The sequence below is a fragment of the Gordonia sp. NPDC062954 genome (assembly GCF_044543825.1).
Lineage (GTDB): Bacteria > Actinomycetota > Actinomycetes > Mycobacteriales > Mycobacteriaceae > Gordonia > Gordonia tangerina.
In genome coordinates, this window is record NZ_JBITWL010000009.1 from 73,606 (window position 1) to 130,304 (window position 56,699).

53 protein-coding genes and 1 pseudogene are annotated in these 56,699 nt (G+C 66.8%); 18 read left to right on the top strand and 36 right to left on the bottom strand.

What is annotated here, in order from left to right:
- Window positions 1–108 precede the first annotated feature (108 nt).
- Window positions 109–777: pseudogene (locus ACIGKQ_RS11140) on the top strand (aspartate/glutamate racemase family protein); the annotation flags it as partial.
- 13 nt (window positions 778–790) lie between these two features.
- On the opposite strand, the gene ACIGKQ_RS11145 reads toward ACIGKQ_RS11140, so the two are convergent.
- Together ACIGKQ_RS11145 and ACIGKQ_RS11150 are read right to left on the bottom strand one after the other, a co-directional pair.
- A complete protein-coding gene (locus tag ACIGKQ_RS11145; protein ID WP_235723586.1) occupies window positions 791–1,978 on the bottom strand; it encodes an MFS transporter in 1,188 nt (395 codons plus the stop codon).
- Window positions 1,979–2,093: 115 nt separating this feature from the next.
- Window positions 2,094–2,774 carry a FadR/GntR family transcriptional regulator gene (locus ACIGKQ_RS11150; RefSeq protein WP_287015689.1) on the bottom strand — a complete coding sequence of 227 codons (681 nt, stop codon included), beginning with the start codon at window positions 2,772–2,774 and terminating at the stop codon, window positions 2,094–2,096.
- A 129-nt stretch (window positions 2,775–2,903) separates the two neighbouring features.
- On the opposite strand from ACIGKQ_RS11150, the gene ACIGKQ_RS11155 reads away from it, so the two are divergent.
- Window positions 2,904–3,629 carry a thioredoxin domain-containing protein gene (locus ACIGKQ_RS11155; protein WP_235723585.1) on the top strand — a complete coding sequence of 242 codons (726 nt, stop codon included), beginning with the start codon at window positions 2,904–2,906 and terminating at the stop codon, window positions 3,627–3,629.
- Window positions 3,630–3,652: 23 nt separating this feature from the next.
- A complete protein-coding gene (locus ACIGKQ_RS11160; RefSeq protein ID WP_235723584.1) occupies window positions 3,653–4,300 on the top strand; it encodes a vitamin K epoxide reductase family protein in 648 nt (215 codons plus the stop codon).
- Between the two features lie 104 nt (window positions 4,301–4,404).
- On the opposite strand, the gene ACIGKQ_RS11165 is transcribed toward ACIGKQ_RS11160, so the two are convergent.
- The 4 genes from ACIGKQ_RS11165 to mftE are packed head-to-tail and all read right to left on the bottom strand — an operon-like array spanning window position 4,405 to window position 8,364.
- Entirely contained in the window at window positions 4,405–4,833 is a 429-nt protein-coding gene (locus tag ACIGKQ_RS11165; RefSeq protein ID WP_287015686.1) for a PPOX class F420-dependent oxidoreductase, read from the bottom strand.
- Window positions 4,834–4,859: 26 nt separating this feature from the next.
- Complete coding sequence (mftG, locus tag ACIGKQ_RS11170) at window positions 4,860–6,194, bottom strand: mycofactocin system GMC family oxidoreductase MftG (RefSeq protein WP_396573642.1); 1,335 nt, start codon at window positions 6,192–6,194, stop codon at window positions 4,860–4,862.
- A 2-nt stretch (window positions 6,195–6,196) separates the two neighbouring features.
- Window positions 6,197–7,633 carry a mycofactocin biosynthesis glycosyltransferase MftF gene (gene mftF, locus ACIGKQ_RS11175; RefSeq protein ID WP_235723581.1) on the bottom strand — a complete coding sequence of 479 codons (1,437 nt, stop codon included), beginning with the start codon at window positions 7,631–7,633 and terminating at the stop codon, window positions 6,197–6,199.
- Complete coding sequence (mftE, locus tag ACIGKQ_RS11180) at window positions 7,630–8,364, bottom strand: mycofactocin biosynthesis peptidyl-dipeptidase MftE (RefSeq protein ID WP_235723580.1); 735 nt, start codon at window positions 8,362–8,364, stop codon at window positions 7,630–7,632. Before mftE ends, mftF begins: the two co-directional genes overlap by 4 nt.
- A 181-nt stretch (window positions 8,365–8,545) precedes the next feature.
- Between mftE and ACIGKQ_RS11185 the strand changes: the two genes are divergently transcribed.
- Entirely contained in the window at window positions 8,546–9,658 is a 1,113-nt protein-coding gene (locus tag ACIGKQ_RS11185; protein WP_235723579.1) for a CaiB/BaiF CoA-transferase family protein, read from the top strand.
- A gap of 208 nt (window positions 9,659–9,866) precedes the next feature.
- Here the strand turns inward: ACIGKQ_RS11185 and ACIGKQ_RS11190 are convergent, their stop codons facing one another.
- From ACIGKQ_RS11190 to mftA, 5 genes are all read right to left on the bottom strand, one after another.
- Window positions 9,867–10,679, bottom strand: a complete 813-nt coding sequence (locus tag ACIGKQ_RS11190; RefSeq protein ID WP_235723578.1) for a mycofactocin-coupled SDR family oxidoreductase — start codon at window positions 10,677–10,679, stop codon at window positions 9,867–9,869.
- Between the two features lie 102 nt (window positions 10,680–10,781).
- Complete coding sequence (gene mftD, locus ACIGKQ_RS11195) at window positions 10,782–11,981, bottom strand: pre-mycofactocin synthase MftD (RefSeq protein WP_235723577.1); 1,200 nt, start codon at window positions 11,979–11,981, stop codon at window positions 10,782–10,784.
- 23 nt (window positions 11,982–12,004) lie between these two features.
- A complete protein-coding gene (mftC, locus tag ACIGKQ_RS11200; RefSeq protein ID WP_266061598.1) occupies window positions 12,005–13,288 on the bottom strand; it encodes a mycofactocin radical SAM maturase in 1,284 nt (427 codons plus the stop codon).
- Window positions 13,289–13,362: 74 nt separating this feature from the next.
- Entirely contained in the window at window positions 13,363–13,776 is a 414-nt protein-coding gene (mftB, locus tag ACIGKQ_RS11205) for a mycofactocin biosynthesis chaperone MftB (RefSeq protein WP_266061599.1), read from the bottom strand.
- Window positions 13,776–13,871, bottom strand: a complete 96-nt coding sequence (gene mftA, locus ACIGKQ_RS11210) for a mycofactocin precursor MftA (protein WP_160900601.1) — start codon at window positions 13,869–13,871, stop codon at window positions 13,776–13,778. Before mftA ends, mftB begins: the two co-directional genes overlap by 1 nt.
- A 110-nt stretch (window positions 13,872–13,981) precedes the next feature.
- Here mftA and mftR point away from each other — a divergent pair, with 110 nt between their 5' ends.
- The 3 genes from mftR to ACIGKQ_RS11225 all read left to right on the top strand — a co-directional run bounded on the left by mftR (window position 13,982) and on the right by ACIGKQ_RS11225 (window position 16,242).
- Window positions 13,982–14,605 carry a mycofactocin system transcriptional regulator gene (mftR, locus tag ACIGKQ_RS11215; protein WP_235723574.1) on the top strand — a complete coding sequence of 208 codons (624 nt, stop codon included), beginning with the start codon at window positions 13,982–13,984 and terminating at the stop codon, window positions 14,603–14,605.
- A gap of 178 nt (window positions 14,606–14,783) precedes the next feature.
- Window positions 14,784–15,839: a 2Fe-2S iron-sulfur cluster-binding protein gene (locus tag ACIGKQ_RS11220; protein WP_396573647.1), complete on the top strand. Its 1,056-nt coding sequence runs from the start codon at window positions 14,784–14,786 to the stop codon at window positions 15,837–15,839.
- 34 nt (window positions 15,840–15,873) lie between these two features.
- Window positions 15,874–16,242: a MauE/DoxX family redox-associated membrane protein gene (locus ACIGKQ_RS11225; RefSeq protein WP_235723572.1), complete on the top strand. Its 369-nt coding sequence runs from the start codon at window positions 15,874–15,876 to the stop codon at window positions 16,240–16,242.
- Between the two features lie 219 nt (window positions 16,243–16,461).
- Here ACIGKQ_RS11225 and ACIGKQ_RS11230 read toward each other — a convergent pair whose 3' ends face one another.
- From ACIGKQ_RS11230 to ACIGKQ_RS11255, 6 genes are all read right to left on the bottom strand, one after another.
- The gene (locus ACIGKQ_RS11230) at window positions 16,462–17,175 is read right to left on the bottom strand and encodes a DNA alkylation repair protein (RefSeq protein WP_266061673.1); all 714 of its coding nucleotides are present in this window, start codon (window positions 17,173–17,175) and stop codon (window positions 16,462–16,464) included.
- Window positions 17,176–17,203: 28 nt separating this feature from the next.
- Window positions 17,204–18,418: an NAD(P)/FAD-dependent oxidoreductase gene (locus ACIGKQ_RS11235; protein WP_235723571.1), complete on the bottom strand. Its 1,215-nt coding sequence runs from the start codon at window positions 18,416–18,418 to the stop codon at window positions 17,204–17,206.
- Between the two features lie 104 nt (window positions 18,419–18,522).
- The gene (locus ACIGKQ_RS11240; protein WP_396573650.1) at window positions 18,523–19,092 is read right to left on the bottom strand and encodes a hypothetical protein; all 570 of its coding nucleotides are present in this window, start codon (window positions 19,090–19,092) and stop codon (window positions 18,523–18,525) included.
- Window positions 19,089–19,748 carry a hypothetical protein gene (locus ACIGKQ_RS11245; RefSeq protein ID WP_235723569.1) on the bottom strand — a complete coding sequence of 220 codons (660 nt, stop codon included), beginning with the start codon at window positions 19,746–19,748 and terminating at the stop codon, window positions 19,089–19,091. Before ACIGKQ_RS11245 ends, ACIGKQ_RS11240 begins: the two co-directional genes overlap by 4 nt.
- Complete coding sequence (locus ACIGKQ_RS11250) at window positions 19,745–20,305, bottom strand: hypothetical protein (protein ID WP_235723568.1); 561 nt, start codon at window positions 20,303–20,305, stop codon at window positions 19,745–19,747. Before ACIGKQ_RS11250 ends, ACIGKQ_RS11245 begins: the two co-directional genes overlap by 4 nt.
- Window positions 20,302–20,949 (bottom strand): hypothetical protein, encoded by a 648-nt coding sequence (locus tag ACIGKQ_RS11255; RefSeq protein WP_308191697.1) that lies wholly within the window; start codon window positions 20,947–20,949, stop codon window positions 20,302–20,304. The genes ACIGKQ_RS11250 and ACIGKQ_RS11255 overlap by 4 nt, the downstream gene beginning before the upstream one ends.
- A 116-nt stretch (window positions 20,950–21,065) precedes the next feature.
- Here ACIGKQ_RS11255 and ACIGKQ_RS11260 point away from each other — a divergent pair, with 116 nt between their 5' ends.
- Window positions 21,066–22,520 (top strand): amino acid permease, encoded by a 1,455-nt coding sequence (locus ACIGKQ_RS11260; RefSeq protein WP_396573653.1) that lies wholly within the window; start codon window positions 21,066–21,068, stop codon window positions 22,518–22,520.
- Window positions 22,517–23,401, top strand: a complete 885-nt coding sequence (locus ACIGKQ_RS11265) for a universal stress protein (RefSeq protein WP_266061603.1) — start codon at window positions 22,517–22,519, stop codon at window positions 23,399–23,401. Before ACIGKQ_RS11260 ends, ACIGKQ_RS11265 begins: the two co-directional genes overlap by 4 nt.
- Before the next feature lie 25 nt (window positions 23,402–23,426).
- Here the strand turns inward: ACIGKQ_RS11265 and ACIGKQ_RS11270 are convergent, their stop codons facing one another.
- The 4 genes from ACIGKQ_RS11270 to ACIGKQ_RS11285 form a co-directional block, all read right to left on the bottom strand.
- Window positions 23,427–24,290, bottom strand: a complete 864-nt coding sequence (locus ACIGKQ_RS11270; protein WP_266061604.1) for an SDR family oxidoreductase — start codon at window positions 24,288–24,290, stop codon at window positions 23,427–23,429.
- 54 nt (window positions 24,291–24,344) lie between these two features.
- Entirely contained in the window at window positions 24,345–24,944 is a 600-nt protein-coding gene (locus tag ACIGKQ_RS11275) for a TetR family transcriptional regulator (protein WP_328712829.1), read from the bottom strand.
- 11 nt (window positions 24,945–24,955) lie between these two features.
- Window positions 24,956–26,317: a cytochrome P450 gene (locus ACIGKQ_RS11280; RefSeq protein ID WP_328712827.1), complete on the bottom strand. Its 1,362-nt coding sequence runs from the start codon at window positions 26,315–26,317 to the stop codon at window positions 24,956–24,958.
- 175 nt (window positions 26,318–26,492) lie between these two features.
- On the bottom strand, window positions 26,493–27,404 hold the full coding sequence (locus ACIGKQ_RS11285) for an o-succinylbenzoate synthase (RefSeq protein WP_372512398.1): 912 nt from the start codon (window positions 27,402–27,404) through the stop codon (window positions 26,493–26,495).
- A gap of 135 nt (window positions 27,405–27,539) precedes the next feature.
- Between ACIGKQ_RS11285 and ACIGKQ_RS11290 the strand changes: the two genes are divergently transcribed.
- Window positions 27,540–28,472, top strand: a complete 933-nt coding sequence (locus ACIGKQ_RS11290) for an oxygenase MpaB family protein (protein WP_287015674.1) — start codon at window positions 27,540–27,542, stop codon at window positions 28,470–28,472.
- Window positions 28,473–28,630: 158 nt separating this feature from the next.
- Here the strand turns inward: ACIGKQ_RS11290 and ACIGKQ_RS11295 are convergent, their stop codons facing one another.
- The 3 genes from ACIGKQ_RS11295 to ACIGKQ_RS11305 form a co-directional block, all read right to left on the bottom strand.
- The gene (locus ACIGKQ_RS11295) at window positions 28,631–29,590 is read right to left on the bottom strand and encodes a hypothetical protein (RefSeq protein WP_328712825.1); all 960 of its coding nucleotides are present in this window, start codon (window positions 29,588–29,590) and stop codon (window positions 28,631–28,633) included.
- Between the two features lie 49 nt (window positions 29,591–29,639).
- Window positions 29,640–30,395 carry an alpha/beta fold hydrolase gene (locus tag ACIGKQ_RS11300; RefSeq protein ID WP_287015672.1) on the bottom strand — a complete coding sequence of 252 codons (756 nt, stop codon included), beginning with the start codon at window positions 30,393–30,395 and terminating at the stop codon, window positions 29,640–29,642.
- 87 nt (window positions 30,396–30,482) lie between these two features.
- Complete coding sequence (locus ACIGKQ_RS11305) at window positions 30,483–30,773, bottom strand: hypothetical protein (RefSeq protein WP_266061611.1); 291 nt, start codon at window positions 30,771–30,773, stop codon at window positions 30,483–30,485.
- 191 nt (window positions 30,774–30,964) lie between these two features.
- On the opposite strand from ACIGKQ_RS11305, the gene ACIGKQ_RS11310 reads away from it, so the two are divergent.
- The gene (locus ACIGKQ_RS11310) at window positions 30,965–31,705 is read left to right on the top strand and encodes a M23 family metallopeptidase (protein WP_328712822.1); all 741 of its coding nucleotides are present in this window, start codon (window positions 30,965–30,967) and stop codon (window positions 31,703–31,705) included.
- Window positions 31,706–31,724: 19 nt separating this feature from the next.
- Here ACIGKQ_RS11310 and ACIGKQ_RS11315 read toward each other — a convergent pair whose 3' ends face one another.
- The 7 genes from ACIGKQ_RS11315 to ACIGKQ_RS11345 form a co-directional block, all read right to left on the bottom strand.
- The gene (locus ACIGKQ_RS11315) at window positions 31,725–32,624 is read right to left on the bottom strand and encodes an alpha/beta hydrolase family protein (RefSeq protein WP_328712820.1); all 900 of its coding nucleotides are present in this window, start codon (window positions 32,622–32,624) and stop codon (window positions 31,725–31,727) included.
- Between the two features lie 388 nt (window positions 32,625–33,012).
- Window positions 33,013–34,203, bottom strand: coding sequence for an elongation factor Tu (tuf, locus tag ACIGKQ_RS11320; RefSeq protein ID WP_235723556.1), 1,191 nt, complete (start codon window positions 34,201–34,203; stop codon window positions 33,013–33,015).
- Between the two features lie 115 nt (window positions 34,204–34,318).
- Window positions 34,319–36,424, bottom strand: coding sequence for an elongation factor G (gene fusA, locus ACIGKQ_RS11325; RefSeq protein WP_396573659.1), 2,106 nt, complete (start codon window positions 36,422–36,424; stop codon window positions 34,319–34,321).
- Between the two features lie 87 nt (window positions 36,425–36,511).
- Window positions 36,512–36,982 (bottom strand): 30S ribosomal protein S7, encoded by a 471-nt coding sequence (gene rpsG, locus ACIGKQ_RS11330; RefSeq protein WP_160900582.1) that lies wholly within the window; start codon window positions 36,980–36,982, stop codon window positions 36,512–36,514.
- A 6-nt stretch (window positions 36,983–36,988) separates the two neighbouring features.
- The gene (gene rpsL / locus ACIGKQ_RS11335; RefSeq protein ID WP_007619326.1) at window positions 36,989–37,360 is read right to left on the bottom strand and encodes a 30S ribosomal protein S12; all 372 of its coding nucleotides are present in this window, start codon (window positions 37,358–37,360) and stop codon (window positions 36,989–36,991) included.
- A gap of 472 nt (window positions 37,361–37,832) precedes the next feature.
- Window positions 37,833–38,738: an exodeoxyribonuclease III gene (locus ACIGKQ_RS11340; RefSeq protein WP_328712818.1), complete on the bottom strand. Its 906-nt coding sequence runs from the start codon at window positions 38,736–38,738 to the stop codon at window positions 37,833–37,835.
- 33 nt (window positions 38,739–38,771) lie between these two features.
- The gene (locus tag ACIGKQ_RS11345) at window positions 38,772–40,082 is read right to left on the bottom strand and encodes an ammonium transporter (protein WP_287015707.1); all 1,311 of its coding nucleotides are present in this window, start codon (window positions 40,080–40,082) and stop codon (window positions 38,772–38,774) included.
- A gap of 169 nt (window positions 40,083–40,251) precedes the next feature.
- Here ACIGKQ_RS11345 and ACIGKQ_RS11350 point away from each other — a divergent pair, with 169 nt between their 5' ends.
- From ACIGKQ_RS11350 to ACIGKQ_RS11360, 3 genes are all read left to right on the top strand, one after another.
- Complete coding sequence (locus ACIGKQ_RS11350) at window positions 40,252–41,895, top strand: sigma-54-dependent Fis family transcriptional regulator (RefSeq protein WP_235723553.1); 1,644 nt, start codon at window positions 40,252–40,254, stop codon at window positions 41,893–41,895.
- 172 nt (window positions 41,896–42,067) lie between these two features.
- A complete protein-coding gene (locus tag ACIGKQ_RS11355) occupies window positions 42,068–43,564 on the top strand; it encodes an aldehyde dehydrogenase family protein (protein WP_235723552.1) in 1,497 nt (498 codons plus the stop codon).
- Window positions 43,565–43,602: 38 nt separating this feature from the next.
- Window positions 43,603–44,715, top strand: a complete 1,113-nt coding sequence (locus ACIGKQ_RS11360; RefSeq protein WP_328712816.1) for an NDMA-dependent alcohol dehydrogenase — start codon at window positions 43,603–43,605, stop codon at window positions 44,713–44,715.
- An 81-nt stretch (window positions 44,716–44,796) separates the two neighbouring features.
- On the opposite strand, the gene ACIGKQ_RS11365 is transcribed toward ACIGKQ_RS11360, so the two are convergent.
- Window positions 44,797–45,348 carry a sigma-70 family RNA polymerase sigma factor gene (locus tag ACIGKQ_RS11365; protein ID WP_266061617.1) on the bottom strand — a complete coding sequence of 184 codons (552 nt, stop codon included), beginning with the start codon at window positions 45,346–45,348 and terminating at the stop codon, window positions 44,797–44,799.
- Between the two features lie 148 nt (window positions 45,349–45,496).
- Here ACIGKQ_RS11365 and ACIGKQ_RS11370 point away from each other — a divergent pair, with 148 nt between their 5' ends.
- Window positions 45,497–47,785 (top strand): cation-translocating P-type ATPase, encoded by a 2,289-nt coding sequence (locus ACIGKQ_RS11370; protein WP_266061619.1) that lies wholly within the window; start codon window positions 45,497–45,499, stop codon window positions 47,783–47,785.
- The gene (locus tag ACIGKQ_RS11375; RefSeq protein WP_266061620.1) at window positions 47,782–48,210 is read left to right on the top strand and encodes a hypothetical protein; all 429 of its coding nucleotides are present in this window, start codon (window positions 47,782–47,784) and stop codon (window positions 48,208–48,210) included. The genes ACIGKQ_RS11370 and ACIGKQ_RS11375 overlap by 4 nt, the downstream gene beginning before the upstream one ends.
- A 10-nt stretch (window positions 48,211–48,220) precedes the next feature.
- Here ACIGKQ_RS11375 and ACIGKQ_RS11380 read toward each other — a convergent pair whose 3' ends face one another.
- Window positions 48,221–50,206, bottom strand: coding sequence for a cytochrome c oxidase assembly protein (locus ACIGKQ_RS11380; RefSeq protein WP_287015664.1), 1,986 nt, complete (start codon window positions 50,204–50,206; stop codon window positions 48,221–48,223).
- Window positions 50,207–50,433: 227 nt separating this feature from the next.
- On the opposite strand from ACIGKQ_RS11380, the gene ACIGKQ_RS11385 reads away from it, so the two are divergent.
- Window positions 50,434–51,915 (top strand): PepSY domain-containing protein, encoded by a 1,482-nt coding sequence (locus ACIGKQ_RS11385; protein WP_266061622.1) that lies wholly within the window; start codon window positions 50,434–50,436, stop codon window positions 51,913–51,915.
- Window positions 51,912–52,580, top strand: coding sequence for a DUF5134 domain-containing protein (locus ACIGKQ_RS11390; RefSeq protein WP_266061623.1), 669 nt, complete (start codon window positions 51,912–51,914; stop codon window positions 52,578–52,580). The genes ACIGKQ_RS11385 and ACIGKQ_RS11390 overlap by 4 nt, the downstream gene beginning before the upstream one ends.
- A gap of 30 nt (window positions 52,581–52,610) precedes the next feature.
- On the opposite strand, the gene ACIGKQ_RS11395 is transcribed toward ACIGKQ_RS11390, so the two are convergent.
- The 3 genes from ACIGKQ_RS11395 to ACIGKQ_RS11405 form a co-directional block, all read right to left on the bottom strand.
- Complete coding sequence (locus ACIGKQ_RS11395; RefSeq protein ID WP_277615078.1) at window positions 52,611–53,315, bottom strand: zf-HC2 domain-containing protein; 705 nt, start codon at window positions 53,313–53,315, stop codon at window positions 52,611–52,613.
- A gap of 92 nt (window positions 53,316–53,407) precedes the next feature.
- A complete protein-coding gene (locus ACIGKQ_RS11400) occupies window positions 53,408–54,454 on the bottom strand; it encodes a YdcF family protein (protein ID WP_396573665.1) in 1,047 nt (348 codons plus the stop codon).
- Window positions 54,455–54,587: 133 nt separating this feature from the next.
- On the bottom strand, window positions 54,588–56,597 hold the full coding sequence (locus tag ACIGKQ_RS11405; protein ID WP_396573667.1) for an HNH endonuclease signature motif containing protein: 2,010 nt from the start codon (window positions 56,595–56,597) through the stop codon (window positions 54,588–54,590).
- Window positions 56,598–56,699 lie beyond the last annotated feature (102 nt).

Genomic DNA, 56,699 nt, shown 5'->3' on the forward strand with positions numbered 1-56,699 from the left:
GCACGCTGGCGCGGCCGGGCTGGAACTGACAGCCGCAGAACTGGCCGCGCCAGACGCGCCCCCCCCCCCCCCCGCCCGGCCCGCCCCCCCCCCCCCCCCCCCCCCCCCGCGGCGCGGTCGGTCGCGCGACCCGACTGCGAGATCGTCGCCGTCACCTCCACCATGGGGCCGGAGTCGATCGAAAGTCACTACGACGAAGCGCTTGCGGTGCCCGGCCTGCTGCGGGCCATCGCCGACAACCCCGGCGCCGACGGCTACCTCGTCGCCTGCTTCGGCGATCCCGGCCTCGACGCCGCCCGGGAAGTGGCCGACGCCCCGGTTCTCGGGATCGCAGAGGCAGCAATGCATCTCGCCGCCCCGCTGGGACGGACATTCTCTATCGTCACCACTCTCGACCGCACCATCGGCCGGGCCGTCGACCTGGTGGCGCATTACGGATTCGCCGGCCAGTGCGGCGGTGTACACGCCTGTGACATCCCGGTCCTGGAACTGGAGACCAACCCGGCCACCGCGGACATCCTGGAGAAGGCCTGCAGCGAGGCGCTGCGCACCGACGGGTCGGACGCCATCGTCCTCGGCTGCGCCGGGATGGCCGACCTCGCCCAGCGGATCGGCGCCGCCATCGATGCGCCCGTCATCGACGGCGTCGCCGCCGGCGTGGGGATGCTCGCCGCGCTGGCCGCGATGGGCGGACGTACCGGAACGGCTTCGGGCGAGTTCCGGGCACCGCCGCGCAAGCGCTACTCGGGCGCTTTGCAAGACTTCGAGATCAGCTGAGCCAATTGAGCACTCACACCCGCATCGTGACGTCGCGAGCCGCGGTGAGTGCCGACAACGCCTGTGGCACCAAAGCCATCGCCAACACCGCCATCGCGATGGTCCACGAGCCGGTTACATCGTGCAGCGCACCGATCAGGAACGGCCCCGCGGCGGCCACGACATACCCGATCGACTGGGCCATCCCAGACACCTGGCCGGTGACCGCGGTCGATGGACTACGCACCACCATGAACAGCAATGCCAGGCTGATCGACGCCCCCGGACCGGACATGACGAGCATGACCCACACAGTGGTGAGGTGATCGGTGCACAACAGGCCCACGAAACCGATCGCGCACACCGCCACCACGAGTAACGTCACCAGTCGTTGATCGGCGCGGCGACCGGCGACGATCGGGACCAGCAGCGACGCCAGTAATGCCACGACCTGCCCCAGCGCGAGAATCGTGCCTGCCTCGGCGGTGCTGCGTCCCTGGTCGATAAGGAACTGCGGCAGCCACGCGGTGAACGTGTAGAAGACCAACGATTGGGCGCCCATGAACACCGTGATCGCCCAGGCGATCCGGTTGCGCAGCAGCTGTCGCGATGTGCCGGCGACCACGACACGATGTACCTGCCCCAGCTGAGGCAACCAGACGATCAGCGCCAGGAGTACCAGCAACGTCCAACACGTCAGTGTCAGTTGCCAATTGCCATCCAAACGGGTGTCGATGGGCACGGTCAGGCCGGCGGCGACCGCAGCACCACCGGACAGTGTCATCGAGTACAGCCCGGTCATCAGACCCGATCGGTGCGCGAAATCCCGTTTGATCAAGGCCGGCAAGACGACGTTGCAGACGCCGATCGCCGCGCCGATCACCGCCGAACCCGCGAGCAGACACATCACGTTCGAAACGAACCGCAGCCCCATTCCGCCGATCAACAGCACCAGGGCGCCGAACACCGTCCGTTCGATGCCGAACCGGGCGGCCACCCGTGGGGCAAACGGCGCGCTGAGGCCGAAGAACAGCACCGGCAGCGTGGTCAGCAGACCCGCGGTGGCGCTGCTGAAACCGAGATCACGCATGATGTCGTCGATCAGCGGGGCCACCGAGACCACCGGCGGACGAAGATTCGCCGCGACGAGCATGATGCCGATCGCGGCGACCACCGCACTCAGCGACCGTCCGTTCACCGATGGGCGGACCGCAGGTTTCATCCGCGGCAACCGCATACTCGCTTCGGCCCTGCGTCCGCCGCGACTTGCGCGGTTGTGGGGTGGCTGCGCGGTTGCAGAAGAACTACTTCTCGGGGCGGTGGCCGCGCGGGGTCGATCATGCCGACAGCCCGCGACGCGCGTGGTCGAGGTAGGAATGCACGGCGGCACGCGCCGCGGCGGCGTCCCCGGCCGCAACCGCATCCACCAGCGCCCGATGCCCGGGAGGATGCACCCCGTCGGCGATCGTCGCGTCGACGACCTGCTGGTGCATGTGCGCCATCACCTCGATGATGCCGCCGTAGAGTTCGATGAGCAGACCATTGCCCGACGCGTTCACGACTGCGACGTGAAAGGCTATGTCAGCCTGGGTATATGCCGCCATGTCGCCACTGGCGAGGGTGCGTTCCGCACGCGCCAGACAGGCATACAGATCGGCAACACATCCTGCATCCGCGACAGCAGCCGCCTCGGCGGCCGCTTCCGCCTCGATCGCCTGCCGCGCGCCCAACAACTCCAGCTGTGCCCGCTCGGGCACGCACCGCGCGATGGCCGCGGTGAGCATGTTGGCACTGCGCACATAGGTGCCGTCGCCCCGTCGGGGCACCAACATCCCGGAATGCTCGAGCGCCCGCACGGCCTCGCGGATCGAGTTCCGGCCCACCGCGAATTGCTCCACGAGTTCCGGCTCGGCCGGGATCCGCTCCCCGACCGGCCACTGCCCACTCCGGATCAGCTCCTGCATCCGGACCACCACGAGTTCGCTGGTTCGGGGCGGTGGCGGGATGACATCGGACACGGCAAACAACCTAACATCCCATGTTTGTTCCACCTTGATTCGGCCCTCCGGTCGAACCAAGTAGCCTGTTCGGGGGAAGACCCCGACCACGCATCCGTCCAACCCACGAAGCAGAGGCATCAGTACCCCATGGCCCAGAACTCGAAGAAGGTCATCGTCGATCCCCGCCAGGCGGAGAAGCGCCGATCAACGCTCCTCAAGATCGGCGCAGCGGTTGTGTTGATCGCCATCGCCGTGGGCATCGGATTGTGGGCCGTGCTGTCCAACGAGTCGAGCACCGGCAGCTCATCGGAGGTCACCGTCGCCACCGACAACAACGCCTTCCGGATCACCACCGCCCCGGCGGGCAGCACGCCGCCCGCCGTGTTGACCATCGCCGAGGATTTCCAGTGCCCTGCGTGCCGCCAGCTCGAAGAGCAATTCGGGCCGGTCCTCGAGGAGTTGCGCAACAACCCACAGGTCGCCGTGGACTACATGCCGATCGCGATCCTCGACCGGATGTCGACCACCGACTACTCCACACGCGCGGCGAACGCATCGGCGTGTGTCGCAGAGTCGACCGCGACGAACGGCGATTTCACGACCTGGTTGCAGTTCCACAACACGCTGTATGCCCAGCAGCCCAGTGAGGGCGGCGCCGGCCTGTCCGACGACCAGCTGAACAATCTCGCCACCCAGGCCGGAGCGAACAACGTCCGGCAGTGCATCGACGACCAGCAGTTCGCCGACTGGGTCGCCGACACCACCCAGCAAGCCGCCGTCACCGCCACCCCGACCGTTCGGCTCAACGGTGAAGACGTGCAGCTGTCGACGCCGGAGGCGTTACGCGACGCAGTTCTCGCGGCCACGAACTGAATCATCCCGGAGAACACCGCATCATGACCGAGACCACCGACCAGTACGGCGGCACACCCACACCTCCCGACGACGCAGACGACGCCGCAGTCCGCGGGTGGACGACCCTGATGCCGACATCACGAGTGATCGGGGTGATCGTGCTCGTTGCAGGCGTGATCGGCCTGATCGCGTCCGCCACGTTGACGATCGAGCGCTTCGAACTGGCCATCGATCCGTCGTACACACCGAGCTGCAGCATCAACCCGGTGCTCTCATGCGGCTCGGTCATGGTGACCGATCAGGCAGCCATCTTCGGCTTCCCGAACCCACTGATCGGCATCGCGGCCTTCTCGGTCATCGTGGTGACCGGTGCCCTTGCGACCGCGGGAGTTCAACTGCCCCGGTGGTATTGGCTCGGTCAGACCCTGGGCACCCTCGCCGGGTTCGTGATGATCAACTGGCTCGTCTTCCAGAGTCTGTATCGCATCCACGCCTTGTGCCCGTACTGCATGGTGGTGTGGACCGTGACACCGTTGATCCTGGCGCTCAGCGCCGGTCGAGTGTTCGGATCGTCGCGCGTCGGACGCGAGATCCGTTCATGGCTGTGGGTGTTGCTGCCCGTCTGGTACGCGGTCGTGATCGTCGCCATCGGCGTGGAGTTCTGGGACTACTGGTCGACCTTGATCTGACCTCCCAGATCCACCGCAGCCCCTTCCCGTTGACTGGGCGCCGTTTACCGTTGACTGGGCGCCGCTTCCCGTTGACTGGGCGCCATTGGCGGAGCGAGTCGGAGTCAGGCCGATACATCAAGCGCGGCGACGATCTTCGTCGGCTCGACCCACACGACGAGTTCGCCCGGCACACCGTTGCGTGCGCCGAACTCCTCGGCGCGATCGGCTCCCATGTACCGACGGCCGCATTCGGTCGCGATCCGACGCACTTCCGGTAGGTCGTCGCCGGTGACCGCCAGGCCCTGGATCTGCACGAAGGCATACGGCGGACCAGGCAGGTCGACCGTCAACACCACACGCGGATCTCGGCTCATCGCACGCGCTTTCGCGGTCGTGGCACCGGTGTTGAACGCGATCCGGTCACCGTCGAGCACAAACCACACGGGCGCCGCCAGCGGCCTTCCGTCACCGGCCACCCATCCGAGGTGCCCCGTCCGGGTGCCGGCGGTGAGGAACTCACGGATCTCGGGGTCATTCAGTGACGCGGTCATGGCGCCAGCCTACGCATCGGGCGGTTTCAGCGCGCCGCCAACACGTCGCCGATTCGCACGGCGATCATCATGATCGTCGCGTGCGGTCCGCTGCGTCCGGCGGCCGGCAGGATGGAGCCGTCCACGACCCGAAGGCCGGTGAGTCCGTCGAGCCCTCCGAGGTCATCGGTCCGTACTCCCATCGGAAGGCTCCCCCAGGCGTGCTGGGAGGTCCGCACCACTGGGTCGACGACGATCGACCCCGGTTCGACGACGCCGCCGAATGTCGACGAGTTCAACATATCTCGCACCGACTCGGCGCCGAGCGCCATCCGGCGCGCACTGTCTGGATCGACCGTGCCGAGGTCGACGAGGAGTCCGGTGTCGCCGACCCGAACCGCGCCGCGGGACCCAGGTCGCATCCCCGCCACCCCCACGGCCGGGCCGACCGGTTCCACACCTTTCACGAATCTCGCCATATCGGTGCTGTAACAACGGATCTCCACGTCGTCGGTGGTGTGGACCACCGACTGCAGCAACGCCGTCGGCATCACCTGAGGGTCCACGTGGCGCCGGTAGTGCACCAGCACCTCCCGATGTTCGTGGAGCGGCAGCGTGCCGCCGGACCCGATGAGGCCCCCCAGTCCGGAGCGGAGCAGGATCCCGGCGGTACCGAGCGTGCCCGCGCTCAGCACGACCTCACCGACCGACATCCGGTCGGCACCCACGCGCACCCCGGTGACCCGACGGCCGGCCACCATCACTTCCGCCACCTCTGCATCGGTGATCACCGTCAGGTTGGGTCGGTCGATCGCGGGCCGGAGATACGCTTCGGCCGACGTGCGCCGCAGCGGCCCCTCCCGGTTGGACCGCACACGATTCACGCCGACGATGGGCCACGGATCCGCGGTGGCACGCACCGGCATGGCCTGGGCCCAGTAAGACTCGAAAAGACGCACCACATCGACGAGTTCGTCATCTGCGAAGGCAGTCACTCCCATGGTGCCGTCCGGTGCGTCGAGTTCGTCATAGGCGTGTGCGATCGCCTCTGGTGACCATTGCGCCGGCCAGTCATCGAAGTCATCGCGATGCCAGCGCAGGAAGTACCCCCCGTTGACAGCCGACGACCCACCGAGCGCGCTGCCCCGCACCACCGGGAGTCCCGTGGCCTCGGTGTGGCCCCGGGCGAAGCCGGCGCCGTGCTCGATCGGCAACACCTGTAGATCGCGAACGGCCGGGGGCGGCCAGTCACGCGGTCCGCGCTCGAGCACGACGACGGCGCGCCCGGGGTCACGCGAGAGCCGCTCTGCGATGACGCATCCGGCACTGCCCGCACCCACCACCACCACGTCGGCGGTCGTCGGAAGTCGTCGCGTCGTCACCTTTATGTGGTCAACACCGGCCGCAGCGCCCCGAGGTCGCGCTGCGCGATGGCACCCTGCCACAACCCGGCTCCGTAGGCCAGATCGTCGAGTCGCCGAAACACGGTGTACCAGAGCGGCCCCAGGGCTGGACCCGACGCCGGGTCCGCGACGACCTCACGCGCCCATGACACGACCCCCTCGACCAGCGCGACCTCCACAGCGAGCCGCCGGAAGCGTGCGGAGAACAACGCCAGCAGGACCGCGACGGGCCAGTAGTGCCGGCAGATCGCACCCGCCGCCTGCAGCAGGCCGAACCCCACGGCTCGGCCCGTCATCTGCGTGGCAACCAACGGCGCGTCCGGCAGCTCGCCGAGGCGTCGCCGCAGCCGCGCACCCGTGTATACGACGATGATCATCGCGATGGCCAGCCCGATTCGAGTGCGGGTGAGCAATGCGCCGACGGCCACCGCCATGGGGATCGACATCACCACCGGTGCGGCGAACCCACCGTGACGGTCGGCCAGGTGCGCCGCGCCGGTCCCGTAGTAACGACGACGCCCGAGCACCGACCGGACATCCGAGCGGTGATCGTGGGCCACCCGCGCGACCGGGTCGTACCGAACTCGCCAGCCGGCCTTGTGGGTGCGCCAGCACAGGTCCACGTCCTCGGCCACCCGCAGCGACTCGTCGAACTGACAGAAAGCTTTGCGGCGCACCACCATCGCCGCGCTCGGCACATACGGGACCCGGCTGCCGGGCACCACCGAGCACTCTTCGGGGCCCATGTCGAGCGAAGAATGTCCGTTCTCATATCGCTCGACCTTCGATGCCTCGCGCGCGGCGCGGGAGAGGCCGACGATGCGCGGGGCGACGATGGCGACCGACGGGTCCGAGAAGTGCCCGAGCAGCATGGTCAGCCAATCGGCGGTCGGGACGACGTCGGAGTCGAGGAAGGCGACGAAGTCTGTGGTGGCGGCCGCTGCACCGGCATTGCGCGCCGACGACGGGCCACGATTGCCGTCGAACCGGATGAGCTCGACGTCAGGCCCGTCGACCCGGATCGGCGTGCGCGACCCGTCGTCGACGACGATCACCTTGACGCCGTCGACCGAGCGCAGCAGTCGGTCCACGCCCGCTTGATTGTCACGAACCGGCACCACGATCGTGACGTCGTCGGGCGAAGGCCCGAACATGGGCCGGGGGTTGGCGATTCCGCTGTCGAGCAAGCGCCGCGCGAGGCGTCGCGTGGCCGGGTCACATACCTCGATACGGCCGTCGGCAGAGGTCATGCCGAGTGCGGTGTCGGTCAGCCGCAGCATGCGGGTCGGGGAACCCCCGACAAGGAACCGCAGGTCACGCCGACGCGCGCAGCGCATGTCGATCTGCACCTGGAACCCGTCGGGCAGCGCGTGGTCGACGGTGGCCACGGCCTCGGGCGGCCGGTCGAGTGCGGTCATCCGAGCCGCCCGCTCTCGTCAACGTGCCAGTCGGCCAACGCCGAATCGAGCCGTGCCACGAGTTCGTCGAGCAACCGGGCCCCGTGCTCGCCGTTGGCTCCGGTCGGGTCGCCGAGTACGCCGTTGGCGCTGACCGCGGCCACCCCACCGGTGCGCATGGCCGGCAGCAGTGTCGCCACCGGGGCCGTGTTGCCCGCCTGCGCCGCGGTCGCGCAGACCTCTGACGGCGAAAAGTGCAGCAACACCGATGTTTCGGTGTGTCCGGCGTGGGCGTCGGCTTCGGGAAAAGCGCAGGGGAACCAGGCAGCGTCACGCCCCTCGTAGCGCAGTCGACGCACGGCCGTCGCGAGAGTGTTCGCGTTGCCGCCGTGTCCGTTGACGAACAGCAGGCGATCGGCCCAGCGACAGGCGCTTCGTCCGTACTCCACCAACAGCAACTCCAACGCGGCATGACCGAGCGAGATGGTGCCGGGAAAACCCTCGTGCTCTCCGCTGGCGCCGTAGTTCAGTGCCGGAGCCGTCAGCACCGACGCCGCATCGCCCGAGGGTCCGGCATCCCGATGCCCGCCCTCCGCCACCCGCTCGGCGACCGCCTGGGCGATCCGGGTGTCGGTGTCCAGGGGCAGGTGCGGCCCGTGTTGTTCGGTCGCACCCAGCGGGACCAGGAGGGTGACCGTGCAGTCTGACAATTCGGGCCACGACAGCTGTCCCAATGCGGCCCGACGCTCCATTCGTTCAACTCTAGCGATGCGGTGCGCCACTGTTAACCGGGTCGGCGCATTTGTTCGATAGAAATCCCACATCCATCCGATCGGATGGACCGCCTGTCCGAGCGCTCGATCGGTTGTGGGATGCTGGACCGGAAAAGCGTGAGACCCGACACATGGGGCGGGTACTGATCGGGAGGACACCATGACGTCGACGACACCGCGCAGCAGCGGAAAGAGCGGACCCCTCAGCGCAATCCGGGTGATCGAATTCGCCGGGATCGGGCCGGGACCACACGCGGCGATGCTGTTGGCCGACCTGGGTGCCGACGTGGTGCGGGTGCAGCGGCCCGGTTCGCTGCCGGCGCCGGACCGCAAAGCCGACGCACTGCTGCGTGGACGCCGGGTCGTGGAGGCGAACCTGAAGGACCCCGCCGACCGCGACACCATCCTCGGATTGGTAGCCAAGGCTGACGTGATCCTCGAGGGTTTCCGCCCGGGCGTCATGGAACGACTCGGGTTCGGGCCCGACGATCTGGCGGAGATCAATCCCGGCCTCGTCTACGGCCGAATGACCGGTTGGGGGCAGGAAGGGCCTCGTGCCGACCGCGCCGGCCACGACATCAACTACATCTCGCTGACCGGCATGTTGCATGCCATCGGCCGCAAGGAAGATCGGCCGGTGCCGCCACTGAACCTGGCGGGCGACTTCGGCGGTGGTTCGATGTTCCTGGTCGTCGGCGTACTCGCCGCCCTGCTGGAGCGCGGGATCTCCGGTCAGGGGCAGGTCGTCGACGCGGCGATGGTCGACGGCGCCTCGGTACTCGGACAGATGATGTGGGCCTTCCGCGGCACCGGCCTGTGGAGCGACGAGCGCGGGGTGAACATGCTCGACACAGGCGCCCCCTACTACGAGGTGTACGAGACGTCGGACGGCAAGTACATGGCCGTCGGCGCGATCGAGCCGCAGTTCTATGCCGAACTCATCTCCGGCCTGGGCCTCGCCGACGCAGATCTGCCCGCGCAGAACGACATCGCGAAGTGGCCGGAGCTGGAACGGATCTTCACCGAAACGTTCAAATCCCGCACCCGCGACGAATGGACCAAGGTGTTCGAGGGCACCGACGCCTGCACCTCACCGGTCCTCGACTTCGCCGAGGCGCCGTCGGATCCGCATATGGCCGCTCGCGCCAACCTGGTGGAGATCGACGGCGTGACCCAAGCACAGGTGGCGCCCCGGTTCTCCCGTACGTCGACGCAGACGCCGACCGCCCCGGACCGCGAGGCCACCGATCCCGCCACCCTCTGGCAAGACTAGGAACCGCACCCCCACCCGCACCCGGCTCCCCGAACGCGCCCAGCACGGCAGCCGACAGAACCCCAGAATTCGTCGAGAGCATCCGCCCCGGCGTCTGACCGAGAGCATCCGCACACTCCGCGGATGCTCTCGGCGAATTCTGGGGTTCTGTCGGCGCGAAACCGGGTTCCGTCGGCGCGAAACCAGGTTCTGTCGGCGCGGGAAGCCGTCAGACCTTTGTGGCTCCCATGTCGATCGAGAACTCGGACCCGGTGATCGCCTTGGCGCCGTCGGAGGCCAGGTAGAGCACCGCGTCGGAGATCTCGTCGAGCGAGGCCACCGGGTGATGGTTCATCATCGAGCTCAGATGTGGTGCGACCCATCCGATACCGAAAATCCGGTGGGCCTCGGTGTCGGCCACGCCCATGGGGGTGTCGACGGCATAGGGATGCACGCTGTTGACCCGGATGCGATAGTGGCCGAGTTCCTTGGCAGCAGTCTGGGTGAGGCCACGGAGACCGAACTTCGACGCCGAGTAGGAGGCCTGCAGCGGCATCGCTTTGAGGCCGGCCGACGAGCTGATCACCACGATCGACCCGCCGTTGCCGGCGTCGAGCATGGCGGGGATCGAGGCGCGCAGGGTTTTCCAGGTCCCGACCAGGTTGATGTCGACGACGTCGGTGAACTGCTCTTCGCTCAGCTCCCAGACCTTGCCCCAGGTGAGTAGGCCGGCGTTGGCCACCACGATGTCGAGACGCCCGAATTGTTCGACGCCATCGGCGACCAGTTGTTCCTGGAACGCCAAGTCGCGGGTATCACCTTGGCGGGCAAGGATTTTTCCGCCGGCCTCCTCGACAAGGCGGACGGTGTCACCGAAGTCCTCGGCCGTCGCGGCCGGATAAGTGGTGTGGTCGGCGACCGGACCGGCGATGTCCATACCGATGATCGCGGCCCCCTCGCGCGCGAAGCGCAGCGCGTGGTTGCGCCCCTGCCCGCGCGCCATTCCGGTGATGTAGACGACCTTGCCGTCGAACTGCCCCATCCGATGAGCCCTCGTTCTCTCGTCGCGTCACCCACCACAGGTGAACGGTGTCGAAAAACTGTAACACGTTCTACTTTGTGGTGGGTGAACGGCGACGGCGCCTCACACGTGGCCGAAGGAGCGTTCGAAGTCTTCAGGTATGACGAGGTCGTCGCGGGAGAGTTCGTGAATGCTTTTGCGTCCCAGTCCCATCAGGCTGGAGTCCAGGCCCATGCGGAGCAGGTCGAGTACATTCTCCACGCCGGCTTGGCCGTTGGCGGCCAGGCCCCACAGGTAGGCGCGACCGATCATCACCGCACGAGCGCCGAGGGCCAGTGCCTTGGTGACGTCACTACCGCGTCGGATGCCACCGTCGAGGAGCACCTCGATGTCATGGCCGACGGCGTCGGCGATCGGGCCCAGCACCCGGATGGTGGCCGGGGTGCCATCGAGGTTGTTGCCACCGTGGTTGGACACCGAGATGGCCGAGGCGCCGATGTCGACGGCCCGCTTGGCGTCGTCGAGGCGGGTGATGCCCTTGACCATGAACGGCCCATCCCACTGCTCACGCAGCCACTTGAGATCTTCCCAGGTCGGCGGCGGGGTGTTCATCCACTGACCGTAGGCGCCGAAGAACGTGGGACCCGGTTCACCGGGCGGGGTGAGGTTGGGCGCGGTCAGATCGGGAATGTTGATCGTGCCGCCCTTGACCCAGTCCAGGGCGTAGCGCGGTTTGACCGCGATCTCCGGCGCGAGTTTGAGCAGTGCCGCGAAGTCGACCTTCTCCGGGATCTCCGGGCTGCCCCAGTCACGGCCGACGTTGAACACCCAGTCGGTGGTGACGATGAGCCCCTTGGCGCCGGCCGCCTTCGCACGCTCGGCCCGGGCCAGGATCTCCTCGCGCGACCCCAGCCAGTAGATCTGGAAGAAGAACTTGTCGTTGGCCGCGGCCACCTCTTCCACTGGATGGGATGCAAAGCTCGACAACCCCATCGCGGTGCCACGAGCTGCGGCAGCCCGGGCCACGGCCACTTCGCCGTCGGGATCCACCGCCTGCACACCGGTCGGGCTGATCATCACCGGGAACGAGATCTCCTGGCCCATCACGGTGGTCGACAGTTCCCGATCGGGCTGGGTGCCCACCACGTGCGGCGCAAACCCGAGTTCGTTGAACGCGGCCGTGTTGTCGTTGACGGTGATACCCGCCTGGGTACCGGCGACCAGCGAGGAGTACACCGACTTGGGCAGACGCTTCTTGGCGCGCCGTTGCGCCTCGTGCACGGTTTCGAACCAGGGATTTCGGGCCCACGGATTCTTCGGCATGTCCTTACCTATCTCTTCTTCAGCTACAGACTGTCGGGGGTGAACCCCGCCAGCGGATTCTCATCGCAACTCTTCGACGGTGGGGCACCCACCGGTAGCAGGTCCCCGTCGGGACGCCGCGTCATCAGCGTCAACGGGGTGCCGCGCGAATGATCTTTGTTGGCAGTCGGTTTGGTACGGTCACCGGCCAGCAACTGCTCGCCGTAACCCTGCACACATTCCGGGTCGGGCCCAGCCAGCGGCAGGCCGGTGAAGAACTTGGCGGCCATGCAGCCCCCACGACACGCGTCGAAGTGAGCGCACTTGGTGCACGCACCTGCATTCTGCGGCTCACGCAGTTCGAGGAACAGATCCGAATTCTGCCAGATCTGCTGGAAGCCACCGTCGGTGGTGATGTTGCCGGCCAGGAAGTTCTCGTGGATCGCGAACGGACACGCATACACATCACCAACCGGATCGATCAGACACACCACCCGACCGGCACCACACAGGTTCAACCCCGGCAACGCGCCACCACCGTCACCGCCGCCGAAGGCCGACAGGTGGAAGAACGAGTCACCGGTCAACACGTTGTCGCCATGTGCGACAAGCCAGTTGTACAGCTCGAGCTGCTGCTCGGGCAACGGATGCAGATCGTCCCATACGTCGGCACCACGCCCCGACGGACGCAAACGGGTGATGCGCAAAGTGGCGCCGTAGCGATCGGCGAGCGCCTTGAACTCGTCGAGCTGCGCGACGTTCTCCCGCGTCATCACCACGCTGATCTTGGCGTCGGCGAAGCCCGCCTCGTGCAGGTTCTCCAACGCACGCACCGCCATGTCGAACGACCCCGGACCACGAACCGCGTCGTTGACCTCGGCGGTCGCGCCGTCCAGCGAGATCTGCACATCCACATAGTCCGACGCTGCCAACCGCGCCGCGACCTGCTTGTCGATCCGTAAACCATTGGTGGAGAACTTCACCCCCACCTGATGGCTGGTCGCGTAATCGACCAGCTCCCAGAAATCCGGTCGTACGGTCGGCTCACCACCACCGATGTTGACGTAGAAGACCTGCATCCGCTGCAGCTCATCGATGATCGCCTTGCACTGTTCAGTCGACAACTCCCGCGGATCACGTTTACCCGACGACGACAGGCAGTGCACACAGGCGAGATTGCAGGCATAGGTCAATTCCCACGTCAAACAGATCGGGGCATCAAGCCCCTTCTCGAACTGATCGACGAGCCGACCCACCTTCGACGGGCTACTCGCCGCTGACACGGCGGCCGAGGCGGTTGTGGTGGGCGGCATTTCGAGTGTTGTCATCGTTGGACTCCTGGGGGCGTGGCGAGTCTGGCGGGTGCGGGGTCGGGCGTCTGCAGGTCGAGCATCATCGGGCGTCAGGCCACGGGACGACGCGCGATCATCCCCGAATCGGCGAGCGCGCGCAGCGCATGCAAGTACAGCGGCCGATCGGCGGTGTCGATACCGGCATAGTCGAGCGCGGCGCCGGCGGTCGGATGATCGGCGAGCGAACCCACGATTCCGACGACCGTGAGGTTCTTGAGGAATGACAGCTTGCGGGTGCCGAAGTGATAGAGCAGCGCGCCGAACGGCTCAGGACGCAACGCCACCTTCGGGTTGAGCTGCCACGCGGCGTCGACGTCGAAGCGGGTGGCGCGCTCGGACGTGCCGGGCGCTTCGGACTGGGTGGCTGCCTCGGACTGGGTGGGTACATCGGACTGGGGTGCGCCGGGCCCGGCGGTCGCATCAACGCGACCGCCGGCCACCGGACTCGATGTCGTGATCGACATCAGTAGACCCCGCACATCCCGTCGATCGACACTTCCTCGACCAACGACTCACCCACGAGTTCGTCGTGATCCGACGTAACGGACTGATCGGCCATGATCCAACCTCCTCTTTCTTCTGGTCGTGATGTGGATCACCGGATACTATAATGGCACTCGGTGCAGAAAAACACCCCTGCGGCAAAACTGATCAGATGGACAGGTGAAGATGAGCCCACCGGACGTAGCGCCACCGTCCCTCACCTCGGCGAACCAGCCCGGCCGGCGCCCGGTCACCTCGCGCGCCCAGATCAGCGCGATCGCGATCGACCTGTTCAGCACCCGCGGCTTCGAGGAGACCAGCGTCGACGATGTCGCGGAAGCGGTCGGCATCGCTCGCCGCACCCTGTTCCGCTATTACCCGTCCAAGAACGCGATCGCCTGGGGCGACTTCGATTCCCACCTATCCGCGATGCGCACGTTGCTCGCCCAGATCCCGCCCACCGAGCCGATCGCCGACGCCCTGCAGCAAGCGCTCATCTCGTTCAACCGGGTGCCATCAACCGAGTTGGCGGGCCACCGACGGCGGATGGCACTGCTCCTCGGCGTGCCCGCCCTGCAGGCGCATTCGATGCTGATGTATGCCGAATGGCGTCAGGTCATCGCGGAGTTCTGCGCGCACCGACTGGGCCTGCGCGACGCCGATCATCTGCCGCAGACCATCGCCTGGATGTGTCTGGGAATCGCGCTGGCCGCCTACGAGCAGTGGCTCGCCGAGCCCGGAGCGGATCTGGAGACCCTGATCATCGCCGGCAGCCGTACGCTTGCAGAGGGCGTCGGTGCACTGTCATGATCGGCGAGCCTTACGCTAGACTAAACTAGAACGTGTTCTTATTTTCGCCTGAACTGCGGTGACGATGCCAGGAGCATGGCGCACGAGACCACGGCACATTGGACGTTGGACCACGGCGCGGTGCGTGACGCCGCCCGGTGAACGAGGCGCCGGCACAGAGCCGGTGGAGAGGTGGGAGATGACCGAGCTGACACCGCATGGCTCGCGCAGCGTGATCCTCACGGTCGCGGACGTCATCGACGAGACCGCCGAGGCCCGCTCGATCGTGTTCGATCTGCCCGATACCCATCGCGACCCTTTCACCGACTACAAGCCGGGCCAGTTCCTGACGCTGCGTATCCCGAGCGACCGCACCGGGTCGGTGGCCCGCTGTTACTCACTCGCGTCGTCACCGGTCACCGATCGCCGGCCCAAGGTGACGGTCAAGCGCACGGTGGATGGCTACGGCTCGAACTGGGTGTGCGACAACCTCGCGGTCGGCACGCACATCGAGGTGCTGCCACCGTCCGGGGTGTTCACGCCCAAGGACCTCGACACGCCGCTGCTGTTGATCGCCGCCGGAAGCGGTGTCACGCCGGTGATGTCGATTCTGAAGGCGGCCTTGCACACCGGCACCGCACCGATCACGTTTTTCTACGCCAACCGCAGCGTCGACGATGTCATCTTCGCCGACGAACTACGCGACCTGCAGCGTGCCCATGCCGACCGGCTGACGCTCATCCACTGGCTCGAATCCCTGCAGGGACTTCCCGACGACCGGTCGCTGACCACGGTTTTCCGCGCCTACGCCGACCACACCGCATACTTGTGCGGGCCCGGCCCGTTCATGGATGCTGTCCACAAAGCGCTTGCAGGCGCGGGCTTCGGCCATCACAACGTGCACACCGAGGTGTACAACTCGCTGTCCGGAGATCCGTTCGCCGACGTCGAGCTCGAGGAGGTCAGCGAGGCCGAGGACGCCGAGGCGGCCACCGTCGAGGTCGAGTTGGACGGCGAGACACACAATCTCCGCTGGCCGCGCAAGCGCTCACTGGTCGACATCATGCTGGCCGCCGGACTCGACGCCCCCTACTCCTGCCAGGAGGGCGAGTGTGGTTCATGTGCCTGCACGCTCACCGAGGGTACGGTCGAGATGGACAACACCGGCGCACTCGATCCGGAGGACATCGCCGACGGCTACATCCTTGGCTGTCAGGCGCACCCGACGTCGGATGCGCTCAAGATCGAGTTCTGACGGGCGGCCACACACGCGACGAAGGGTGAACACGATGAGTCCCGACCGATTGGCCCGGCTGCTCGCCGGAATGCTCTTGTCCATCGGCGCACTGCATTTCGTGGCGCCGAAACCATTCGACGACATCATTCCCGAGGAGATCCCGGCGGACCCGAGGACGCTGACCTACGCGTCCGGGGTTGCGGAGGTCGCGATCGGCGCCGGTCTGCTGGCGCCGCGCACCCGGCGGGTCAGCGCTGCGCTCGCGGCCGCACTGTTCGTGGCGGTCTACCCGGCCAATCTCAACATGGTGCGTCTGTGGAAGGACAAGCCGCTGCCCATGCGTGCGGTCGCCATCGCGCGTCTGCCTTTCCAGTTCCCGATGATCTGGGCCGCGGTCAAGGTGTTTCGCGGTTCGCGGTAGAGGTGGTCGGGCAGGTCTCGATACGCTCCTCACTCCGTTCGTCGCTACTCGACCAGCAGGAGAACTCCGTTCGTCGCTACTCGACCAGCAGGAGAACTCCGTTGGTCGCTACTCGACCAGCAGGAGAGCTACGCGCAGCCGGGCAGTAACGCCAGATCCGCTGGTCGAGTAGCCGAGGAGCCTGCGACGAGGCGTATCGAGACCAGGCCCCCGACACCCCTAACGCAACGAGCGGTAGTGGGCACGCTCCTCGGGCATGAGGTGTTCGGTCGCGTAACTCAATGCGGTACGCCCCATCTCGGCGGCGTGCTGGTGGAGGTAGTCGGTCAACAGGTCACGGTCGACGCGCTTTCCCATCTCCCGCAACATCCAGCCGGTGGCCTTCTGGATCAGGTCCCGGCGATCGTCGATGACCACCGGTACCACCGCGAGCGTGGCATCCGCGACACCACATTTCAGGAAGGCGAAGGTGCCGACGATACCGGCCCGCCGTGTCCACAGGTCATCGTGTTCGGCCAACTCCACGAGCAGACCGAATTCGTCGGTCCGCACCAGCCACGCACCGAGCACCGGATCGGCGGAGGTATCGACCAGATCCCAGTTGTTCACACGCCCGGCCGACAACGCTTGCAGGTAGAGATCCACCCAGCGCCGGCGCGCCGTGTCGTCATCGGCACGTTCGTACTCGCCGCGCAGCAGGAACAGGGCGGTCAGGCGATGTTCGTGGACTTCCGAGGCCAGCAGACGCCATACGACGTCGGCCCCGGCCCCACGAAACCTCTTGGCCACCATGCGTAGCTGCGGCACGGTCACGCCGACGAACCGGTCACCTTCGCCGTACTCGCCCGGCCCGGTTTTGAAGAAGCGCGCCGAGGACACCGCCCGCTGGGGGTCGGCGAGGTCGCCGATCGCGCGTTCGACGGCTTCGACCATATCGGGGTGCGGTCGGGGCACCGGTAACTCAGCCGAGCACGTCGGCGATCGGCGTCGGTGTGAGCAGTTTCGGCCGCGTCTTCATCACCGCACCCACCTTGCCCGCGCCGACGACGCCGGTGAGGATGCCGTCACGGCTGTAATAGGCCAGGAACTTCGTGCCGTCGTCGTCGACCAGATGGAGTTCGTCGCCGGCCTCGGGCCGACCCAGCACCTGGATCTTCAGGTTGTACTGGTCGCTCCAGAAGTACGGCGGCGCAGCCGGAATCATGGCGTCGGTCTGCGCGATCCGGTGGGCGACGACGGTGGCCTGCTCCACCGTGTGCGTCCAGTGCTCCGCGCGGCGCGTGCCGCCGGTCTCTGTGCGCCAGTTCGCCACGTCGCCGAGCGCGTAAACGTCCGGCGCGGAGGCGCGGCCGTGCTCGTCGCAGGCGATCCCGCCGCCGGATTCGCGTGGCGCGAGTTCGATCCCGGAACCATCGAGGTAATCGGTCACCGGGATCGACCCGATACCCACCACCACGATGTCGGCGGCCACCTCGTCGCCGTCGGCGAGCCGCACGCCGGTGACCTTACCGTCGGCCGAGCGCACCTCGTCGACGCCGACCCCGGCGCGGACATCGACCCCGTTGGCCTGATGCATCCGGGTGATCAACTCCCCCACCCCGGTTCCCAGCGCAGCGGCCAACGGCGTCGGCGCGGGCTCGACCAGCGTCACCGCCAGGCCGCGCTGGTTGAGGCTGGCCGCGACCTCGCAACCGATGAAACCGGCGCCGACGATCACTGCGCGCGAGGCATTCTCGATCTCGCTGCGCAGCGCGAGGGCGTCGTCGATGGTGCGCAGCACGTGGACACCGGCCACCCCCTCGGTACCCGGCAGCGACCGCGGGCGCAGTCCGGTTGCCAAGACGAGTGAGTCGTAGGCGACCTCCGCACGCTCGGTGGGCGCGTCGAGCCGTTCGACGGTCACGGTGCGGGTCTCCGGCGAGATAGCACACACGCGTTCACCGACACGCAGCTGCACCGATGCCTCACCGAAGTAGTCGGCCGGCTTCAGATCGACCCGGTCGTCCTTACCGAGCAGCACGGACTTCGACAACGGCGGACGGTCATACGGCGGGTGGGCTTCCTCGCCGATCAGCGTGATGGGTCCGGTGTACTCGTTGCTGCGCAGGCTCTCCGCCACGCGGATACCTCCGAGCCCCGCACCCACCACAACCACACCTGCCGATGATGCGCTCATCCCGAATTCCTCCTGACACGTCCTTGTCCGCGATGTCGCGACATGCGGCAGCGCGGGTGCCGGCCTTTCCGAAGCCGACCGGGAAGTGCGCGAAATGCACTTCCTCACCGGGTGACGTCGCCGACCATTGCGAGGTCGGCAAGACGCCAATTCCCCTCGACATTACGCATAGTGGCCCATCGAGCGGTAGGGGTACGGTCGTCGTCTCGATCACCGGTATCGGTCGCTGCGGGGATACTCACCGTCTGGTCGACGAACACCAGCACCCACGCGCGTTCGGCGGTGAACTCCTCGACCCCGGCACCCACCACCTGCGCCGACAACGTCATCCCGGCCTCGATCGCGCCAGGTAACACCACGTCGACGCCCTGCGCACGGTATGCCTCGTCGATCGGCGCGGTGAGCTGTGCGAGGACCTCGTGCCGGTCGCGCTCGGTCTCGTCCGGGGTGTAGGACAACAGTGCGGTCACCGCCGCATCGGTCGCCGTGAGCACAGCGGTACGTTGCGTGTCGTCGGGCACCGGACGCGACCGCGCGGCACCGATCAGACCCACCACCGTCACCACGACGGCCACGAACGCGATCGCCGTGGCAACGATGACGCGGCGACGTCCACGTCTGCCCAGGTGCGCGCCAGGCCGCCGCGCCGGACCGGGAGCTGCGCCGGCGGTCATGTCAGCACCGCCCGGCTGATCAGCCAGTCCTGGCCGGCTCGGATCATCGTCACCTCGATGGTGACGCGGGTGTCATCACCCTGGGCGCCGATCAATTGCGGATCGGAGGCCTCGGCCACGACAAGTGCCGCCGCCTCGGCACCCTCGGCATCCGAGTCGGGGTCGGTGATCAGCCCCGCCGACAGCACCCGCCCGGAACTGGGCTCGGCCTGCGCGGTCACCTCGGCCACCAATGAGTCGCGGGCCGCCTCGATCCGATCGCGCTGGTCGCCGGTCGTCACGGCGACGGCGCGATTCACGTAGCCGCCGGCATCGGCGGGATCGGCGGTCAGTAACGACGCGACCGAGGAACTGGCTGCCGCCAGCGCCGCGTCTGCCGCCGCCGACCGCTCGGCCGATGCATGGTTGTGCATGACCACCGCGACGAGCACCCCGCTCGCGACGATGATCACGGCACCCGCGATCGCGATGACGCCCCGGAACCACGCCGATCGACGTCGGGCCCGGGCACGCAACGCATCCGAGGCGTCGATGCGGGCACGCCGGGCCGCGCGGGTCGCCTGTTCGACGCGCCGGCGGGCATCGTCGAGGGCATGCTCTGACGCGTCGAGGGCATGATCCGGGGCGCCGGCGCCGCGAGAGTCCGACGACGTCATGACAACACCTCCATCCCGGTCAGCTGCCAGATGTCCCCGACCCGGTCGAACCGGGCCTGCACTGAACGTTTCTCGGTGATCGGTGGGGCGTCGGGGGTCGCGACGGTTTCCACGGACGCCCGGATCAGGGTGGTACCGCTGTCCGGTTCGGCATCGACCACGCCGACGACATCCGGGCGCCAGGTGACCCGCACGGCGCCGTCGGCCGGTGGCCGGGTCAACTCGGTGGCATAGCGCCGCGCGAACTCACCGCCGACGAGACCGCGCGCACGATGCCGGTCGGCCTGCCACGATGCCGTGGTCACCGAGAACACGTGAGCGACGATCTCGCCGGCGGACCGACGCAACTCGGTGCGGGCCCGGTCGGTGGCGGAGTCGATCACCGACTCCCGCCACTGCACACCCACGGCGACCACGAGTGCGGTCGCGACGACAGCGATCACCCCGCCGAACGCGACGGCGCGCCGCACGGGGATCACCCCGCGGGCAGCGCGCAGACCGCGGCCGGCACTGGCAGACACCGTTGCGTGAGCACTCTTCTCGGGTGGGGTCGTCATGGGAGGTACTGCACCGCCGCGAGTTTGAGTTCGCCATCGGCCGGTTCGACGAGGACCCGCAACCGGAACCGGCGCACCGTCTCGTCGACAGGATCGGGGTCGCCGACGGCATCGGGGTCGTCGCCCCCGGCGAAGACCACCGTCGACGCGACGAGGACAACAGCCCGATCGCCCGAACGCCGAGCCACACCTGAGCCGTCGACGATTCCACGCGCCACCGTGCCCTGCGAGGCGACGAACCGGGAGTAGGCGTCCGCGGATTGCGCGAACTGGTCCCGGAACTCGCCGGTCGCGCCGTCGATGATCCGGCGCACCTGCTCGGGGCGTCGATGATCGGGGCTCAGCAGCATTGTCACGCGGTCGACGGCGGCGCGCTGGTAGTCGGCGTCGGTGTAAGCGTCGGCGCCCCGTACCCACAGCACCGTCGAAACCACTGCAGCGACAACCGCAACAGCGGCTGCCAGCGCCACCCATCGGGGAGCGCGGGACCGGCGTCGCATCCCCGCGGCCACCTGGGCCTCGCCGAGCGCCTCGACGGCCCGTCGCAACTCACCGCGGGCAGCCCGCTCGGCCTCGATCGCCGCGTCCCGGGCCATCCAACACCCCTTTCCGCCGACCCGTTCACCGGTGTCGGCGGACTCCACCCTAGACACGCCACCGGCGACGGCATCGGCAGCGCTCGGGCGACCCGGTCTGGCCATCGGGCTGCGAGTCCGGCGAATCCGGCGCAGAATCGTCTATTACCTGCGAGGAGGCGCCGATGACGCGACCACAATCGATCACCGCCACGATATTCCGCCGCAAACCTGTGCGGGGTGCCGGGGCGCCCGGGGAGGCGACCGACGATCCGCACCTCAAACGTAGTATCGGCACGTTCCAACTGACCCTCTTCGGTGTCGGTGCGACGGTCGGCACCGGCATCTTCATCGTCGTCCCCGAGGCCATCAGCAAAGCCGGCCCGGCGGTGCTGATCGCGTTCGTGGTTGCCGGGGTCGCGGCCGGCCTCGCGGCGATCTGCTACGCCGAGATGGCTTCGGCGGTACCGGTGTCCGGGTCGAGCTATTCCTATGCGTACGCGACCCTGGGCGAGGTGGTGGCGGTCGGCATCGGCGCATGCCTGATGCTCGAGTACGGGGTGTCGGCGGCAGCCACCTCGATCGGCTGGGGTCAATATCTCAACGATCTGCTCGACAACCTGTTCGGCTGGCATATCCCCGATGCCCTCAACGCCGCGCCCTGGGGCGTCGATGATCCCGGAATCGTGAACCTGCCGTCGGTGATCCTCGTCGTCCTGTGCGGTCTGCTACTCATTCGCGGCGCCAGCGAGTCCGCGATCGTCAACACGGTGATGGTGTTGATCAAACTCGGTGTGCTGCTGCTGTTCGCGGCAGTTTGCCTCACCGCGTTCACCTCCAGCCACTTCACGCCGTTCATGCCCGAGGGGATGGCCGGGGTGACGTCGGCAGCCGCGGTCATCTTCTTCACCTTCATCGGCCTCGACGCGGTATCCACGGCCGGCGACGAGGTGCGCAACCCGCAGCAGGCCATGCCACGGGCCATCATCGGCGCCCTCCTGGTGGTCACCGGCATCTATCTGCTCACCGCCGTGGCGTCGATCGGCGCACAGGCCTGGACCGATTTCGATCCCGACGACAGCGCCAGCCTGTCGGTGCTGGCCAACTCGGTAACCGGTTCCACCTGGGTCGGCACCATCATCGCGGCGGGTGCGGTCATCTCCATCTTCTCGGTGACGTTGGTGGTGATCTACGGCCAGACGCGCATTCTGTTCGCGATGGGACGAGATGGCCTGCTGCCATCCGCCTTCGCCAAGGTCAGTTCGACAACGATGGTGCCGGTGAACAACACGGTGGTGGTATGCGCGGTGATCGCCGTGCTCGGCGGCTTCGTCCCGATCGACAAGCTGTGGGATCTGGTCTCGGTCGGCACGCTGGCGGCATTCATCGTGGTGTCGATCGGCGTGATCATCCTGCGCCGCACCATGACCGACCTGCCACGACCGTTCCGTGTGCCCGGCTACCCGGTGACGCCGGTGCTGTCGGTGGCGGCCTGTGTGTGGATTCTGAGTGGTCTGGCGCCGGTCACCTTCGCCTTCGGCGCGTGGGTCGCCGCGGCCCTGCTGTTCTACGCCCTGTGGGGACGCCGCCACAGCAAGCTGAACGCGACGACACCGAACTCGGACGGGGCTCACACATGACGATCCTGGTGGGCTACGTCCAGGGCGAGGGCGGCCTGGGCGGGCTGCAACTCGGCGCGATGGCCGCCGAATCGTTGCACACCGACCTCGTGGTGGCCACGGTCGTCCCCAAGCCCTGGACCACGCCGTCGATGGCGAAGGTCGATGCCGAGTTCGCCTCGTGGACCGACGAAGTCGCGGCCACGGCGGAGGCGGAGGTCGCCGAGTACATGACCATCTATCCGCCCGAGCTGAGCTGGCGCTTCACCCGACTCGATCATCGAACGGTGGCATCGGCACTCATCGAGCACGCCCGCGCCCTCGACGCCGATGCGATCGCGATCAGCTCGACCGGTGACGGTCAGCTGGGTCAGATCGTGCTCGGCTCGACCGCCGACACGCTGATGCATCGCTCGCCGGTACCGGTGGGCATCAGTCCGCGCGGTTACCGGTCGCCCAAGGACGGCCTGCTCACCCGGGTCACCGCGGCGATCAGCGGATCGGGACCCGAATCGCGGTCGGTCATCGCCCGCGCCCGGGGCCTCTGCGATCGGATGGATGCGCCACTGCGGGTGGTGTCGTTTGCGGTGCGCGGCGGGGCGATGTACCCGCCGCTGGTCGGCCTGAGCACGGAGGACGACGTGCTCTCCCAATGGCAGGCACAATCCGCCGAGTCACACCGGATGCTGCTCGATGACGGCGTGATCGCCCCCGGCACCGACTGTGTGGTGGCCGCCGGCCGCGGCTACCGGGAGGCGTTCGACTCGATCGAGTGGATCGGTGGCGAGGTGCTGTTCCTCGGCAGCGCCCGCGACGGCGTACTCGCGCAGGTGTTCCTCGGATCACGGGCCAGCAAACTGATCCGTCACTCGCCGGTACCGGTGCTGATCCTGCCACGCTGATACCCGTCGGATCGAGCGCGCCGCGCTATCGCGAACCGATCCGTTTCGAGTAGGCGGCGCGCTGCTCGTGGTCATAGTCGAGGAACATGCTGTCCAGCTTGGTCATCCGCCGCGATGCCCGCTTCATCCGTTGCGGGAACAGGGCATTGGCATGCGTCCACGCCATCGATCGCGGAGCCGTCAAGCGAACCCGCGGACGAGCGATGATGGCGAGCACCTGGGCCGCCACGTCTTCGGGTTCGATCGCGCGGACCATCGAATTGGTGTGCAGCCCGGAGATCAGACCTGTGCGCGTGAATGTCGGCAACACGGTGCTGACCCGCACGCCGGTCTTCTCGAGTTCGGCGTCAACGGCCTCGGAGAACTCGATGACGGCCGCCTTGGCGCCGTTGTAGATGGTCAGTCCGGGCGTGGGCAGCCGTCCGGCGACCGAGGCGATGTTGACGATCTGGCCGCGACCCCGGGCCACCATGCGACGAGCGGCCAGTTGGGTACCGGTGATCACGCCGATCACGTCGATGTCGTAGGTGCGGCGGATCAACGCCTCGTCGTAGGACAGGAAGTCACCGACCGGCATGATGCCCGCGTTGTTGATCAGCACGTCGATCGGCCCGACCGCGGACTCCACCGCGTCGAGGAACTCCTCGAACGAGGACCGGTCGGTCACGTCGACACCGAATCCCTCCACGCCGAGATCGGCGGCGGCCTTGCCCACCGCGTCGTCGTCGATGTCACCGAGCGCGACCACCGCACCCGCCTCGAACAACTGTGTCGCGGTCTCGAAGCCGATACCGCGCGCACCACCGGTGATCGCGATCACCTTGCCGCGCAGCGCATCACGAACTTCTCCGTGATCCGGCCCGCGGCGCAGCAGATCTCGAACGGCCATCAGAATCCCTCCATCAGCAGACCCCGACCACGGGTTCGTGGTCGCGGATGGGTATCACCAGATCATCGGCGCGAGGTACTTGGCAGCGAGTTCGCGCACCGCGTCGGGCTGTTGTTTGCGCTCGTCGGTCGCAGGCACCTCCAGATAGGAGATGACCAGGCGGACATGCAATTCCACCGCTTGACGCAGATCGTCGTCGGGCATCGTGGCGCCGGACTCCCGCAATGTGCCCGCGACCCGATCGGTGACCATGTCGATGAACAACGACGTCACCGCCGAGGTGATGCCACGCATCTCCGAATCGGTCAGCACCAGCCGTCGCATCAACGGATCCTCGGAGATCATCACCGCACCTTCGGCGAAGGCCTCCACCACCGCTTCGGCCGGACCGAGGCCCACAACCGCCGCCATCAGACGTTGCATACCGCGCTCGTACAGGTCGTTGGCGACCGCGAGCAGCAGCGCTTCCTTGTTGGGAAACCGGCGGTAGAGGGTGCTACGGCTGACGCCGGCCTGCGCGGCCACCTCGTCCATGTTCGCGCGGCGCACTCCGACGTCGGTGAACTCGACCTCCGCGGCCGCCAGGATCGCTTGTTCCTGGTCTTCGGGGCTCGCCGTGTTGCGGGCCTTGCGCGGCGCTTTGGTCTGCGACATCCGCCCGGGGCTCATCGGCGTCGGAGGTCGACGGGCAGTTTGTCCTTCGGGACCGGCAACGCGCTGTAGTCCATCGGGATCTGGTAGCCCTCGGGCACCGACCATTCGTAGTTGCGCAGCAGGTGATGCAGGATCGTCTTGATCTCCATCTGGCCAAAATACAGCCCGATGCACTTGTGCACGCCGCCACCGAACGGGGTCCAGGCCATGCGATGGCCCTTGTCCTCTTTGCGCTCTGCGCTGAAGCGCTCGGGATCGAACATGTCGGGGTTGGTGAAGAACTCCGGATCACGGTGATTGGTCATCTGCGGCACGGTGACCATCGAGCCCTTCGGCACGAAGAATCCCTGCACCGAGGTGTCCTTGACCGCCATCCGTGGCTGCGCCGGCACCGGCGGACACATCCGCAGCGACTCCTTGAGCACCAGATCGAGAACCGAGAGCTTTCCGAGATCGTCGTAGCCGAGCTCCGGGTTGAGCTCCAGCGACTGTTCACGTGCCCGGCGTTGCCATTCAGGCGACTTCGCCATCCGATACGCCATCTGGGTCATCGTGATCGTCGACGTGTCGTGGGCGGCCATCAGCACGAAGATCATGTGGTTGACGACATCGGCGTCGGTGAACCGCTCCCCCTCATCGCCTTCGACGTGACACAGCACGGAGAACAGGTCGGGGGTCTCACGAGCCCGCTTGGCCGCGATGTTGTCGTAGAAGAACTCCTCGAGCACCCGGCGTCCGCGCAATCCCTTCCACCACCGGCCACCGGGCACCGGCTTGCGGACGTAGGCGACACCGGCGCGCACGGTGTCGATGAACGCCTTGTTGATCTTGTCCGCCTGGTCCTTCGGCAGTTCCAACCCGAGGAACACCTCGAGCGCGACGTCGAGGGTCAGCGATTTGAACTGCTCGAACATCTTCACGTTGCCGGTGGGGAGGTCGGCGACCCGCTCGGCGATCATCGGCTGCATCTCCTGCATGTAGCCCTTGAGTGCCGACGGGGTGAAGGCCTGCTGCAGGATGTGGCGGTGATGACGGTGCTCGTCGAAATCGAGGAGCATGATGCCGCGGTTGAAGAACGGGCCGATGAAGTAGCTCCACGCAGGGCCATTGGCGAAAGCCTTGTCGCGGTTCATCAGGATTTCGTCGGCGGCGCGGGGTCCGGCAGCGATCACCATCTTGACGCCGAGCGCATTGAGTCCGGAGACCTGACCGAGACGGGCGAGGCGTTCGTCGCCAAAGGCGAACGGGTCGCGACGCATCGCCATCATCTCCAGGACACCGTTGCGTTGCGCGCAGGGCACCTCGAGCAGATCACTGCCCGCAGGCGCCGCGGCGAACACCGTGGACTTGACTGCCGTACCCGTCGAGACCATTGCCATTCTCCTCATTCCCCGAAACATCACCATCGATGCTCTGCACCGCGGCGCACAGCTGTGAGCCGCATCGCATAGAACTCTATTGGAACAGAAAACACAAAATGTTTCTAGGGGTTCCGGCGCGCGACGCCGATGGTGCCGGTGAGGACATACGCGCATGTCCTGACGACGTTCAACAGCCAGATCGGGACGCCAGTATCGCGTGGCATCGCCCGAGGCGTTCCCGCCACCAACGATCGCGGTCGGCCGGGGCGCGCACCGCGGCCGGCAAGACCAGGTCCTCACGCAACCACCGTGGCAGCACGGCCCCTTCGGACGGCACGAACGGCTCCGCAACATCGCTGGTGAAGAGCGTTCCGGTGGCCAGCCCACACGCGTGGTCCAGGGTCGGCAGCGCCGCCGCGGCGGCGACCCCGGCCGCCATCCCGACCGCCGAGTCCAACGCCGAGGACACCACCACGGGTAGGCCGATCGATTCGGCCAGAGACAGCGTCGCGCGCATGCCGCCGAGCGGAGCGACCTTGACGACCGCGATATCGGCTGCGTCGGCGGCCACCACGCGATACGGGTCGTCGGCCTTGCGAATCGACTCGTCGGCGGCGATCGGGACGTCGACCGCGCGACGTACCGCGGCCAGTTCCGGCACCGTCGCGCATGGCTGCTCGACGTACTCCACCTCGCCGATGGTCCGGATCGCGGCAATGGCCTCGTCCACCGACCACCCACCGTTGGCGTCGACGCGCACCGAGCCGACGATCTCGCGCGCGGCCGCAACCCGGGCCACGTCGTCGTCCAGACTCTGTCCGTGTTCGGCCACCTTCACCTTCGCCGTCGCGGCACCCGGGTACCGCGACAGGACCTCGGCGACCTGGTCGGCGGGGACCGCGGGCACCGTCGCATTGATCGGCACCCGATCGCGGCGCGGTGCGGGTGGACCGAGATGGGCAGCCTCGATACCGGCTGCCAACCAGTTCGCGGCCTCGTGGTCGCCGTACTCGGTGAACGGCCCGAATTCGCCCCACCCGGCGGGCCCACGGAACACCATCAGCTCGCGCTCGGTGATCCCGCGGAAACGGGTCCGCATAGGCAGGCGGATGACGTGGGCGTCGGCCAGCAGGACGCCGAGCTCGGGCGGGTCAGCCACGAATTCCATCTCCCTACGGGGTTCGCGTTGAAACAAATCTTCCATTCCGTTCCAACCTGGGTTAGTGTTCGTGTCATGTCAGTCAACCAGGACTACGAGCGCGCAATCCGCGAAGCCGAGCCGGTCATCGCCGCCGACGACCCGGACTCTGCCCTGCCATCGCCACGACTGGGCGCGGATTCGCTGATCTGGAAGTTCTACGGAGACAGCCGTGGCGTTCTCGGGTTCCAGCGGTTGGCCGGTACCGAGAACTGCATCGAGCAGCTCGGCCAGGCCGTGCTCGACCATTCGGTCATCTTCGACGACTTCCTCGGCCGGGCCAAGCGCACCGGCCCCCCGGTGATGAAGACCGTGTACAGCACCGAGCCGCAGAAGTGGGGGCGCACAGTCCGCGACTTCCATCGCAACATCAAGGGTGAGATCAGCGACGGCTCGCGCTATCACGCCCTGAACCCGGAACTGTTCTACTGGGCACATGCGACGTTCGTCGACCAGGTCCTCTACATCACCGACACCTTCATTCGCCGGCTGAGCTACGCCGAGAAGGTACAGATCTTCGAGGAAAGCAAGGTCTGGTACGAGCTCTACGGGGTCAGCGCGCGCAGTCAACCGCAGACCTACGAGGAATTCCTCGCGTACTGGGACGACATGCTCAACCGGTTCATCCCGCACAAGACGGTCGTCTACGCGACGGGCTACATCCGGCAGGGGCTCCCCCGGCCGAAGAAGGTTCCGGCACCGGTGTGGAATGTCGTCTCCGCACCACTGAACGCCTTCCTGCGCACCGTCATCGTCGGCACCCTTCCGCAACAGATGCGTGACGTCTGCGGCCTCGAGTGGAACGACAAGCGCGAGCGCAACTTCCAACGCTTCGCGCGGATCATGCGGACCCTGAACCCGGTGTTCAACCGTCTGCCGCTGCGGTGGCTCTACGTGCCGTGGGCCTACCGCGCGTGGCAGGAGGTCGGCGTGGACCCGCGACCACTGCACAACACGCCGGCCGCCTGAAAGACACCGACGTCTCCTCGCCCGGGGACCACCACCAGTCGACCGGGCGCCGCTCCGGCGTTTGACTGGGCTCCCATTCCCGGTTGACTGGCCGCCATTCCCGTTGAGTGGGCGCCGTTTTCGGTCGACTGGGCACGAGAACCTGGTCTTGTGGGCCATCATCCCGCGCGGTAGCGACTGTCGTAGCGATACGAGTCCTCGTCGACGTATGTCTCCCGCGGGGGCCGGACGCGTGGCGAGGCGCCCAGATCCCCGTCGAGCGCTTTGCTGATGATGGGTCCGATCCTGGCGAAATCTGCAGCGGCCGTGGACATCGGATAGGCATCGGCGATCAACGCCATCCAGTGGTGGATCTGACGCAGGTCGTCGGCGGCCAGCGGACCGTTGACCCAGTTGTCGGACTGCCAGGTCTCCCGCTGCCAGGCCTGCCACGGGTAGTCGGCGTCAGCGGGTGGTGACACCGAGTAGAGCCCGCGGACGATCACGTCGTTGCGGTCGGCGCCACACTCGACTCGCCAGCGGGACACCAGTTCGGTGTAGGCGGCGTAGTCCTGCGCATTCCAATTGGTGGCCGAGAACCTTTTCCATCCGGCACGTCGGACGGTGCGCGCGATCTTTCCGTCGAGTACCTGACTGGGATGGCGGGGAGCGCCGGCGCCGGCAAAGTAGAGGAACCAGGTGAATCCGGTTGGGCCGAGGCGATCGATCTCCTGGCTTCCGCGATCCGGTTTGAGCAGATCAAAGGCCACCGCTGGGTCCTCCCGACCCGCCTGCGCGGCCTCCTGCAGGAGGCCGCCGATCCGCTGACGATCTGTCGCCACGGCGACCATGCGTCGTTTGTTCTCGTTCCATCGTCGACCATGGCAGAAGGCAATGGTGTTCCACAGCAGGTTGATGGCACCCTCGGGTGATGCCAACGCTGAGTCGGCGAGCCCGAACAGCTGTGTGCGCGAGATGGTGTCACCGATCAGCGCTCCGGGTAACCCATGCTCGGCAAGTTGATCCGACCACCAGGGGCGGTCAATCACGACGGAGTCGGCGAGGAGCTCCGCGCCGCGGTCGCCGGCGGCAAGCCATTCGGTGAGGACGGTTGGCGGGTGGACGGCTTTGGATGTCATGTTCATTGGACGCAGCCGAGGGCCGACCGGTTCCGTCGAATTGCCCCGATCAGTGTTGCCGTAGGAATCCCCCAGCAGCAGAAGCAAATTCGGCCGGTTTGTCGCGGTGTATGCTGTGGCCCGCATCGATCGCGACGAACCGCGCATCCGGCAGCGCCTCGCTGAGGGTGCGCAGATGACGTGACGGCAAGAAGCTCCGCGCGCCACCGGAGATGATCAGGGTGGAAGCGGCGACGACGTCCAACCGTGCCCACCACTGAGGGTCGGCGGTCTCGAACTGTGGCGCCACCTCCTCGCCCACCCGCCGATCGAACCGGATCAGTGGCCATGGGTTACGCACCGCGGCACCGATGCCACGTACCCGTTCACCGAGCGTCGCCGCGACGACAATGCCCTCGTCCACATGCGCCTGATCGCGCGGCATCGGCGGTATCTCCTCGAGGACGAGGCGGCGGACGCGTCCGGGTGCCTCCATCGCCAAGCGGAGCGCGGTGTGCGCGCCCAGCGAATGTGCGACGATGTCGGCCACCCCGATGTCGAGCTCGTCGAGCACAAAATGAAGGTCGTCGCGGAAGTCGTTGAGCAGATATGTCTGCGCGTGACCGCTGCGACCGTGTCCGCGCAGGTCGACCGAGATCACCCGCCGACCCTCGCGACGGAGCGCAGCCGCGAACCCACGCCACGTCGTGTGATCGCCGGCCATGCCATGCACCAGCAGCACTGGCGGGCGGCGCTCGTCGTCACCGGACACCCGAACCGCCAGGGCCAGGTCGCCGGTCGAGCTCGATCGATGCAGCACACGCACCCTTGTCTCCTACGCCAGTCGACGGACGGACCGCAAGTTCGGGTGTGCCTCTGTCAGCATCACGACGCGCAACAGAACACTGCGACGTCAGTCTTCGCCTCCCGGTCGCGCGACGTCGGCCTCCCACCTGCGCCGGCGTTCGTCCTCGGTCTGCTCCCACCACGGCGTACCACGCTCCCCCAACGCAACCTTCGCCGCCTGCACACCCCGCCGAGACTCGGGCGCGCCCCTCGTACGTCTCACCTCGCGACGCCATGCCATCAGGATCGACTGCAACTCAGACCGCCGCTCCTCGGGGATCAGCGGATCGGTCGCGCGCCACTTCCGACCGTCGACGATGACATGCCGGCCGTCTGGCGTTCGTTCTGGATCGGCCACGAGTTCCACTGTGCCACGGAGATGTTCGGCGGGCGTGACCTACCTCTCCCACACCGTCTGACCAGTGCTTTCTGGCACGCGATGGCTCACCTCTCAGGCTCTGCTTATGTCCATATGGGTAACCTCGCCGTGTCCTTGCCGATACCGAAACGTTATTCAAACCGATACTGACAACCGAGACGGACGACGCTGTGCCTCACCACCGCCTGAACCCCCACACCTCGACGCGGCCCACCACCCGCGCACTCCTCGACGCACCATCGCGAACCCGGCCACCCGGTCGGCATCGGGCCACCCCGCAGTCCCGCACCCGGACGACCCTCCGAACCGGCGCGCTCGCGGCATTCGTCGGTGCCGTCGGGCTGACGGCCGGCACCGCAGCACAGGCACATGCGCAGCCCGCTCCCCAGCCGCATATCCCGACGAAGATCGCGCTGCCCGACGACGTCAAGCTACCGGCCGGACTGGTACTGCCGCCTGAGATCGACGACCTCGCCCACGATGTCCTGCCCCCGTCGGTGTTCGCCCCCGGCACGCCAGGCATCAAGAGCGCAGTGAAGCCGGTCAGCGGCACCGTGACCTCCGGTTACGGCCCCCGATGGGGCACCCACCACAACGGAGTCGACATCGCCAACAAGGTCGGCACACCCATCTACGCCGTCACCGACGGCGTGGTCCTCGAGTCCGGCCCGGCCTCCGGGTTCGGGCAGTGGGTTCGCGTGAAGCAGGACGACGGCACCATCGGCGTCTTCGGTCACGTCGATCAGAGCTTCGTTCATCCCGGCCAGAAGGTACGCGCCGGTCAGAAGATCGCGACCGTCGGCAACAGCGGCCAATCCACCGGCCCCCACCTGCACTATGAGGTCTGGGATGCCAACGGCACCAAGATCAACCCGCAGGTCTGGCTCAACAAGCGCGGTGTCCATCCGTGACGGTCGACTGTCAACCTGATCAGTCGCGGAACCACCCACTGCGCTTGGCCGTGAACACCATGTCCTGCCAATAGCCCCACTGGTGGGTACCGACCGCCGGGAAGTCGGTGCTGATGCGGATGCCCTGGACAGCGGCCGCCACCTCGAACGTACGGGTCTGCGCAAGCGAGATGACCTCGAGCGGTGTGCCCTTGACCGACCCGATGACGTCGGTGTTGTACTTGCCCCATAGCCCCGATGCCGCGCCGACCCGTATGCGCATACCCCGCATACGTTGCAGTTGTGCCACGGAGTCATTGGCGATCCAGCGCGCATCCCAGGGCGGACCCCACATGGCGTCGGCGCTGAACGGCCCCACGCCGGCCGCCAATCCCGCATCGATCAGGGCCAACCGAACGGCTGTGCGCATGGTCGGCGCCGACGGGTTGAGGAACCCGGACATCGAGAAGACATGCGAGATCCGCTTGCGGTGGTAGGCGCCGAAGATCATGGCGGCGTTGCCGCCCATGGAGATTCCCATCATCGCGTACTTGGCGCGGGGACCCACGGCCAACCCGCGGGCATCGAGCTCGCGGATGATGGTGTTCAGCCGACACGTCCAGCGATAGCGGTATTTCACCTTGCTTCGCGGGCTCGCGGCGTTCCAGTCGGTGTAGAAGCTCGCGAGACCACCGACCGGCTCCACGACGTTGACGCCCGTGTTGGCTATTCGTTGGATGTTCGTCTCATGCCGCCAACCGCTGATGTCGCCGGTCGCGCGCAGCCCGTCGAGGGCGATGACGGTCTTGTAGTTACCCCACCGCGTCCACATGTCGACCGGGGTGGCCGGCATGCCGCACCCCGAGACATAGAACCGCCCGAAGGACGCCGCATTCGCGCTCCCGGCCTCCAAGGAGCCGAACCCGACGATGGTGGCCATGACGAGCAGACAGACGAGTGATCGACGCCTCTTCGCCAGACGGCGTGGGCGCATGGAGAGTACCGGCACCGCAGAACCGTAATCCGTTGCGCGACTGGGTCGCCACAGCTGTGACCAGAGCAGCGACAGACCGAAACCGGCCTGTTACCAAAGTGGCGCATGTTGCTGGAGTGACTGCAGGACGCGGGTTCTCTCGGATGCCGCAGGTCACCTCGGAGAACGCGGCTAGTCGACGACCCGCGTGACCCGAAGCGAACCGCGCGATCGAAGAGAACCCGCGCGAACCCGGCCGGCCCGCGCCGGCGGGCGGACATGCGAAAGGCGCCCGGCCACTTTCGTGACCGGGCGCCTTCTCGACTCAGTGAGTCAGATCGTCAGGAGGAGAACCTCACTTGTTGATCTTCGTGACTCGACCCGCACCGACGGTGCGGCCACCCTCGCGGATGGCGAAACGCAGGCCCTCGTCCATGGCGACCGGCTGGATGAGCTTGACGCTCATCTCGGTGTTGTCGCCCGGCATGACCATCTCGGTGCCCTCGGGGAGGGTCACGACGCCGGTCACGTCGGTGGTACGGAAGTAGAACTGCGGACGGTAGTTGTTGAAGAACGGGGTGTGGCGTCCACCCTCGTCCTTGCTCAGGATGTAGGCCTGGCCCTCGAACTCCGTGTGCGGAGTCGTGGTGCCCGGCTTCACGATGACCTGACCGCGCTCGACGTCCTCACGCTTGAGGCCGCGCAACAGCAGACCGGCGTTGTCGCCCGCCTGTGCCGAGTCGAGCAGCTTGTGGAACATCTCGATACCGGTGACGGTGGTCTTGGTGGACTTGTCACGGATGCCGACGATCTCGACTTCCTCGTTCACGTTGACCTCGCCGCGCTCCACACGACCGGTGACCACGGTGCCGCGGCCGGTGATGGTGAAGACGTCCTCGACGGGCATCAGGAACGGCTTGTCGGTCTCGCGGACCGGGTCCGGGATGGACTCGTCGACGGCCGACATGAGCTCCTCGACCGACTTGACCCACTCGGCGTCGCCCTCGAGCGCCTTGAGCGCCGAGACCTTCACGACCGGTGCTTCCTCGTCGAACTCCTGGGCGGCCAGCAGTTCGCGGACCTCCATCTCGACGAGTTCGATGATCTCGTCGTCGTCGACCATGTCGGCCTTGTTCAGGGCGACGAGGATGTAGGGCACACCGACCTGGCGGGCCAGCAGCACGTGCTCACGGGTCTGCGGCATCGGGCCGTCAGTGGCGGCGACCACGAGGATCGCGCCGTCCATCTGAGCGGCACCGGTGATCATGTTCTTGATGTAGTCAGCGTGACCGGGGGCGTCAACGTGTGCGTAGTGACGCTTGTCGGTCTCGTACTCCACGTGCGAGATGTTGATCGTGATACCACGAGCCTTCTCTTCCGGAGCCTTGTCGATCTGATCGAACGCAAAGCTCTGGTTGAGCTCCGGGAACTTGTCGTGCAGCACCTTGGTGATGGCCGCGGTCAGCGTGGTCTTGCCGTGGTCGACGTGACCGATGGTGCCGATGTTCACGTGCGGCTTGGTCCGCTCGAACTTCGCCTTCGCCACTTTGTTTGTCCTCCTGGACTGTTGTTGTCCTGCTGGGCGGATCCCAGCAGGAGTTCTTCACTTACGTTGTGCGCCCGCTTGTGGGCCAGCGCGTTTCGCGATGGGTCGCGACGAATTACTCGCCGGTCGCCTTCGCGATGATTTCCTTCGACACGTTCGACGGAACCTCCGCGTACGAGTCGAACACCATGGAGTAGTTTGCCCGGCCCTGGGTCTTCGACCGAAGGTCTCCGATGTAGCCGAACATCTCCGACAGCGGCACCTGTGCCTTTACGACACGCGCACCGCTGCGCTCCTCCATGGCCTGGATCTGGCCACGGCGGGAGTTCAAATCGCCGATCACGTCACCCATGTAGTCCTCGGGCGTGGTGACCTCGACAGCCATGATCGGCTCGAGGATCACCGGACCGGCCAGCTTGGCAGCTTCCTTCAGAACCTGCTGACCAGCGATCTTGAAGGCCATTTCCGACGAGTCGACGTCGTGATACTGGCCGTCGAGCAGGGTGGCCTTGATGTTGACCAGCGGGTATCCCGCCAGCACGCCGTACTGCATGGCGTCCTGGATGCCGGCGTCCACCGACGGGATGTACTCGCGGGGCACGCGGCCACCGGTGACGGCGTTGTCGAACTCGTAGGTCGCGCCGTCCTCGGCGTCGACCAGCGGCTCGAGCTTGACGATCACCTTCGCGAACTGGCCGGAACCACCGGTCTGCTTCTTGTGGGTGTACTCGTGCTTGTCGACCGGCTTGCGAATGGTCTCGCGGTAGGCGACCTGCGGCTTGCCGACGTTGGCCTCGACCTTGAACTCACGCCGCATACGGTCGACCAGGATGTCGAGGTGGAGTTCGCCCATACCGCCGATGACGGTCTGGCCGGTCTCGTCGTCGAGCTGGACGGTGAACGTCGGGTCCTCTTCGGCGAGCTTCTGGATCGCGGTACCGAGCTTCTCCTGGTCGGACTTGGTCTTCGGCTCGATGGAGACGTTGATGACCGGGTCCGGGAAGCTCATCGACTCAAGCACGATCGGAGCGTTCGGATCGCACAGGGTGTCACCGGTGGTGGTGTCCTTGAGACCGATCATCGCGTAGATGTGGCCCGCGGTGGCATCCTCGACCGGGTTCTCCTTGTTGGCATGCATCTGGAAGAGCTTGCCGATGCGTTCCTTCTTGCCCTTGGTCGCGTTGAGGACCTGGGTGCCCGCGTTGATGCGGCCCGAGTAGACACGCACGAAGGTCAGCTTGCCGAAGAACGGGTGCGCCGCGATCTTGAACGCCAGGGCCGAGAACGGCTCGTCCGACGACGGCTTACGCGACATCTCCTCTTCCTCGTTGCCGACGGCGTGACCCTCGACCGAGGGGACGTCGAGCGGCGACGGGAGGTAGTCGATGACCGCGTCCAGCATCGGCTGGACACCCTTGTTCTTGAACGCGGAGCCGCAGATCACCGGGTAGTACTCACGCGCGATGGTGAGCTTACGGATGGCGCCCTTGATCTCCTCGACGGAGAGCTCTTCGCCACCGAAGTACTTCTCCAGCAACGCTTCGTCGGACTCGGCGACGGTCTCGAGCAGCTTCTCGCGGTACTCGGCGGCCTGGTCGGCCAGATCCGCGGGGATCTCCTCGATGGTCGGCTCGGCGCCGATCTCGACGGTGCCGCGCCAGGTGATCGCCTTCTGCTCGATCAGGTCGACGACGCCGTCGAAGGAGTCCTCGGCACCGATCGGCAGCTGCAGCACGAGCGGCTTGGCACCGAGGCGCTCCTCGATCGTGCGCACGGTGAAGAAGAAGTCCGCACCGAGCTTGTCCATCTTGTTGACGAAGCAGATGCGCGGGACCTCGTACTTCTCCGCCTGCCGCCAGACCTGCTCGGACTGCGGCTCGACGCCCTCTTTGCCGTCGAACACGGCTACGGCGCCATCGAGCACACGCAGGCTGCGCTCCACCTCGACGGTGAAGTCGACGTGCCCGGGGGTGTCGATGATGTTGATCTGGTTCTTGTTCCAGAAACAGGTGACGGCCGCGGAGGTGATGGTGATACCCCGCTCCTTCTCCTGCTCCATCCAGTCGGTGGTCGAGGCACCGTCGTGGGTCTCACCGATCTTGTAGTTCACACCGGTGTAGAAGAGGATTCGCTCGGTTGCGGTGGTCTTGCCGGCATCGATGTGGGCCATGATGCCGATGTTGCGAACCTTTTTGAGGTCGCTGAGCACTTCCTGTGCCACGTGGTTTCCCTTCGGGAATTGTGGTTGATCTTCAGGGTTGTCGCTCCGCCCGACGCGATCATGATCGCGGCCGGGCGGAGCAGGTTGTCACCAGCGGTAGTGCGCGAACGCCCGGTTGGCCTCGGCCATCTTGTGGGTGTCCTCACGACGCTTGACCGAAGCGCCGAGACCGTTGGAGGCGTCGAGCAGCTCGTTGGCCAGACGCTCGACCATCGTCTTCTCACGACGCTGACGGCTGAAGGTCACCAACCAGCGCAAGGCGAGGGTGTTGGCGCGGTTCGGCTTCACCTCGACCGGCACCTGGTAGGTGGCACCACCGACGCGGCGGCTCTTCACCTCGAGGGTCGGCTTGACGTTGTCGAGGGCACGCTTGAGCGTGATGACCGGATCGGTGCCGGTCTTCTCGCGGGCCTGCTCGAGAGCCTGGTAGACGATGCGCTCGGCGGTCGACTTCTTGCCGTCGAGCAGGATCTTGTTGACGAGCTGGGTGACCAACGGCGAGCCATAGACGGGGTCGCTGATCAGCGGGCGCTTGGGTGCGGGTCCTTTACGTGGCATGACTTATCAGTTCCCCTTCTTCGCGCCGTAGCGGCTGCGGGCCTGCTTGCGGTCCTTGACACCCTGGGTGTCGAGCGAGCCGCGGATGACCTTGTAGCGCACACCGGGCAGGTCCTTCACACGACCGCCGCGGACGAGCACCATCGAGTGCTCCTGCAGGTTGTGGCCCTCACCCGGGATGTAAGCGGTGACCTCGACGGAGCTGGTCAGGCGCACACGGGCGACCTTGCGCAGCGCGGAGTTCGGCTTCTTCGGGGTGGTGGTGTAGACGCGGGTGCACACGCCACGACGCTGCGGGCTCCCCTTGAGGGCCGCGGTCTTGGTCTTGGCAGCCTTGTCGTGACGGCCCTTGCGGACCAGCTGATTGATGGTTGGCACTAGGTGTTCTTTCCTTTGTCGGCAGTGATCGCCGGTCACCGGGTTCGATGTCCGACATCCTGTGTAGTTGTCTCGCTGCGGTTGGTGCTCCGGGCAAGCATCGACAACCGTTTCCGATTACGTTGCTTCCACAACTCGCCCCACCAGCACGTACGCGCTGGTCAGTACAATTTTGCTACCCCGGGGTCGGGCGTGTCATACGCTCGACGACGGTTTCGCCTGTCAGTCCACCTGCCCCGGGTGTCCCCGGGCATGCGGACTGGCCCAGCATGAGCCGGGCACCGGCGATCCACTCTACCGATGCAGTTTGCACAGGTCAAAAAACTGTGCAAGCCGTCGAACAGATCATCGCCGGGAAGTGAACGGGCGGTGATCGGCCCGTGCTCGGTTCCTGCCCCGGGTATCGCCATCTCCCCCGAAAACGGGCGGAGAATCTACGACTTCCAGAAGGAAGAACTCGCAGTTCATAGGGCTATTCGCCCGGCTCGACGGACTGCGGGAGCCGCACCGCCCCACCGCCGCGCTTCGCCGGATTCGACGGTGGCGGCACCACCGGCCCGATGTCACCGTCCGGGGCGGTGTCGAGATCAACCATCACCGGCGCGTGATCGCTCGGTTTGGAGCCCTTCCGGGCCTGTCGGTCGATCCAGGCCGCCGCCACCCGCCGCGCGATCGGCGCACCCGCCAGGATGAGGTCGATGCGCATACCGAGGTCCTTGTGGAACATCCCGGCCCGGTAGTCCCAGTAGCTGAAGACGCGGTCGTCGGGCCAGCGGTCACGAACCACGTCGTGCAGCCCCAACGCGGTCAACGCCGACAGGGCGCCCCGTTCGGGGTCGGTGACGTGGGTGTGCCCGACGTAGGCGGCCGGGTCGAAGAGGTCGGCGTCGGCGGGCGCGATGTTCATGTCGCCGCACAACATCGTGTTCGCCGCGGCGTCGTCGCCGTCACCGGCCGCCACCGCATCACGCAACCGCGCCAGCCAGTCCAGTTTGTAGTGGTAGTGGTCGGAATCCGGGGTACGCCCGTTGGGCACGTACAACGAGTAGATGCGCACTCCCCCGCACACCGCCGACACCGCGCGGGCCTCGGTGGGTGAATCCGGCTCGGGATAGCCGGGCACGTTCTCGAATCCGCCGCGGACGTCCTCGAGACCGACCTTCGACAGCAGCGCCACCCCGTTCCATTGTCCTTGTCCCACATGGGCGATCTCGTAGCCGCGCTCGGCCAGGTCCGCGCCGAGAGTCTCGTGGAAGGCGTCGTCGGAGAGCTTGGTCTCCTGCAGGCAGACGACATCGGGTGCGCGCTGATCGAGCCACGGCAACAACCGCGGAATCCGCTGCTTGACCGAGTTCACATTCCAGGTCGCGACACGCATGGGCTCCACGGTAGCGGGGCCGGTTTCACCACCTCACGTGCCGACGTCGACGCGTCCGCCACGCGGTGTGTGGAAGTCGTAGGCCGATTCGGCATGCTGTGCGTCGTCGATGCCGTCGAGTTCATGTTGCGGGTCCGCGCGCAGGCCGAGCGTGTACTTCAGTGCCAGCCCGATCACCGCGGTCACTGCCAACGCATACGCCAACACCACCACGACGGCGACGGCCTGACGCCAGAGCTGATCGAGGCCGCCACCGTAGAGCAGACCGTCGACGCCGGCCGGTGTCGACGAACTGGCGACCAGCCCCACCATCAGCATCCCGACCACGCCGCTGACGAAGTGCACACCGACCACGTCGAGCGAGTCGTCGTAGCCCCAGCGGAATTTCAGCTCGATCGCGTAGGAGGCGACCGCCCCGGCCACCGCGCCCACCGCGAGCGCACCGATCGGGGTGACCGACGAACACGACGGCGTGATGGCCACCAGTCCGGCGACGACGCCGGAGGCGGCGCCGAACGACGTGGGCCGACCGTGGCGGACCCGTTCGACGATCAGCCACGCCACCATCGACGTCGCGCCGGCACCGAGGGTGTTGGCGGTGATCATCGCGGCCGAACCGTTGGCCGCCAGCGTCGATCCCGCGTTGAAGCCAAACCACCCGAACCAGAGCAGTCCGGCGCCGAGCATGACGAACGGCAGATTGTGCGGGCGCATCGGATCCCGTGGCCAGCCCGCACGCCGCCCCAGCAGCAGTGCGATCACCAGCGCCGATGCGCCCGAGTTGATCTCGACGACGGTTCCGCCGGCGAAGTCGATCGCATGCAGATGGGTGGCGATCCAGCCGCCGCGCTCGGCGGTCAGGCCCGGGGCGCTGAACACCCAGTGCGCAACCGGGACATAGACGAGCAGGCACCACAATCCGGCGAAGATCAGCCAGGACGTGAACTTCATCCGATCGGCGACCGCGCCGGCGACGAGCGCGACGGTGACCATCGCGAAGCCCGCCTGGAAGGCCACGAACAGTACGGCCGGGATAGTCCCCACCAGCGGCATACCAGCGCTGTCGGCGCCACCGGAACCGAAATGGCCGAAGAGGTCTCGTAGGCCGGCGAAGGTGATCGGGTTGCCGATCACGCCACCGTGGTCCGGCCCGAAGGCCATCGAGTAGCCCACCGCCACCCACACGATCCACACGATGGGCACCGCCGAGAAGCACATCATCATCATGTTGAGCACGCTCTTGGAACGCACCATGCCGCCGTAGAACAGACCGAGGGCCGGAGTCATCAACAAAACGAGCGCAAAGGCCGCCAACAGCCAGGCGGTGTCGGCCGCGTCGGGCATGCCGGTGGCGGGGAACGTGTTCACGGCGAACACCATACGGTTCGGGATGCGGGTCCTGACCAGCACGTTCGCGCTGTGCCCGATTCGTCCGATCACCACGCCTCGGGGTCAACCGAGGACCGGCCGACAACGGCGGCGGCTTTCCTCCGCGCGCCATCTGTGCCATTTTGTGACTATCGACACACTGCAGAAGCGCCCCGACGGAACCCCGGTACGAGCTGTCATCGACCACTCGTGGCGGCGCTCCGCGTTGTCGGGTGTGCGCCCTGACGACCCGACGCCAACCGTGCTGGTGGACACCGCGAGCGCCGATCCGCTGCTGGACGCGGCACGGCCGGTCCTCGACGACGCGGCCGCGCGTCTGGCCGACACCAACATGTCGCTGCTGTTGGTCGATCACGAGTGCCGCATGGTCTCGCGAGTCGCGTTCGGCAGTGCCATCGAACGCACGCTCGACGACCTCGGCGCCGCACCCGGGATGCCGTTCGGGGAGGAGATCGTCGGCACCACCGCGCTGGGCACTCCCGCCGAGATCCGCGGTGGGATCGCGGTCAACAGCAGTGAGCACTATCTCGAACGGTTCAAGTCGATCAGTTGCTTCGGTCAGCCGATCGTCCATCCGGCCACCCGACGACTGGCCGGCATCATCTGCATGTCGGAGACGGCCGAGCACATCAACCCTCTGGCCGTGCCTTTCATCAACGGCATCGTCGCCGACATCGCCGACCGCCTGCTGGACCGTTCGCGCGCCCACCAGCGTCGGGTTCTCGATGCGTTCCAGCGCGCCGCGCCCCGACGCGACATCGCGGTCGCCGCGATCGGCGACGACCTGCAACTGACCAACGCGCCGGCCGCCGAGCTGCTCTCACCCGCCGACATCGGGGCCCTGCGGGTACTCGCCACCGAGCCGACGCTGCGCGCGATGGTGGTGCCGCTGACGCTGGTGTCCGGCGCCGAGGTCGAGGTCGGAGTGGAACCGGTCGCCGGGGTCGGCGGCGCGGCATTGTTCCGGTTCCGCCCGGCCGCGCACACCTCGCCGAGACCCGCTGCGGCGACCCGCACCGCACCGGCGGCCGCGACCACCATCGCGGTCACCGGTGAGCCCGGCACCGGCCGCACCACCGAGGCGCGCGCGCTCGCCGCCGACCACGGGTCCGGACCGACCCTGACGGTCGACGTCGCCGAGGATCTGATCTGCGGCCGCGACCCCGACATCGTCGATTCGATCGCGCGGGCCCGATCCGGACGGGTACCGCTCATCGTCGACGGCGTGGACCTGCTCGACGATCGTTCGATCACGCTGCTCACCAAGGCGGCGGCGTCGTGGTCGGGGTGCCCGCTCATCGTGGTGAGCGCCCCGCGCGAGCACGTCACCGCCGGCGTGGCCGCATTGATCGGCAGATGCGGGCGCCGCGTCGATCTGTCTCCGCTCCGGCAGCGCAGTTCTGATCTGGCCGCCACCGCCAGCGCGGTCCTGCAGCGCCTGGCCCCGGGGATGCGACTGTCCGGCAACGCAACCGACGCCCTGCTGTGTCAGGACTGGCCCGGCAACATTGCCGAGTTGGATGCGGTGCTGCGTCAGGCCGCGCAGTCGTGTGCGGCCCGGGCGGCGCGCATCGTCGAGCCCGCCGACCTCCCGCCCACCTACCGCACCACCAGTCGGGCCGCGCATCTGTCCGGGCGCGAGCAGGCCGAGCGGGTCGCGATCGTCGACGCGCTCGACCACGCCGGCGGCAACAAGGTGCATGCCGCACGCGAACTCGGGATCAGCCGCACCACGTTGTACGCCCGGATGCGTGCGCTCGGGATCTGAGTCACCCGGAAATTCTCTGGCCGTGCGGCCGCCGGGACCGGATTAGGCGCGGTGTTCAACGTACTGTTCAGTTTCTGGACAGCGCACTCCCGGCCGATGGTGGCAGAAATGAAGCAGGTCACAACTATGACCCAGATCACTTGAGATCTAGCCACCTGACCAGGAGGTTTTCATGACCGCCGTCGCCACCGACCTGCACGCGCGGGTCCGCGACTTCATCACCACCGACCGTCCGATGTTGATCGGCGGTGAGTGGGTGTCGGCCGCTTCGGGCCGCACCTTCGAGACGATCGACCCGGCCACCGCACGCCCGATCACCTCGGTCGCCCACGGCGAGGCCGTCGACATCGACCGCGCGGTGCGGGCCGCGCGACAGGCCTTCGACGACGGCCCGTGGTCGCGGATGAAGCCCAACGAGCGCGAGCGGCTGCTGTGGCGGGTAGGCGACCTGCTGACCGAGCGCGCCGCCGAGTTCGGACAACTCGAGGCACTCGACAACGGCAAGGCCGCCACCATCGCGACCGCGGTGGACATGAACTGGTCGGCCGACATCTTCCGGTACAACGCCGGATTGGCCACCAAGATCACCGGCTCCACCGTCGACGTCTCGATGCCGTTCGTGCCCGGCGGCGAGTTCCACGCCTACACCCTGCGCGAGCCGGTCGGCGTGTGCGGGCTCATCGTGCCGTGGAACTTCCCGCTGCTGATGGCCGCGTTCAAGCTCGCCCCCGCCCTCGCCGCGGGCAACACGGTGATCCTCAAGCCGGCTGAACAGACTCCGCTGACGGCATTGCTGCTCGGCGAGATCTTCCAGGAAGCCGGGTTCCCGCCCGGTGTGGTCAACATCGTCACCGGCTTCGGTGATGCCGGTGCGGCCCTGGCCGCCCACGACGACGTCGACAAGATCGCGTTCACCGGTTCCACCGAGGTCGGCAAGAAGATCGTCGAGGCGGCCAAGGGCAATCTGAAGAAGGTGTCGCTGGAGCTCGGCGGCAAGAGCCCGAACATCGTGTTCGCCGACGCCGATTTCGACAAGGCGGTCGCCGGATCGGTGGCGGCATGGATGTTCAACCACGGCCAGTGCTGTGTGGCCGGCACCCGGCTGTTCGTCGAACGCCCCATCTTCGACGACTTCACCGCCGCGGTCGCCGAAGCGGCGTCGCAGGCAAAGATCGGACCGGGCCTGGATCCCGCCACCGAACTCGGCCCGTTGGTCAGCCAGGAACAGTTCGACCGGGTCTCGGGCTATCTGTCCGCCGGCCTCGCCGACGGCGCGCGCGCATTGACCGGTGGAAAGCGTTGGGGCGATGAGGGATTCTTCATCGAACCGACCGTATTCGTCGACGTCGAGCCGCACTTCTCGATCGTGTCCGAGGAGATCTTCGGCCCGGTCGTGGCGGCTTTGCCCTTCGACGCCGACACCGGTGTGGCCGCGGCCGCCAACGACTCGATCTACGGTCTGGCCGCCGGTATCTGGACCACAGATCTGTCCAAGGCACACAAGACCGCACGCGCGATCAAGGCCGGTTCGGTGTGGGTCAACCAATACAACGGATTCGACACCGCAATGCCGTTCGGGGGCTACAAACAAAGTGGGTGGGGTCGCGAACTCGGTTCGTCCGCGATCGACCTCTACACGCAGACCAAAGCGGTCAACGTCGCACTCTGATCACCTTCCCTCACCCTTTCGCAAAGGAGCGAACGATCATGAAAACCAAAGCCGCCATCCTCACCGGCGTCGGAAAGCCCTTCGAGCTCACCGAACTCACCCTCGATCCGCCCCGCGACGGCGAGGTGCTGATCAAGTACACCGCCGCCGGCCTGTGCCATTCCGATCTGCACCTGACCGACGGCGACCTGCCGCCGCGCTTCCCCATCGTCGGCGGCCACGAGGGTGCCGGGATCATCGAGGAGATCGGTCCCGGCGTCACCAAGGTCAAACCGGGCGACCACGTGGTGTGCAGCTTCATCCCGAACTGCGGCACCTGCCGATACTGTTCCACCGGTCGACAGTCGTTGTGTGACATGGGGGCCACGATCCTCGAGGGCTCGATGCCCGACGGGTCGTTCCGCTTCCATGACGGTGACACCGACTTCGGTGCGATGTGCATGTTGGGCACCTTCTCCGAGCGGGCCACCATCAGCCAGCACTCGGTGGTCAAGGTCGACGACTGGCTGCCGCTGGACAAGGCAGTGCTGGTGGGTTGCGGTGTGCCGACCGGCTGGGGCTCGGCCGTCTACACCGGCAATGTCCGCGCCGGCGACATCGTGGTGATCTACGGCATCGGCGGTATCGGCATCAACTCGGTGCAGGGCGCTGTGCACGCCGGGGCGAAGGCGGTGATCGTGGTCGACCCGATCGCCTTCAAACGCGACACGGCGATCAAGTTCGGCGCCACCCACGCGTTCGCCAGTGCCGCCGAGGCGCAGGAGACCATCACCGAGATCAGCTGGGGTCAGGGCGCCGACTGCGCCATCGTCACCGTCGGCACCGTCGACGAAGACGTGGTGTCGGCGGCCATCGGCGCCGTCGGCAAGGGTGGTTCGGTGATCCTCACCGGCTTGTCGAGCCCGGAGAAGTTCACCGTGCACTGGCCGGGCATCGACCTGACGCTGAACGAGAAGTCCATCAAGGGCAGTCTGTTCGGGTCGGCCAACCCGCAGTACGACATCGTCCGATTGCTGCGGCTCTACGACGCCGGCCAACTCAAGCTCGACGAACTGGTCACCACCACCTACAGCCTGGACCAGGTGAACGAGGGCTACCAGGATCTGCGTGACGGCAAGAACATTCGCGGTGTGATCATCCACGACAACTGACAGCCGCTCCGACCCCGGCCCGGACGCGATGACCCGTGCGCGTCCGGGCCGGACCATGTCCGGCCCCCGCAACCCAGTCGATCAACCGATGTGACGTTCCCCGGCCCGATAGGCGGCCATCAGATCGTCGCGCGCCCGCGCCACCCGCGACCGGATCGTGCCCACCGGGCAACTGCAGATGGTGGCCGCGTCGGCGTAGGGAATCCCCAGGATCTGGGTGAGCACGAACGCTTCCCGACGAGGCTTGTCGAGCGACTCGACGAGCATCTCCAGTTCCACGTGATCGTCGTGGCGCGTACTGCGCGCCACGACGGCGATGTTCTCCGGCGACGTGAGATCGAGCACCGGACGCGAAGCCGCCCGACGGAAGTGGTCGGCGACGGTGCGCCGCGCGATGGCCAACAGCCAGGTCCGTCCGGACGCCCCGGCACGGAACGACGGCATCGACCGAATTGCCCGCAGATAGGTGTCCTGGGTGAGGTCGTCGGCCATCCGGCGATCCGCCAGATACCCCACGAAGCGCCATACGTCGTCGCGCGTAGCCTGGACGAAGGCCTCCAGTGCGTGTCGGTCTCCGCGAGCAGCGCCCATGGCGAGCCGAGTCACCTCGTCGTCGTCGGGCCTCGTGATCACTCGGCAACCGTATCCGACGCCTGGGATCGGATTGTCGGTGCCGGGAACTTCTCGGCCCGGCACAACGACTACTCACTTGGAGGGATCTGCCGGCAGCACACGTCGGCATGCGTGAACGTTGGGAGGCAGGGTGACACAGGTCGCGCCGGTGAACAGCACGGCAGGATCCGACTCGGCAGGCGTGGTGCGGCGAGTCGAGCTGGAGGTGTCCGGCATGACCTGCGGCGCCTGCGCCGCACGCGTCGAACGCAAGCTCAACAAGGTCGACGGAGTACACGCGTCGGTGAATTACGCCACGCGTGTCGCGACCGTCGATGCCCCGCAAGCGCTCGATGACGCCGACCTGTGCGCGGTGGTCGACAAGGCCGGCTACTCCGCTGAACGCCGTTCGTCCGGCCCGGCCGACCCCGACGATGATCCTGATCTGCGCACCGCCGATTCGCTGTTCCGGCGGATGGTCATCGCCCTGGTGCTATTCGTCCCACTGGCCGACCTGTCGATCATGTTCGCGACGGTCCCCGCTACCCGGATCAGTGGATGGCAGTGGATTCTGATGGCATTGGCCGCTCCGGTGGTCACCTACTGCGCGTGGCCGTTCTACCGGGTTGCCGCACGGAATCTCCGGGTCGGCGCGCTGTCGATGGAGACGCTGATCAGTATCGGGATCATCGCGGCCACCGGGTGGTCGCTGATCTCGATGTTCGGCGAGGACGCCGAGGCCGCCGACGTCGGTGTGTGGGAGGCCATCATCGGCAGCGACTCCATCTATCTGGAGGTGGCCGCTGGTGTCACCGTGTTCGTGCTGGCCGGCCGCTACTTCGAGGCGAGAGCACGGTCCCGGGCCGGCGGCGCGTTGCGCGCATTGGCCGCGCTCGGCGCGAAGGACGTCGCGGTGGTGCTCCCCGACGGTGGGGAGATGCGTATCCCGGTCGGCGAGCTCAAAGAAGGCCAGCGGTTCGTGGTGCGTCCGGGCGAGACGATCGCCGCCGACGGTCTGGTGACCTCGGGGTCGTCGGCGATCGACATGAGCGCGATGACCGGCGAGTCTCGACCCGTCGACGTCGACGAGGGCGATGCCGTGACCAGCGGTACGACCGCACTCAACGGCAGGCTGGTCATCGAAGCGGCCCGCGTCGGCGACGACACCGCCTTCGCCGCGATGCTGCGTCTGGTGGAGCAGGCGCAGAGCGCCAAGGCCGATATCCAGCGCCTCGCCGACCGCATCGCCGGTGTCTTCGTGCCGATCGTCATCGTGATCGCTGCGGCGACAGTGGCGGGCTGGCTCATCGCCGACGGCGACATAGACCACGCGGTGGGGGCCGGGCTTGCGGTGCTGGTGATCGCCTGCCCATGCGCGCTCGGCCTCGCCACACCGACGGCGTTAATGGTTGCCTCCGGGCGCGGCGCGCAGCTGGGCATCTTTCTGAAGGGCCACCAGGCCCTGGACGCCTCCCGTGAGGTGGACACGGTGGTGTTCGACAAAACCGGAACGCTCACCAATGGTGCGCTCGACATCGTCTCGGTGTCGGTGGCCGACGGCCACGCCCGCGACGGCGTGCTGCGCGCGGCCGCGACTCTCGAGGCGGCATCCGAGCACGCGGTGGCCAAGGCGATCGCCGCGGCGGCCGACGTCGACCCGGATGGCGTCGACGCGTTCGTCGCCGAACCCGGAAAGGGTGTGCGCGGCGTCGTCGAGGGACGCCGGGTCCAGGTGGGCTCGCCACGCTGGGTCGCCAAAGGGGCCGCTGTGCCGGCCGACCTGGCGCGCGACCGGCGCACCGCCGAGGCGGCCGGCCAGACCGTCGTATACGTGTCGATCGACGACGAGGTGTGCGGCGCAATCGCCGTCGCCGACACCGTGAAGTCGAGTGCAGCCGAGACGGTCACCGAGTTGCGGCGGCTCGGGATGCGCACGCTGTTGGTGACCGGCGACAACGCTGCGGCCGCGAAGAAGGTCGCCGAGGAAGTGGGCATCGACGAGGTGGTGGCCGAGGTGCTGCCCGACGAGAAGGTGGCCCGCATCGAGCGCTTGCGCGAGGAGGGCCGGGTGGTCGCGATGGTCGGCGACGGCATCAACGACGCCCCCGCTTTGGTGACCGCAGACCTCGGGCTGGCCATCGGCCGCGGCACCGACGTCGCGATCGCAGCAGCCGACATCATCCTGGTAAGGCACGATCTGCGTAGCGTGGTCGAGGCCCTCGGTCTGGCACGCGCGACCCGTCAGACCATCCGCACCAACATGATCTGGGCGTTCGGCTACAACGTCGCGGCCATCCCGATCGCGGCGGCCGGTCTGCTCAATCCGCTTATCGCGGGCGCGGCGATGGCGTTCTCCTCGTTCTTCGTGGTGTCCAACAGCCTGCGTCTGCGACGCTTCGCCGCAGGCCGCGAGTGGGCCGGCAACGACGCCGAACGCGCCGAGAAGGTGTCGGCGTGAGGGCCGCGATCCGGGGCAGGGCCCTGCTGTTGGCGGGCGTGGGCGCGGTCGCTGTATTCGGTGTGGCCGGGTGCGCCGAGGATGAGGTCAGCGCCCCGGATCGGGCCACCGAGTCCCTGATCGACAACCCGATCGACCCGTTGTCACTCGACACCGTGCTCGATGGTGTCGATGCGCAGGACCTGCCCGTGACCGCACGCCACGACGTCACCGACGAAGTGTGTCCGACGGCCGGCTGCGCATCGGCTATGGCCGCCGACGAATTGACCGTGCTCCACTTCCCCACCACTGGGCGCGCCGAGATCTACTTGGGCAAGCATCCGGATTCGTTCCAGGTGCTCGACATCGTCGTCACCTTCCCCGATTCCATCTCACCGCAGCAGCGCGAGGAGTACAGCCAAGCAGTGAAGGTGGCAGTGCGCTGAAGCGGTCGGTTCAGCGGTCTCGAGAGAGCTCCGAGAGCATTCGGTTGTAGGCGGTGAGTTCGTCGTCGTCGTAGGTGTCGGCGTGACGATCCCGGCGTTTGGCGAGCCGCCGGTCCTGGGTGGCCCACTGATGAACCAGGGCGATCACCACCAGCAACGCCGGCACCTCGCTGGCACCCCAGGCGATGGCGCCGCCCACGAACTGATCGCGGTACAGATCGTCGAGCCAGGGCAGGCCCAGGTACGTGTAGAACGTACCGCCGATCAGGGAGTCCATCGTCATCGTCGCGATGCCGAAGAACGCGTGGAACGGCATGACCGCGAACAGCAACCCGAGCCGACCCAGGAACGGCAGGCGTTTGGGGCCCGGGTCGATTCCGATGATGATCCAGTAGAACAGATAGCCGGTGATGAGGAAGTGCACACTCATCAGGTCGTGACCCCAGTGGTAGCGGGCCAGGGTGTCGAACAGGGACGTGAAATACACCCCGTACAACGAGATCACGAAGATGAGCAGCGCGACGATGGGGTTGGTCAGGATCCGCGTGAACCGCGAGTGCACCAACCACACGATCCATTCCCGCGGCCCGGGCAGGCCGCCACGCGCCGTCGGCAGCGCGCGCAGCGCGAGTGTCACGGGGGCGCCGAGTACCAGAAGTACCGGGATGAACATGTTGAGCGCCATGTGTTCGGCCATGTGCACACTGAACATCGCCATGCCGTAGGTACGTACCCCCGACGAGGTGACGACCAGCAGAGACAGGCAGCCCAGCACCCACGACAGCGTCCGCGTCCATCCCCACTCGATGCCGCGTCGACGCAGCCGCTGCACGCCGATCACGTACAGGACGGCCAGCACGATGGCGCCCACCCCGAGGAACAGGTCGGGACGCCACAGGAACGCCAACCGGGCCGCCGATGGACCGTCCGGGAGTTCATACCCGAGGAACACGTCCCACGCGGTGAACTCGTGCTCGAGCAATGCAGGCGCGGTTCGGGTGGCCATCCCGGCCAATGCGGCCTGCAGCGCGGTCGCGGCCACCACACCCGCCCCGAACAGCATCACGGTCCTCGGCGCAATCACCGAACTCCGGCGCAGCAGGGTCAATATCCGGACGTCGACCACAGAGCCCACCAGTGCCGCGAGAGCGGCGATAAGCGCCCAGCGGCCGTAGGCCGATGTGGCCAACTGCCCTATCGGGACCAGAAAACCGATCAGGATCAGGCCGTAGACGATCGTCACCGCGTCGAGGATGACCAGGGTCCAGGCGAGTCGTCGTCCGGTCTGCATCCGGTCTTGCTCGGGGGTGTCACGTCCGATCGTCGTCGCTGCGGCCACCCGTAGTCCGGTGATGACCGCTACCGCGGCCGCGAAAACGATCATCGCCGTCGTCGTGTAGTCGTGATTCGGGCCCTGCCCGGCGTTGCCGGCCACCGGGAGGGCGACCGCAGCGATCAGGGCGGGAATCACGAGCAATGCGTGAGCGGTCCAGGACAGGGTGATACGCACCACGATCGCGATCACCAGCGCGCAGCAGGCGCTGACGATCCACGCCACCGCCTGCTCGGAGGCCTCGACGATCTGCATGATCGCCGACGTGCTGAGCAGGGCGCTCGTCGACACTCCGGAGCGATCGGCCGCCGTGATGACGATCATCACGATCGCGCCGGCCAACCAGCCGAGCGCGGTCCGCTGCACGATGCGGTGGGCACGGAACGTCTCGATACCGATCATCCGGTGCGAATCGGGCCGCGCACAGATCGTGATGTAGACCAGTGACCCGATCGCGATGGCGGAGAGCATCGTGACCACGAAGTGCCCGGTCGGGAAGGCGACCGCGGTAAACCATCCGGGGAAGCTGTCCCCCGTCTCGCGGAAGCGGGTCGTCCCGGACACGATCGCCCCGGCTGCGACGGCCAGAGCACCGAGCACGACGCTCCCCCAGACCAACGCGCCCGGGTCGACGTGCCGACTTCGGCTGGCGGTGTTGCTCATACGGTCCTGAATGGTGTCGGCAGGCAGACACAGTTGCCTGAACAGTTCATGTCTCGTCAACTCTACGACCGCGCGTCGTTTCCACGAAAAAAGCGGCACAGGTCACACCATTGCGATTACGGGCCCCGGGAACCGAAAGTCCGTGCCGCGCGACTACTCATATGACGTCCCGACGCCGGACTTACAGCCCGTATCGCCCTTCAGCCCAAAGAAACGAGTTCTCCGCGATGACTGCCACCACACCACCCGAAGCGCCGCAGCCCACACCACCGAGACCGGAGCAGCGTTCGGGCCCGACCGCAGTGCCCAATGGGGCGTGGAACCGCTGGCGACCGCTCCTGCTGCGGTGGCATTTCTACGCCGGACTGCTGGTCGGTCCATTTCTGCTGATCGCAGCCGTGACGGGGCTGCTGTACTCGCTCGTCCCGCAGATCGACCGAGCGGTCTACAGCCACGAGTTGACCGTCGACTCCGTCGGCGACCAGCGACTGCCGTTGAGCGAACAGGTCGCGGCGGCACGCGCCGCACATCCCGAGGGGACGGTGAGCTCGATCCGTCCGGCGGAGTCGCCACAGGACACCACCCGGGTGGTGCTCGCCGTCGACGACGTTCCCGAGGACTATGGCCGCACTGTCTTCGTCGACCCGTACACCGGTGAGGTCCGCGGCGCGCTCACCACATTTGGGCAGTGGATGCCCGTGCGTGCCTGGTTCGACGCATTCCACCGCAACCTCCACCTCGGTGCGTTCGGCCGCAACTACAGCGAGTTGGCGGCGAGCTGGTTGTGGTTCGTCTCGTTGGCGGGGCTGGTGCTGTGGGTCGGTCACCGCAGACGCACCCGCAAGACCCGCCGCCTCCTCGTGCCTGACACCAAGGCCCCGAAACGGCAGCGCATGTTGAGCTGGCACGGCGCGATCGGAATCTGGCTCGTGATCGGTCTGCTCGCCTTATCCGCGTCAGGTCTGAGCTGGTCACGCTGGACCGGGGCCAACATCGCCGATCTACGGAGCGCGATGTCGTGGACAACACCGTCCCCGTCGACCGCCTTGACCGAAGAACCTGCAGCGCAGAGTGGTGAGCACGACCACGGAACGACCGGTGCGGAAACAACCGGCGAGGCCGACCTGACCGACATCGACGGGGTCTACGCGGCAGCGACAAGTGCCGGGCTGGGCGGCCCATTGGTGATCACCCCGGCGTCGGACCCGGAGTCGGCCTGGTTGGTCGGTGAGAACAAGCGCAGCTTCCCGGAGAGCTATGACTCAGTGGCCGTCGACCCGACGACCGACCAGATCGTCGACCGCGTGGATTACGCCGACTGGCCCTTCATGGCCAAAGCCACCTCTGCCTTCATCGGCCTACATATGGGCATCTACTTCGGGCTGATCAACCAGATCGCGCTGGCCGCGCTGGCGATCGGGCTGATCACCGTCATCATTCTCGGCTACGTGATGTGGTGGCGGCGGCGTCCGACGCGCTCGCATCGGGCTCTGGCCACTCCGCCTCGTCGCGGCGCGCTCGGCGAGCTCAAACCGGCCGAGGCAGTCGCCGTCGTCGCGGTGGTCGCCGTCGTCAGCTGGTACGTGCCCTTATTCGGACTGCCATTGGCGCTGTTCATCGCGGTCGACGCGGCCATCGGCGCACTGCGCAACCGCCGCTCTGCCCAGGCCGACAAGCAGGCGAACAGCGAGCAGGAGGTGCGTGCATGATCGACGATCTCTTGTTGCGGTGGGTGGTCACCGTCCTGTTCGGACTGTCGATCGCACAGTTCTCATACTCACTCGTTGCCCACCGCATGCGATGGACGGGTGTGGTCGGGCACCTGCTGCACATTGTGATGGCGCTCGCCATGGTCGTGATGGCATGGCCCTTCAGCATGGAGTGGCCGACAACTGGACCGATGATCTTCTTCGGGGCCGCCGCAGTGTGGTTTGTGGTGGCGGCCGCGGCCTTCGCGACCCAGGAACCCGAACGCGTCGCCCACGGCTATCACGCTGTGATGATGGCCGCGATGGCCTGGATGTACGCCGCGATGAATGGCGATATCCTGCCCGGCGCCGACTCGGGCGGTAGCCATGACATGCACACCATGGCGCTGGCGATGTCCGAGATGAACGTGGCGCACAGTCATTCTCCCGACATGGGTGACATGGACATGCACGCCGGTCTCCCGGGCTACGCCACCGCGATCAACTGGGTGTTGGGCATCGTGTTCCTGGTTGCGGCCCTGGGCTGGCTGTACCTCTATTTCAGCCGCAGACGCATCGCCGGCGACCCGCAGGAACGTGCGTCGGCCCTGCTCACGCACACCGGCGAATTGTCGCAGGTGTTCATGGCCGCCGGCATGTCGATCATGTTCTTCGTCATGGTGTGACCACGGCTGCCGGGTGATGGGGCAGCAGGTTCAGACCGCCCGATGATTGGGAGACGGACCCGACGACCACCGATCGAGGTCGAAACCGTCCGAGCGGCTACCCGGTGTCCGGGGCAAACTGCCCCAGGCCGCAAAGCCGAGGCCGACGACGACCGGTAGGTGCGAGAGCATTCGAGCGAGTGTCACCTGACCCGCGATCGCGTCGTGGATCACGTACCCGGCCAGCACCACGGTGAAGACGCTCAGCACCACGAGCAGTCCGGGCAGGGCACGTTGCCACCAGGCGGCGACCACCATGCACACCCCGAGCGCCAGCGCCCAGGCGGTCGTCTCGTTCACCAGATGTGTCGACTCCGGATGTCCACCATGGGTCATGCCGAAGTCGGCTCCGGTCATCTGCACCATTGCGATGACGATCTGGGCTGCTCCGGCAAGTGTGAGTCCGATGCGGACGATGTTGCGTCGCACTCCCAGGTGCACTGCGGCGAAGCTCGTCGCAGATGGTGGGGCGACCTCGTCGAGAACTGCAGATGACAGGTCGGGGACCTCGGAGCGACCCAATTCGGAGAGCACTCCGGACTGGCGAGTCGCCATCGCCAACCAGTCCCGGCAGGACGGACATTCTGCGAGGTGTTCGTCGACGCGGGCCGACGGAACTCCCTCGTACTCACCGTCGATTCGCGCGGACAATGCCTCGCGTGCCACCTCACACTGCACATCACCATGATGACCCATTCACCCGACAGCACCCCAATTCGTCGGTTTGGCTCGGCCTGCGCGACGGCACGCGTCGACCCGTGGCGCCCAGCGGTTGGGGGTTCAGCGCTCTAGAGCACGCGAACGAGGCCGGCCACCCATGGCACCGAGAGCACTGCGAGCACCGCGACGTTGAGCCAGAGATGATCGCGCAGGATCGCCACGAACTCTCGGACCTGCGCGTTCGGGACGAAGTAGGCCGCGGTGTGGGCGCCGGTACTGTATCCATCGATCCCCGCCGACCGCATGAGGGTCGCGGCCCGGAAGGCGTGGTAGTCGCTGGTGACCACTGCCGCCCGGCCCGTGATGCCGGTCTCGTCGAGCAATCGTTTCGTGTAGGCGAGATTTTCGGCGGTGTCGGTGGAGGCGTCCTCGATGCGGATGCGCCGATCGTCGACACCGTGTTCGACGAGATAGCGCGACATTGCCGACGCCTCGGATTCCGTCTCGTCACCGCCACGTCCACCCGAGCACACCAGGATCGGGTCGCGGCGTGCGCGGATCGCGTTGTCCAGCAGTTCATGTCCGCGGTCGAGGCGACTGGCGAGCAGCGGGCTGACCCGGTTTCCGCCGAGCAGACCGGCGCCCAGCACGATGATCGCGTCGACCGATTCGGTACGAGCTTTTCGGCGGCCGTGTTGCGCGTAGAGCAGTGACCAACCGAGGAAGGCGACGAACACGAATCCGAGGTAACCCGCAGGCAGGCCCACCGCCAGTAAGACGAGCAGAAAACTATTGGAGGCCGCCGAGTCGAACCAACCGATCACCACGCCGAGAAACACCCCGATCGCGTAGCCGAACAACAAGATCCCGAGCAGCGTCGACAGCAACGTCGCCGGGCGCGCACCTTCTTTTCGGGCCAGGTCGAACCCGTTGACGATCAGGTAGATACCCAGGGCGATGATGGCGAGCAGGCCGCAGGCACCCATCGCCAGCAACACCCAGGCCTCGGTGACTTCGTTTCCGGTCGCCGTCAAGGCCAGGAACACAGTGATCATTACGAGCAGGGCGCCCGCGGCGGTCAAGTAGATTCCCGGTTTCAGACGACGGGGATCTCGCCAGGCACTCAGCACCCCGCTCAGCACGACCAGGGCCAGCAGCGCAGCGACCAGGAACATGCCCCAATCCTGACAGGCGGGCGCTCGCGGCGACGTCAGGTGTGCATCGGCGCCCAGCGCCGTGCAGCGAGAGAGCACCTCGAGGGGCGACTGATTCGCTTCCGCCGATCCGGATGCAGTGACAACGCAGCGGTCAGCGCGGGTAGGTGACGATGATCTGACCGGTGCGGGCGTTGCGCCAGGTGATGGTGCGGTCGGTGTGCATGGTCGGTATCCACGGCCCGTCATGTTTGCGGTCGTGGTCGGGGCGGCACAGGGGTGCGAGATTGAAGGCCACGGTCCAGCCGCCGGCCAACGGGTCGGCATGGCAGAACTTGAGCAGGTGGTCGAGTTCGCACTCCTCGGACGGTCTGCCGCAGTAGGGATAACGGCAGCGCCGGTCGAGTTGGATGATCTCGGCCCGCAACGCGGCTGACGGCTTGTAGGTCAGTGCCCCGGGTGGTGGGGTGGCGAAACCGCCGTGGCCGGTGGGGTCGATGGGTGGGGCCGGTGTGCGGTTGCCGAAGATGATCAACCCGCTGGCGGTGCGGGTTTCACTGGGGCGGGCGGTGACGGTGGTGGCGTGTGGTGCGATCCGCGCGGCGTGGGCGGGGTCGATGGCGCCGTAACCCATCAGGCGGGTCGGGTCGAGACCGGTGGGGTCGTGGAGCAGGGTCAGGCCGGGGAGGACAAGGTCGGAATCGGAATCGGAATCGGTGTCGGAGTCGGTGTCGGAGTCGGTGTGAGCATCGGCCACGGCGGCGTCGTGCTCGGCAGGTGGTGCGGCGATGAAGTCTCGTCGAGGTTCCGGGGAGGGCGCGGCATCCTGAGTGATGTCAACGGCATTGGTTCCGGTGCCGGATTGGCTACTCTCGCCGTTGTCGTCGATGTTCGAGTCGCTGTCGCTGTCGACGGCAGTGTCGTCGTCGAGGTCGGCGAGGGTGATCGGCTGTTCTTCTGCCGCGTCAGGCCCACCCACCACGGGTTCGACGGTGGTCTCGACGGATGGAGCGGTGTCGGCCGTGGTGCTGTCAACCGACCAGTCATGGATACTGCTGTCACCGGCACTCGGGGTGGGTGTTCTCGCGGGTGTTGGATTGTTGGTGCGGGTCTGGCGGGCGGGGCAGGTGTCGTCGCCGCAGTGGCAGCGCAGCTTCGCGCCGGGAGCCTTGATGATCTCGGCGAACGCGGCGACGCGTTGGGCTTTGATGCTGCGCCCATCACGACGACACACCCGTCGGCTGATTAAGGCGCTGATGCGGTCGCGCAGGTGTACGCCGTGTTCGGCGGGGATGCAGGCATCGACGGTCATGTGACCGAACGCTTCGTTACCGATCGTCACATCCCCAAACAGGTCGGCGATGTCATCGCGCGTCTGGGCCGCTCGATCGGGGTCGAGGCTGATGATGATGGCGTCGAGATCATCTCGCAGGGCGGTGTCGGTGGTGGGTCGGCTGGCCAGGTCGAGCACCACATCATCGAAATCCCACGGCTCATCTTCGTCGGCATCGTCGGCGGCGGGATCGTCGGTGGCGGCAGCGTCGGTCTCGGACGCAGCATCATCGGAGCCGCCATCATCAGTGCCGTCGCCGTCGGAGCCGTCGCCGTCGGTGCGCTCACCATCGGTGCCGGCGTCGAGGTCAGATTCGGGGTCGTCGAGGTCGAGGGTGAGTTCCTCCTCGACATCCTTGCTGTCGGCGTCGGTATCGGGTTCGTCGGTGGTTTCGGCGTTGTCGGCGAGTTCGCCGAGTCGTGCTCGCAGGTCGCCGGTGGGGCCGGTGGCGGCGCCGCGGATGGCCACACCCAGCCGGTGAGGTCTCAAATCGCCGGCACGGAAGGCGTCACGGATCTTGGGGTGCTCGTCGAGTAGTTCGTCGAGACCGACCCATTCACCGGCTTGACGTCGAGAAATACCCAACTGCAGCGAGATTTCGCCTTTCGCGGCCTTGTCCGCGGCGTTGCGGACTCGGTTCGGAACGAAATCGTTGTACCCGGCGAGACGCTCGTTGTAGGTGGATCGCCCGATCTGACGGGCGATCTGCATCGCGATGGCCTGGGCTTGATTACTCAACCGCAACAGGTCGCGACCATGCTGCGCCAATTCGTCGAGACTGCTGCTGGCCAGCAGGGCGTCGTCGGCGGCACGGTCGGTGAAGGTGAACACGAAACGCTCCTTTCCGGCGAAGACGGTCTCTGAGGTCGGGATGGGTTGGTGGGGAATCGAACTGCTATCAGACTATCGGGCGGGTCTGACAACTTTGGTGCG

What these genes read in the sequence shown, in the direction of transcription:
- ACIGKQ_RS11145 (WP_235723586.1), bottom strand. Translation starts at nt 1,978, where the DNA reads ATGAAACCTGCGGTCCGCCCATCGGTGAACGGACGGTCGCTGAGTGCG.
- ACIGKQ_RS11155 (WP_235723585.1), top strand. Translation starts at nt 2,904, where the DNA reads ATGGCCCAGAACTCGAAGAAGGTCATCGTCGATCCCCGCCAGGCGGAG.
- ACIGKQ_RS11160 (WP_235723584.1), top strand. Translation starts at nt 3,653, where the DNA reads ATGACCGAGACCACCGACCAGTACGGCGGCACACCCACACCTCCCGAC.
- ACIGKQ_RS11165 (WP_287015686.1), bottom strand. Translation starts at nt 4,833, where the DNA reads ATGACCGCGTCACTGAATGACCCCGAGATCCGTGAGTTCCTCACCGCC.
- mftF (WP_235723581.1), bottom strand. Translation starts at nt 7,633, where the DNA reads ATGACCGCACTCGACCGGCCGCCCGAGGCCGTGGCCACCGTCGACCAC.
- mftE (WP_235723580.1), bottom strand. Translation starts at nt 8,364, where the DNA reads ATGGAGCGTCGGGCCGCATTGGGACAGCTGTCGTGGCCCGAATTGTCA.
- ACIGKQ_RS11185 (WP_235723579.1), top strand. Translation starts at nt 8,546, where the DNA reads ATGACGTCGACGACACCGCGCAGCAGCGGAAAGAGCGGACCCCTCAGC.
- ACIGKQ_RS11190 (WP_235723578.1), bottom strand. Translation starts at nt 10,679, where the DNA reads ATGGGGCAGTTCGACGGCAAGGTCGTCTACATCACCGGAATGGCGCGC.
- mftD (WP_235723577.1), bottom strand. Translation starts at nt 11,981, where the DNA reads ATGCCGAAGAATCCGTGGGCCCGAAATCCCTGGTTCGAAACCGTGCAC.
- mftC (WP_266061598.1), bottom strand. Translation starts at nt 13,288, where the DNA reads ATGACAACACTCGAAATGCCGCCCACCACAACCGCCTCGGCCGCCGTG.
- mftB (WP_266061599.1), bottom strand. Translation starts at nt 13,776, where the DNA reads ATGTCGATCACGACATCGAGTCCGGTGGCCGGCGGTCGCGTTGATGCG.
- mftA (WP_160900601.1), bottom strand. Translation starts at nt 13,871, where the DNA reads ATGGCCGATCAGTCCGTTACGTCGGATCACGACGAACTCGTGGGTGAG.
- mftR (WP_235723574.1), top strand. Translation starts at nt 13,982, where the DNA reads ATGAGCCCACCGGACGTAGCGCCACCGTCCCTCACCTCGGCGAACCAG.
- ACIGKQ_RS11220 (WP_396573647.1), top strand. Translation starts at nt 14,784, where the DNA reads ATGACCGAGCTGACACCGCATGGCTCGCGCAGCGTGATCCTCACGGTC.
- ACIGKQ_RS11225 (WP_235723572.1), top strand. Translation starts at nt 15,874, where the DNA reads ATGAGTCCCGACCGATTGGCCCGGCTGCTCGCCGGAATGCTCTTGTCC.
- ACIGKQ_RS11230 (WP_266061673.1), bottom strand. Translation starts at nt 17,175, where the DNA reads ATGGTCGAAGCCGTCGAACGCGCGATCGGCGACCTCGCCGACCCCCAG.
- ACIGKQ_RS11235 (WP_235723571.1), bottom strand. Translation starts at nt 18,418, where the DNA reads ATGAGCGCATCATCGGCAGGTGTGGTTGTGGTGGGTGCGGGGCTCGGA.
- ACIGKQ_RS11240 (WP_396573650.1), bottom strand. Translation starts at nt 19,092, where the DNA reads ATGACCGCCGGCGCAGCTCCCGGTCCGGCGCGGCGGCCTGGCGCGCAC.
- ACIGKQ_RS11245 (WP_235723569.1), bottom strand. Translation starts at nt 19,748, where the DNA reads ATGACGTCGTCGGACTCTCGCGGCGCCGGCGCCCCGGATCATGCCCTC.
- ACIGKQ_RS11250 (WP_235723568.1), bottom strand. Translation starts at nt 20,305, where the DNA reads ATGACGACCCCACCCGAGAAGAGTGCTCACGCAACGGTGTCTGCCAGT.
- ACIGKQ_RS11260 (WP_396573653.1), top strand. Translation starts at nt 21,066, where the DNA reads ATGACGCGACCACAATCGATCACCGCCACGATATTCCGCCGCAAACCT.
- ACIGKQ_RS11265 (WP_266061603.1), top strand. Translation starts at nt 22,517, where the DNA reads ATGACGATCCTGGTGGGCTACGTCCAGGGCGAGGGCGGCCTGGGCGGG.
- ACIGKQ_RS11270 (WP_266061604.1), bottom strand. Translation starts at nt 24,290, where the DNA reads ATGGCCGTTCGAGATCTGCTGCGCCGCGGGCCGGATCACGGAGAAGTT.
- ACIGKQ_RS11275 (WP_328712829.1), bottom strand. Translation starts at nt 24,944, where the DNA reads ATGTCGCAGACCAAAGCGCCGCGCAAGGCCCGCAACACGGCGAGCCCC.
- ACIGKQ_RS11280 (WP_328712827.1), bottom strand. Translation starts at nt 26,317, where the DNA reads ATGGTCTCGACGGGTACGGCAGTCAAGTCCACGGTGTTCGCCGCGGCG.
- ACIGKQ_RS11285 (WP_372512398.1), bottom strand. Translation starts at nt 27,404, where the DNA reads ATGCGGACCCGTTTCCGCGGGATCACCGAGCGCGAGCTGATGGTGTTC.
- ACIGKQ_RS11290 (WP_287015674.1), top strand. Translation starts at nt 27,540, where the DNA reads ATGTCAGTCAACCAGGACTACGAGCGCGCAATCCGCGAAGCCGAGCCG.
- ACIGKQ_RS11295 (WP_328712825.1), bottom strand. Translation starts at nt 29,590, where the DNA reads ATGACATCCAAAGCCGTCCACCCGCCAACCGTCCTCACCGAATGGCTT.
- ACIGKQ_RS11315 (WP_328712820.1), bottom strand. Translation starts at nt 32,624, where the DNA reads ATGGCCACCATCGTCGGGTTCGGCTCCTTGGAGGCCGGGAGCGCGAAT.
- rpsG (WP_160900582.1), bottom strand. Translation starts at nt 36,982, where the DNA reads ATGCCACGTAAAGGACCCGCACCCAAGCGCCCGCTGATCAGCGACCCC.
- ACIGKQ_RS11340 (WP_328712818.1), bottom strand. Translation starts at nt 38,738, where the DNA reads ATGCGTGTCGCGACCTGGAATGTGAACTCGGTCAAGCAGCGGATTCCG.
- ACIGKQ_RS11345 (WP_287015707.1), bottom strand. Translation starts at nt 40,082, where the DNA reads ATGCCCGACGCGGCCGACACCGCCTGGCTGTTGGCGGCCTTTGCGCTC.
- ACIGKQ_RS11355 (WP_235723552.1), top strand. Translation starts at nt 42,068, where the DNA reads ATGACCGCCGTCGCCACCGACCTGCACGCGCGGGTCCGCGACTTCATC.
- ACIGKQ_RS11360 (WP_328712816.1), top strand. Translation starts at nt 43,603, where the DNA reads ATGAAAACCAAAGCCGCCATCCTCACCGGCGTCGGAAAGCCCTTCGAG.
- ACIGKQ_RS11380 (WP_287015664.1), bottom strand. Translation starts at nt 50,206, where the DNA reads ATGAGCAACACCGCCAGCCGAAGTCGGCACGTCGACCCGGGCGCGTTG.
- ACIGKQ_RS11385 (WP_266061622.1), top strand. Translation starts at nt 50,434, where the DNA reads ATGACTGCCACCACACCACCCGAAGCGCCGCAGCCCACACCACCGAGA.
- ACIGKQ_RS11390 (WP_266061623.1), top strand. Translation starts at nt 51,912, where the DNA reads ATGATCGACGATCTCTTGTTGCGGTGGGTGGTCACCGTCCTGTTCGGA.
- ACIGKQ_RS11395 (WP_277615078.1), bottom strand. Translation starts at nt 53,315, where the DNA reads ATGGGTCATCATGGTGATGTGCAGTGTGAGGTGGCACGCGAGGCATTG.
- ACIGKQ_RS11400 (WP_396573665.1), bottom strand. Translation starts at nt 54,454, where the DNA reads ATGTTCCTGGTCGCTGCGCTGCTGGCCCTGGTCGTGCTGAGCGGGGTG.